This is a genomic window from Pseudomonas sp. F-14 TE3482, from assembly GCF_053629455.1.
Map to the genome: position 1 here is coordinate 5,635,714 of NZ_JBRJII010000001.1, position 57,671 is coordinate 5,693,384.

General features: G+C 59.9%; 42 protein-coding genes and 1 other RNA gene (2 of these 43 only partly in view). 25 read left to right on the forward strand and 18 right to left on the reverse strand.

Features of this window, described 5'->3' with window-relative positions; translation table 11 throughout:
- A protein-coding gene (gene ccoP / locus AB7M26_RS25450; RefSeq protein ID WP_123496458.1) for a cytochrome-c oxidase, cbb3-type subunit III crosses the window boundary here: on the forward strand, window positions 1-39 show its 3' end. 945 nt of this gene lie to the left of the window's left edge; the window shows 39 of its 984 coding nt (coding positions 946-984); its start codon lies beyond the left edge, outside the window; its stop codon occupies window positions 37-39.
- Between the two features lie 80 nt (window positions 40-119).
- Here the strand turns inward: ccoP and AB7M26_RS25455 are convergent, their stop codons facing one another.
- On the reverse strand, window positions 120-1,115 hold the full coding sequence (locus AB7M26_RS25455; protein WP_259698686.1) for a metallophosphoesterase family protein: 996 nt from the start codon (window positions 1,113-1,115) through the stop codon (window positions 120-122).
- An 803-nt stretch (window positions 1,116-1,918) separates the two neighbouring features.
- Between AB7M26_RS25455 and ccoG the strand changes: the two genes are divergently transcribed.
- The 8 genes from ccoG to AB7M26_RS25495 all read left to right on the forward strand — a co-directional run bounded on the left by ccoG (window position 1,919) and on the right by AB7M26_RS25495 (window position 10,470).
- Window positions 1,919-3,334, forward strand: a complete 1,416-nt coding sequence (gene ccoG / locus AB7M26_RS25460; RefSeq protein ID WP_123496454.1) for a cytochrome c oxidase accessory protein CcoG — start codon at window positions 1,919-1,921, stop codon at window positions 3,332-3,334.
- Window positions 3,335-3,345: 11 nt separating this feature from the next.
- Window positions 3,346-3,885 carry a FixH family protein gene (locus AB7M26_RS25465; RefSeq protein WP_123496667.1) on the forward strand — a complete coding sequence of 180 codons (540 nt, stop codon included), beginning with the start codon at window positions 3,346-3,348 and terminating at the stop codon, window positions 3,883-3,885.
- Window positions 3,886-4,049: 164 nt separating this feature from the next.
- Window positions 4,050-6,500, forward strand: a complete 2,451-nt coding sequence (locus AB7M26_RS25470; RefSeq protein WP_123496452.1) for a heavy metal translocating P-type ATPase — start codon at window positions 4,050-4,052, stop codon at window positions 6,498-6,500.
- A gap of 22 nt (window positions 6,501-6,522) precedes the next feature.
- Entirely contained in the window at window positions 6,523-6,741 is a 219-nt protein-coding gene (gene ccoS / locus AB7M26_RS25475; RefSeq protein WP_007905420.1) for a cbb3-type cytochrome oxidase assembly protein CcoS, read from the forward strand.
- Window positions 6,734-7,417 (forward strand): sulfite exporter TauE/SafE family protein, encoded by a 684-nt coding sequence (locus AB7M26_RS25480; RefSeq protein ID WP_007933361.1) that lies wholly within the window; start codon window positions 6,734-6,736, stop codon window positions 7,415-7,417. Before ccoS ends, AB7M26_RS25480 begins: the two co-directional genes overlap by 8 nt.
- Before the next feature lie 214 nt (window positions 7,418-7,631).
- On the forward strand, window positions 7,632-9,014 hold the full coding sequence (hemN, locus tag AB7M26_RS25485; protein ID WP_123496450.1) for an oxygen-independent coproporphyrinogen III oxidase: 1,383 nt from the start codon (window positions 7,632-7,634) through the stop codon (window positions 9,012-9,014).
- Between the two features lie 93 nt (window positions 9,015-9,107).
- A complete protein-coding gene (fnr, locus tag AB7M26_RS25490) occupies window positions 9,108-9,842 on the forward strand; it encodes a fumarate/nitrate reduction transcriptional regulator Fnr (protein WP_008075169.1) in 735 nt (244 codons plus the stop codon).
- Between the two features lie 79 nt (window positions 9,843-9,921).
- Window positions 9,922-10,470, forward strand: coding sequence for an adenine phosphoribosyltransferase (locus AB7M26_RS25495; RefSeq protein ID WP_063343032.1), 549 nt, complete (start codon window positions 9,922-9,924; stop codon window positions 10,468-10,470).
- Window positions 10,471-10,604: 134 nt separating this feature from the next.
- On the opposite strand, the gene AB7M26_RS25500 is transcribed toward AB7M26_RS25495, so the two are convergent.
- From AB7M26_RS25500 to AB7M26_RS25520, 5 genes are all read right to left on the reverse strand, one after another.
- Entirely contained in the window at window positions 10,605-11,753 is a 1,149-nt protein-coding gene (locus AB7M26_RS25500; RefSeq protein WP_123496448.1) for an acyl-CoA dehydrogenase family protein, read from the reverse strand.
- 190 nt (window positions 11,754-11,943) lie between these two features.
- Complete coding sequence (gene recR / locus AB7M26_RS25505; protein ID WP_123496446.1) at window positions 11,944-12,546, reverse strand: recombination mediator RecR; 603 nt, start codon at window positions 12,544-12,546, stop codon at window positions 11,944-11,946.
- A gap of 205 nt (window positions 12,547-12,751) precedes the next feature.
- Window positions 12,752-13,090, reverse strand: coding sequence for a YbaB/EbfC family nucleoid-associated protein (locus tag AB7M26_RS25510; protein WP_007905413.1), 339 nt, complete (start codon window positions 13,088-13,090; stop codon window positions 12,752-12,754).
- 67 nt (window positions 13,091-13,157) lie between these two features.
- Window positions 13,158-15,245, reverse strand: a complete 2,088-nt coding sequence (gene dnaX, locus AB7M26_RS25515; RefSeq protein ID WP_123496444.1) for a DNA polymerase III subunit gamma/tau — start codon at window positions 15,243-15,245, stop codon at window positions 13,158-13,160.
- Between the two features lie 98 nt (window positions 15,246-15,343).
- Window positions 15,344-17,089, reverse strand: a complete 1,746-nt coding sequence (locus AB7M26_RS25520) for a putative bifunctional diguanylate cyclase/phosphodiesterase (protein ID WP_123496442.1) — start codon at window positions 17,087-17,089, stop codon at window positions 15,344-15,346.
- 398 nt (window positions 17,090-17,487) lie between these two features.
- On the opposite strand from AB7M26_RS25520, the gene AB7M26_RS25525 reads away from it, so the two are divergent.
- A complete protein-coding gene (locus tag AB7M26_RS25525; protein WP_007905395.1) occupies window positions 17,488-17,814 on the forward strand; it encodes a helix-turn-helix domain-containing protein in 327 nt (108 codons plus the stop codon).
- Window positions 17,815-17,983: 169 nt separating this feature from the next.
- On the opposite strand, the gene ffs is transcribed toward AB7M26_RS25525, so the two are convergent.
- The 6 genes from ffs to AB7M26_RS25555 all read right to left on the reverse strand — a co-directional run bounded on the left by ffs (window position 17,984) and on the right by AB7M26_RS25555 (window position 27,429).
- Window positions 17,984-18,080, reverse strand: an RNA gene (gene ffs, locus AB7M26_RS25530) — signal recognition particle sRNA small type.
- 201 nt (window positions 18,081-18,281) lie between these two features.
- Window positions 18,282-19,445 (reverse strand): zinc-binding metallopeptidase family protein, encoded by a 1,164-nt coding sequence (locus AB7M26_RS25535; RefSeq protein WP_123496440.1) that lies wholly within the window; start codon window positions 19,443-19,445, stop codon window positions 18,282-18,284.
- 209 nt (window positions 19,446-19,654) lie between these two features.
- The gene (ligA, locus tag AB7M26_RS25540; protein ID WP_123496438.1) at window positions 19,655-22,012 is read right to left on the reverse strand and encodes an NAD-dependent DNA ligase LigA; all 2,358 of its coding nucleotides are present in this window, start codon (window positions 22,010-22,012) and stop codon (window positions 19,655-19,657) included.
- A gap of 156 nt (window positions 22,013-22,168) precedes the next feature.
- Window positions 22,169-23,020, reverse strand: coding sequence for a cell division protein ZipA (gene zipA, locus AB7M26_RS25545; protein WP_008067907.1), 852 nt, complete (start codon window positions 23,018-23,020; stop codon window positions 22,169-22,171).
- A gap of 258 nt (window positions 23,021-23,278) precedes the next feature.
- Window positions 23,279-26,767 carry a chromosome segregation protein SMC gene (smc, locus tag AB7M26_RS25550; RefSeq protein ID WP_123496436.1) on the reverse strand — a complete coding sequence of 1,163 codons (3,489 nt, stop codon included), beginning with the start codon at window positions 26,765-26,767 and terminating at the stop codon, window positions 23,279-23,281.
- A 2-nt stretch (window positions 26,768-26,769) separates the two neighbouring features.
- The gene (locus AB7M26_RS25555) at window positions 26,770-27,429 is read right to left on the reverse strand and encodes a GntR family transcriptional regulator (protein ID WP_123496434.1); all 660 of its coding nucleotides are present in this window, start codon (window positions 27,427-27,429) and stop codon (window positions 26,770-26,772) included.
- Window positions 27,430-27,695: 266 nt separating this feature from the next.
- Here AB7M26_RS25555 and xdhA point away from each other — a divergent pair, with 266 nt between their 5' ends.
- The 4 genes from xdhA (at window position 27,696) to guaD (ending at window position 33,852) form a co-directional block, all read left to right on the forward strand.
- Window positions 27,696-29,150 carry a xanthine dehydrogenase small subunit gene (gene xdhA / locus AB7M26_RS25560; protein WP_123496431.1) on the forward strand — a complete coding sequence of 485 codons (1,455 nt, stop codon included), beginning with the start codon at window positions 27,696-27,698 and terminating at the stop codon, window positions 29,148-29,150.
- Complete coding sequence (gene xdhB / locus AB7M26_RS25565) at window positions 29,143-31,542, forward strand: xanthine dehydrogenase molybdopterin binding subunit (RefSeq protein ID WP_123496429.1); 2,400 nt, start codon at window positions 29,143-29,145, stop codon at window positions 31,540-31,542. Before xdhA ends, xdhB begins: the two co-directional genes overlap by 8 nt.
- A 118-nt stretch (window positions 31,543-31,660) precedes the next feature.
- Window positions 31,661-32,506: a xanthine dehydrogenase accessory protein XdhC gene (gene xdhC / locus AB7M26_RS25570; protein ID WP_123496427.1), complete on the forward strand. Its 846-nt coding sequence runs from the start codon at window positions 31,661-31,663 to the stop codon at window positions 32,504-32,506.
- Window positions 32,507-32,547: 41 nt separating this feature from the next.
- A complete protein-coding gene (gene guaD, locus AB7M26_RS25575) occupies window positions 32,548-33,852 on the forward strand; it encodes a guanine deaminase (protein WP_123496425.1) in 1,305 nt (434 codons plus the stop codon).
- Between the two features lie 179 nt (window positions 33,853-34,031).
- On the opposite strand, the gene AB7M26_RS25580 is transcribed toward guaD, so the two are convergent.
- Window positions 34,032-34,796 carry a GntR family transcriptional regulator gene (locus AB7M26_RS25580; RefSeq protein WP_123496423.1) on the reverse strand — a complete coding sequence of 255 codons (765 nt, stop codon included), beginning with the start codon at window positions 34,794-34,796 and terminating at the stop codon, window positions 34,032-34,034.
- 358 nt (window positions 34,797-35,154) lie between these two features.
- Here AB7M26_RS25580 and AB7M26_RS25585 point away from each other — a divergent pair, with 358 nt between their 5' ends.
- On the forward strand, window positions 35,155-36,345 hold the full coding sequence (locus AB7M26_RS25585) for a benzoate/H(+) symporter BenE family transporter (RefSeq protein WP_008074079.1): 1,191 nt from the start codon (window positions 35,155-35,157) through the stop codon (window positions 36,343-36,345).
- 148 nt (window positions 36,346-36,493) lie between these two features.
- Here AB7M26_RS25585 and AB7M26_RS25590 read toward each other — a convergent pair whose 3' ends face one another.
- Complete coding sequence (locus tag AB7M26_RS25590) at window positions 36,494-36,838, reverse strand: YggL family protein (RefSeq protein ID WP_007896965.1); 345 nt, start codon at window positions 36,836-36,838, stop codon at window positions 36,494-36,496.
- 234 nt (window positions 36,839-37,072) lie between these two features.
- Here AB7M26_RS25590 and dacB point away from each other — a divergent pair, with 234 nt between their 5' ends.
- On the forward strand, window positions 37,073-38,533 hold the full coding sequence (gene dacB, locus AB7M26_RS25595; RefSeq protein WP_123496421.1) for a D-alanyl-D-alanine carboxypeptidase/D-alanyl-D-alanine endopeptidase: 1,461 nt from the start codon (window positions 37,073-37,075) through the stop codon (window positions 38,531-38,533).
- A gap of 137 nt (window positions 38,534-38,670) precedes the next feature.
- On the opposite strand, the gene AB7M26_RS25600 is transcribed toward dacB, so the two are convergent.
- Window positions 38,671-41,061: a sensor domain-containing diguanylate cyclase gene (locus AB7M26_RS25600; protein WP_123496419.1), complete on the reverse strand. Its 2,391-nt coding sequence runs from the start codon at window positions 41,059-41,061 to the stop codon at window positions 38,671-38,673.
- 142 nt (window positions 41,062-41,203) lie between these two features.
- A complete protein-coding gene (gene rlmKL, locus AB7M26_RS25605; protein ID WP_123720838.1) occupies window positions 41,204-43,474 on the reverse strand; it encodes a bifunctional 23S rRNA (guanine(2069)-N(7))-methyltransferase RlmK/23S rRNA (guanine(2445)-N(2))-methyltransferase RlmL in 2,271 nt (756 codons plus the stop codon).
- Between the two features lie 531 nt (window positions 43,475-44,005).
- Between rlmKL and rmf the strand changes: the two genes are divergently transcribed.
- The gene (gene rmf, locus AB7M26_RS25610) at window positions 44,006-44,221 is read left to right on the forward strand and encodes a ribosome modulation factor (protein ID WP_003223300.1); all 216 of its coding nucleotides are present in this window, start codon (window positions 44,006-44,008) and stop codon (window positions 44,219-44,221) included.
- 203 nt (window positions 44,222-44,424) lie between these two features.
- Here the strand turns inward: rmf and AB7M26_RS25615 are convergent, their stop codons facing one another.
- The gene (locus AB7M26_RS25615) at window positions 44,425-45,444 is read right to left on the reverse strand and encodes a quinone-dependent dihydroorotate dehydrogenase (protein ID WP_008074083.1); all 1,020 of its coding nucleotides are present in this window, start codon (window positions 45,442-45,444) and stop codon (window positions 44,425-44,427) included.
- A gap of 230 nt (window positions 45,445-45,674) precedes the next feature.
- Between AB7M26_RS25615 and AB7M26_RS25620 the strand changes: the two genes are divergently transcribed.
- From AB7M26_RS25620 to cobA, 8 genes are all read left to right on the forward strand, one after another.
- Entirely contained in the window at window positions 45,675-46,886 is a 1,212-nt protein-coding gene (locus AB7M26_RS25620; RefSeq protein WP_123496415.1) for a CmpA/NrtA family ABC transporter substrate-binding protein, read from the forward strand.
- A gap of 15 nt (window positions 46,887-46,901) precedes the next feature.
- On the forward strand, window positions 46,902-47,477 hold the full coding sequence (locus tag AB7M26_RS25625) for an ANTAR domain-containing response regulator (RefSeq protein WP_008006986.1): 576 nt from the start codon (window positions 46,902-46,904) through the stop codon (window positions 47,475-47,477).
- 338 nt (window positions 47,478-47,815) lie between these two features.
- Window positions 47,816-49,027: a nitrate/nitrite transporter gene (locus AB7M26_RS25630; RefSeq protein ID WP_123496413.1), complete on the forward strand. Its 1,212-nt coding sequence runs from the start codon at window positions 47,816-47,818 to the stop codon at window positions 49,025-49,027.
- A 7-nt stretch (window positions 49,028-49,034) separates the two neighbouring features.
- Window positions 49,035-50,705, forward strand: a complete 1,671-nt coding sequence (locus tag AB7M26_RS25635; RefSeq protein ID WP_123496411.1) for a bifunctional protein-serine/threonine kinase/phosphatase — start codon at window positions 49,035-49,037, stop codon at window positions 50,703-50,705.
- A 412-nt stretch (window positions 50,706-51,117) separates the two neighbouring features.
- The gene (gene nirB / locus AB7M26_RS25640) at window positions 51,118-53,571 is read left to right on the forward strand and encodes a nitrite reductase large subunit NirB (protein ID WP_123496409.1); all 2,454 of its coding nucleotides are present in this window, start codon (window positions 51,118-51,120) and stop codon (window positions 53,569-53,571) included.
- Window positions 53,568-53,885 carry a nitrite reductase small subunit NirD gene (gene nirD / locus AB7M26_RS25645; protein WP_007902067.1) on the forward strand — a complete coding sequence of 106 codons (318 nt, stop codon included), beginning with the start codon at window positions 53,568-53,570 and terminating at the stop codon, window positions 53,883-53,885. The genes nirB and nirD overlap by 4 nt, the downstream gene beginning before the upstream one ends.
- On the forward strand, window positions 53,885-56,602 hold the full coding sequence (locus AB7M26_RS25650; RefSeq protein ID WP_123496407.1) for a nitrate reductase: 2,718 nt from the start codon (window positions 53,885-53,887) through the stop codon (window positions 56,600-56,602). The genes nirD and AB7M26_RS25650 overlap by 1 nt, the downstream gene beginning before the upstream one ends.
- Window positions 56,603-56,612: 10 nt before the next feature.
- On the forward strand, window positions 56,613-57,380 hold the full coding sequence (gene cobA / locus AB7M26_RS25655; RefSeq protein WP_123496405.1) for a uroporphyrinogen-III C-methyltransferase: 768 nt from the start codon (window positions 56,613-56,615) through the stop codon (window positions 57,378-57,380).
- A 172-nt stretch (window positions 57,381-57,552) separates the two neighbouring features.
- Here cobA and AB7M26_RS25660 read toward each other — a convergent pair whose 3' ends face one another.
- A protein-coding gene (locus tag AB7M26_RS25660; protein WP_123496403.1) for an OmpA family protein crosses the window boundary here: on the reverse strand, window positions 57,553-57,671 show its end. 916 nt of this gene lie beyond the right edge of the window; only the last 119 of its 1,035 coding nucleotides appear in the window; the start codon falls outside the window, past its right edge — the gene reads right to left on this strand; the stop codon is at window positions 57,553-57,555.

The window sequence follows — 57,671 nt, forward strand, 5'->3', positions numbered from 1 at the left end:
TCTCACGGTGAGAAAGCGCCGGAAGCGGACGCCCAGTAAGGCAAACGCTTGATCGCAACAACAAACGGCCCCGCCCATGTGAACTGGCGGGGCCGTTTTCATTTCAGCCTCAAACCTGCTTACTTCAAGACAGGAATGACCCTCACAGTTTCACGGCTGGGCCAGTTACTGTTGTGTACTGCACTGATTTTCAGAGACTGTCGATCATCGGCAAAACTGGCAATAAGATAGGTTTGCTGGGAAGCAGAACCACTCATGAATACGGGCACTTCGCCAAACAGCTCCCATTTTCTGGAGTACATATGGATCCCTACGCCCTTGTGATCATGCCCGCCAAATACAGCGGTCACCTTGTAGTGGTTGATCATCTGTTTAAATCGGGAAATCTGCGCATCATTGCCAGCCCAGTCATAGACCTTGTGCATATTGAGAATAATGATTTTGCCCTGTGCTCTCGCGCTTTTCAGATCACGCTCAAGCCAGTCCAGCGCATCAGTAATTTCAAATGACGTTCGAGCCAACGGATTACCGGAAGTAAAATTAACTGTATAGGTCGGCTCATTATTCAATTGAACCAAATGCACATCACCAAAACCCTTTGAGTAGGCGAGACTGCCGTAATAAATTTTCCCAAGACCCGAACTTCTTGCCGCCAAGTCCATGGACACCCCATTCCCCCAATAGCGTGTCTTGAGGTCATTGACACTCCCGGCCGCACAATTATTCCAAAAACAATCATCTACGTTATTGGCATAATCATGGTTCCCCAAACCATAGTCATAGAGCCCCAGCAGTTTCTTCTCAAAAACCTCCCTCATGTACGAACGCTCGCCTCCATGACCAAACGCCGTGATATCTCCATTAATCATTACAGGTATACGGTGAGCGCCGCCATTAAGGCTTCTGAAGCTCGCGATATCGGAATATTGCAATTCGATCAATTCTCTTGACCGAGCTTCCTTGTTGGGATCCTGCTCACCCTTATCGGTAAGATCACTCCAGGGATATTGCGAGTCCGAGGCAAATATCATGTGTTGCGGTGCTTCTGCAAAAGCAATACTTGAGCCCCAGCAATTAACTAACACCAAGGCAAGGCATGCCAGCCACTTATTCATTGATAACTTCATTGAAATCCATTTCCATTGATATTGATTAGCCGCTCTTCGCAGCCATTACGTTGAAGCCGCAAAATACAATAAGCCCTGTTAACCCGCAAACAAATGAAACTTTCAAACCAATAAAATATATGTCTGACATTTCGTTAGTTAAGAATAAAATATATGAACGCACTCTAACGAGTGCCGAGCAAGCAGAAAAAAAACGCCCCCGCCAATGAGAATTGACGGGGGCCGTTTGCATTTCGACGCCTTCATAATTTGAGACGAATGCTCAATAGACTCGGATTTCAGCGCCCTGTAGCTTCCCTTTTCACCCTGACGAGCAACGTGAGGGCCACCGTTCAACAGACGCATTTCAAGGAAGAACCCTATGCGAGAGTCTGACTATGATTGTGTGCTATCCCACGAGGATTTCACTTACGTTATCAACGATGTTGAGGGCACGCCCTCAGACAACGAAAGCACAAAACCGGCCACCGAAGATGTCGGTAGAAAAAAAGACAGCGGGCTGGACAGCCTGGGAGACGGAAGGCTGCCTTGATGCCTTCTCAGAATAAATGAGCCGCTGCGCTCCAGGGAGCGGCTCACGAGAAGTGATTCATGGATCGTCTATAGTCAATTGATCTGGATCATGACTTGTTGCATCTGCTACACCATCCACGCCCTCCCCCCAACGCGACCAAAGGTCGCACCCTTGATCTAGAGCGACAGGCGTATCATTGCGCCACTGCAACACCTCTTTTTGACCGCGGTCGGCACGTACTGACCGAGGCATTTTTCCACTGCCGTGGGATGCAACGATGAGCAATCAGATTCCGGTACACGACGTCACTCCGCCTGCCAAGAACGCGAACAACAGCGTCGACCTCTACGCCTCTCGAGAAAAGATCTACACCCGCGCCTTCACCGGCCTGTTCCGCAATTTGCGGATGATCGGCGGGGCCGGGCTGTTTCTGCTGTATTTCGGCACGGTGTGGCTGAACTGGGGCGGTCATCAGGCCGTCTGGTGGAACCTGCCGGAGCGTAAATTCTTCATTTTTGGCGCGACCTTCTGGCCTCAGGATTTCATCCTGCTCTCGGGCATTCTGATCATCAGTGCCTTCGGCCTGTTTTTCATTACCGTGTATGCCGGTCGGGTCTGGTGTGGCTACACCTGCCCGCAAAGCGTCTGGACCTGGATCTTCATGTGGTGCGAAAAGGTCACCGAAGGCGACCGCAACCAGCGCATCAAGCTCGACAAGGCGCCGATGAGCGCCAACAAATTCCTGCGCAAGTTCAGCAAGCACACAATGTGGCTGCTGATCGGTTTCGTGACCGGCATGACCTTCGTCGGTTACTTCTCGCCGATTCGCGAACTGGTGATCGAGTTCTTCACCGGCCAGGCGGATGGCTGGTCGTATTTCTGGGTCGGCTTCTTCACCCTCGCCACTTACGGCAACGCCGGCTGGTTGCGCGAGCAGGTGTGCATCTACATGTGCCCGTATGCACGCTTCCAGAGCGTGATGTTCGACAAGGACACGTTGATCGTCTCCTACGACCCGCGTCGTGGCGAAAGCCGTGGCCCGCGCAAGAAAGGCATCGACTACAAGGCTCAGGGTCTTGGCGATTGCATCGACTGCACGATGTGCGTCCAGGTCTGCCCCACCGGTATCGACATTCGTGACGGCCTGCAAGTCGAATGCATCGGCTGCGCGGCGTGCATTGACGCCTGCGACAGCATCATGGACAAGATGGATTACCCGCGCGGCCTGATCAGCTACACCACCGAGCACAACCTGTCCGGGCAAAAAACCCATAAACTGCGCCCACGCCTGATCGGCTATGCCACGGTGCTGCTGGCGATGATCGCATTGCTGGTGACTGCATTTTTCATGCGCTCGCTGGTTGGCTTCGATGTCAGTAAAGACCGCGTGTTGTACCGCGAGAACGCCGAAGGCCGGATCGAAAACGTCTACAGCCTGAAGATCATGAACAAGGACCAGCACGACCATACCTATGTGCTCGAAGCTACCGGCCTGCCGGACCTCAAGCTGCAAGGCAAGCGTGAGATCAAAGTCGCCGCCGGGGAGATTTTCAGCCAGCCGGTGGAACTGTCCAGCGCACCGGAACAACTGCCGTCGAGCACCAACGAGGTGACATTCATCCTCAAGGATGCCGACGACGCCAACGTCCACGTTGAAGCCAAGAGCCGATTCATCGGCCCACAAACTCGTTGAGAGAAATGACCATGCCCGCTGCAACTGCCGCAAGTCCCTGGTACAAGCACCTTTGGCCGTGGATCATCATCGCCATCCTGGCTTGCTCGGTGACCTTGACCCTGTCGATGGTGACCATCGCGGTGAACAACCCGGACAACCTGGTCAACGACAACTATTACGAGGCTGGCAAGGGCATCAACCGTTCACTGGACCGTGAACTGCTGGCCCAGACCCTGCAACTGCGTGCCAGCGTGCATCTGGATGACGTGACCGGCGAAGTCGACCTGCGCCTGAGCGGCAACAGCCAGCCGAAAACCCTTGAACTGAACCTGATTTCACCCACTCAGCCGGAGAAGGATCGCAAGATCACCCTGGCCCGCAGTGAAACCGAACAGGGCCGCTACATCGGCCAGTTGAGCGACAAGATCGAAGGTCGTCGCTTCGTCGAACTGCTGGGCGTACAGGATGAGAAGATCTGGCGCATGTTCGAAGAAGAACAGGTCAGCCATGCCAAGGATCTGCTGCTGGGCGATGAGCCGCTGCAGGGCGCGGAAGACCTGAAAAAATAAGCACTTTCAAACGTGGCGAGGGAGCTTGCTCCCGCTGGGGCGCGAAGCGGCCCCAAAACCTGCAAACCGGTTCTTTCAGACATAGCGAGCTTTCAGTATTACGACTGCTTCGCAGCCGAACGGGAGCAAGCTCCCTCGCCACAATGGTTTTCATGGCAACAAACATGACCAATCCAACCCCCTGCTACCACTGCGCCCTGCCCGTCCCGGCCGGCAGCCGCTTCACCGCCGCCGTCCTCGGGGATACCCGCGAGTTCTGCTGCCCGGGTTGCCAGGCAGTGGCCGAGGCCATCGTGGCCGGTGGGCTGGAAAGCTATTACCAGCATCGCAGCGAAGCCTCGGCCAACCCCGAAGCCTTGCCGGTACAGTTGGTGGATGAGCTGGCGCTGTACGACCGCGCCGACGTGCAGCAACCCTTTGTCCGCCACGAAGGCGAACTCGCCGAAACCACCCTGTTGATGGAAGGCATCAGTTGCGCCGCCTGCGGCTGGTTGATCGAGAAACACCTGCGCGCCTTGCCGGCGGTGGCCGAAGCACGCTTGAACCTGTCCAACCACCGCCTGCATGTGCGCTGGGCCGATGCGCAATTGCCATTGAGTCAAGTGCTCAGTGAATTGCGCCATATCGGTTACGCCGCCCACCCTTATCAGGCCGACCGCGCCAGTGAACAACTGGCCAGCGAAAACCGTCTGGCGCTACGTCAACTCGGCGTTGCCGGACTGCTGTGGTTCCAGGCGATGATGGCAACCATGGCCACCTGGCCGGAATTCAACATTGACCTCAGCCCCGAGCTCCACACCATCCTGCGCTGGGTCGCGCTGTTTCTGACCACGCCGATCGTGTTCTACAGCTGCGCGCCGTTCTTCAAAGGGGCAATGCGCGACTTGCGCACCCGTCACCTGACCATGGACGTCTCGGTGTCGCTGGCGATTGGCAGTGCCTATATCGCCGGGATCTGGACCTCGATCACCGGGGTAGGCGAGCTGTATTTCGATGCAGTAGGGATGTTTGCGCTATTCCTGCTGGCCGGGCGTTATCTGGAACGTCGAGCCCGAGAACGCACCGCCGCCGCAACCGCACAGCTGGTCAATCTGCTGCCCGCCTCTTGCCTACGGTTGAGCGTCGATGGCCAGAGCGAACGGATTCTGCTCAGCGAATTGCGCGTAGGCGATCAGGTGCTGGTGCATCCCGGCTCGATCCTGCCGGCCGATGGCAAGATCCTCGACGGTCAATCGAGCATCGACGAATCCCTGCTGACCGGCGAATACCTGCCACAACCACGGACCCCGGGCGATGCTGTCACCGCCGGCACCTTGAACGTTGAAGGTGCGCTGACCGTGGAAGTCCTGGCGCTGGGACAGGACACGCGACTGTCGGCCATCGTCCGCCTGCTGGATCGCGCCCAGGCCGAAAAGCCACGACTGGCGGAAATAGCCGACCGCGCCGCGCAATGGTTTTTGCTGTTGTCGCTTATCGCGGTGGCTGCCATCGGCCTGCTGTGGTGGGAACTGGATTCTTCGCGGGCGTTCTGGATCGTCCTGGCGATGCTGGTTGCGACGTGCCCGTGCGCCTTGTCGCTGGCCACGCCAACCGCCCTCACCGCCGCCACCGGCACGCTGCACAAGCTCGGTCTGTTGTTGACGCGCGGCCATGTGCTGGAAGGCCTGAACCAGATCGACACGGTGATTTTCGACAAGACCGGCACCCTCACCGAAGGTCGCCTGGCCTTGCGTTCGATCCGGCCACTTGGAGCCTTGACCAGCGATCAATGCCTGAGTCTCGCCGCGGCCCTGGAAAACCGCTCCGAGCACCCGATTGCCCGGGCTTTTGGCCGCGCGCCGCTGGCCGCCGAAGAAGTTCACAGCACGCCGGGCCTGGGCCTTGAGGGGTTGGTCGGCGCACAACGCCTGCGCATTGGCCAACCGGGGTTTGTCTGCGAACTCAGCGGCGCTCAAACGCCTGTAATGCCCGATGAGCCTGGCCAATGGCTGTTGCTCGGCGACAGCCAGGGGCCGCTGGCCTGGTTCGTACTCGATGACCGTTTACGTGCCGACGCGCCTGCCCTGCTGGCGGACTGCAAGGCTCGTGGCTGGCGCACACTGCTGCTGTCCGGCGACAGCTCGCCGATGGTTGCCAGCGTCGCTGCCGAGTTGGGCATCGACGAGGCCCGAGGCGGTTTGCGTCCGGACGATAAATTGCAGGTGCTGCAACAACTGCACAAGGAAGGTCGCAAGGTGTTGATGCTCGGTGACGGGGTCAATGATGTGCCGGTGCTGGCCGCCGCCGACATCAGCGTGGCGATGGGTTCGGCCACCGATCTGGCGAAAACCAGTGCCGACGCGGTGCTGTTGTCGAACCGCCTCGACGCGCTGGTGCAAGCCTTCAGCCTGGCCCGCCGCACCCGTCGGGTCATCATCGAGAATTTGCTGTGGGCAGCGCTGTACAATGGCCTCATGTTGCCGTTCGCCGCCCTCGGCTGGATCACTCCGGTATGGGCAGCGGTTGGCATGTCGATCAGTTCGTTGACCGTGGTATTGAATGCCCTGCGCCTGACTCGCCTGCCGAGCGCGCCGGCTGCCGGCACCACGCCAGAAACCCGTCCGCTGCCGGCCTGAGCCGCGCGGGCATGGAGTCCAGATGCCAGCTCTCTACGTGATGATCCCGGCCGCGCTGCTGATCGTGGCCATCGCTATCTACATCTTCTTCTGGGCAGTCGACAGCGGTCAGTACGACGATCTCGACGGCCCGGCCCACAGCATCCTGTTCGACGATCAGGACCCGAACCACAAGGCAGCGGTCGACGAGGCCAGCGGCCATCCGGCCAAACCGGACGACAAGGCGCCGCCCCATGCTTGAGTTGGCGCCATTGTTGGTGTCTGCGCTGATCCTCGGCTTGCTCGGCGGCGGGCATTGCCTGGGCATGTGCGGCGGCTTGATGGGCGCGTTGACCTTGGCGATTCCCAAAGAACAACGCAGCCGGCGCTTTCGACTATTGCTGGCCTACAACCTGGGGCGCATTCTCAGCTACGCCGCGGCCGGCCTGCTGATCGGCCTGGCCGGTTGGGCCGTGGCCAATAGCCCGGCGGCGATGTTCATGCGCATTCTCGCCGGGCTGCTGCTGATCGCCATGGGCCTGTACCTGGCCGGCTGGTGGAGCGGCCTGACCCGTATCGAAAGCCTCGGTCGCGGCCTGTGGCGGCATATCCAGCCGGTGGCCAACACATTATTACCCGTGTCGAACCTGCCCCGCGCCCTGCTGCTGGGCGCGCTATGGGGCTGGCTGCCATGCGGGCTGGTTTACAGCACATTGCTGTGGTCGGCGAGCCAGGGCAATGCGCTGGACAGTGCATTGCTGATGCTGGCATTCGGGCTGGGTACCTGGCCGGTGCTGCTTGCCACAGGGCTTGCCGCCGAGCGCGTCACGGCGTTATTGCGCAAACGCAGCGTCCGCATGACCGGAGGCTTGCTGGTGATGGTGTTCGGTATCTGGACCTTGCCAGGGCCGCATCAGCATTGGCTGATGGGGCATTAGATCGGCAGTGGCCCCATCGCGGGCAAGCCCGCTCCCACAGGATTTAAGGATTACCCAATTCGGTGATCCAAACACAACCCTGTGGGAGCGGGCTTGCCCGCGATGAGGCCCGCACCTGCAACACAAATCCCGACCCTTGATGCAAATCAAGATGCCTTTGCGCACTTCTCCCTAGACTCGCCGACATTGCCAGCCTATCCGGGGGAATGCCCGCATGCTCGACGCCATTCGTTGGGACACAGATCTGATCCGCCGTTACGACCTGGCGGGACCGCGCTATACCTCGTACCCGACCGCCGTGCAATTCGACAGCCAGGTCGGCACCTTCGACCTGTTTCATGCCCTTCGCGACAGCCGTAAAGCCCTGCGGCCGCTATCGCTGTATGTGCACGTGCCGTTCTGCGCGAATATTTGCTACTACTGCGCCTGCAACAAAGTCATCACCAAGGACCGTGGCCGCGCCCTGCCCTATTTGCAGCGCCTGGAACAGGAAATCCAGCTGATTGCCTGCCACCTCGACCCGACGCAAAAAGTCGAGCAACTGCATTTCGGCGGCGGCACACCGACCTTTCTCAGCCACGACGAACTGCGCCAGTTGATGGCTCAGCTGCGCAAGCATTTCAATCTGCTGGACGACGATTCCGGCGACTATGGCATCGAAATCGACCCTCGCGAGGCTGATTGGTCGACCATGGGCCTGCTCCGGGAACTGGGTTTCAACCGGGTCAGCATTGGCGTTCAAGACCTCGATCCGGCGGTACAACGGGCGGTCAATCGGCTGCAAAGCCTGGAAGAAACCCGTGCGGTGATCGACGCGGCCCGGACCCTGCAATTTCGCTCGATCAACATCGATCTGATCTACGGCTTGCCCAAGCAGACGCCCGAGAACTTCGCCCGTACCGTCGACGAAGTCATCAGCCTGCAACCGGACCGGCTCTCGGTGTTCAACTACGCCCATCTGCCGGAACGCTTCATGCCGCAACGGCGGATCAGTGGCAACGATCTACCGGCACCGGCACAGAAGCTGGAAATGCTCCAGCGCACCATCGAACAACTGACGGCTGCCGGTTACCGCTACATCGGCATGGACCATTTCGCCCTGCCTGACGATGACTTGGCGATTGCTCAGGAAGAATCGACGCTGCAACGTAACTTCCAAGGCTACACCACGCATGGTCATTGCGATTTGATCGGCCTGGGGGTATCGGCAATCAGCCAGATCGGCGATTTGTACTGCCAGAACAGCAGCGACCTGAACCAGTACCAGAACGCATTGGCGTCCGCTCAACTGGCCACCAGCCGTGGCCTGATATGCACCGCTGACGATCGCTTGCGCAGAGCCGTGATTCAGCAGTTGATTTGCCATTTCAGCCTGGAATTCCTGGAAATCGAGCGCGTCTTCAATATCGATTTTCGTGGTTATTTCGCCGAGCTTTGGCCACAGCTATTGGATATGGCCGAAGATGGGCTGATCGAGTTGGACAACGAGCGGATCACCGTACAGCCCGCAGGCCGGCTGCTGGTGCGTTCGGTGTGCATGGTTTTCGATGCGTATCTGGAACACACCAATCGTCAACGCTTTTCACGAGTGATCTAAGGCCTTGCGGTTAAATTGTCGCAGGCTGGCCCGAATGTCCTCCCGTGAGTTACCCTTACGGCTTATGTGTGTTTTCCCACAAGGATTAAAGAAATGTCCGAGCCAGTAAAGCTGCGCGCTCATAGCCAGGCCCATTGCAAGGATTGCAGCCTGGCACCTCTCTGCCTGCCACTTTCTTTGAATCTGGAAGACATGGATGCGCTGGACGAAATCGTCAAACGAGGTCGCCCGCTGAAAAAAGGCGAATTCCTGTTTCGTCAGGGCGACACGTTCGATTCCGTTTATGCAGTACGCTCCGGCGCCCTCAAGACCTTCAGCCTGAGCGATGGCGGCGAAGAACAGCTCACTGGCTTCCATTTGCCGAGTGAACTGGTCGGCCTGTCGGGCATGGACACTGAAAAGCACCCTGTCTCGGCGCAAGCACTGGAAACCACTTCGGTGTGCGAAATCCCTTTCGAACGCCTCGATGAACTGGCTCTGCAACTGCCGCAACTGCGCCGTCAGTTGATGCGGGTGATGAGCCGCGAGATTCGTGATGATCAGCAAATGATGTTGCTGCTGTCGAAGAAAACTGCCGACGAGCGCATCGCCACGTTCCTGGTCAACCTGTCGGCCCGTTTCCGCGCTCGGGGCTTCTCGGCCAACCAGTTCCGGTTGAGCATGTCGCGCAACGAAATCGGCAATTACCTGGGCCTGGCGGTGGAAACCGTGTCGCGGGTGTTCACCCGTTTCCAGCAAAACGAACTGATCGCCGCCGAAGGCAAGGAAATCCACATCCTCGACCCGATCCAGCTCTGCGCCCTGGCCGGCGGCTCGCTCGACGGCTGATCCTGGCAATGGCGGCTGAGCGAAACGGTTCAGCCGCCGTTATACTGCGACGTTTGCAGCCTGCCAGGACACTTCGACGATGGTCTTCGACTCCTTCGACATCAAATCCCTGATCCGTCCCGTGATCGACTTTCCCAAGCCGGGCGTGATCTTTCGCGACATCACTCCGTTGTTCCAGTCACCCACGGCCCTGCGCCTGGTGATGGACAGCTTCGCCCATCGTTACGTCGAAGCCGACTTCACCCACATCGGCGCCATGGATGCCCGTGGCTTCCTGATCGGTTCAATCCTGGCCTATCAGTTGAACAAACCGCTGGTGCTATTCCGCAAGCAGGGCAAACTGCCGGCCGACGTGTTGGCCGAGGGTTATCAGACCGAGTACGGCGAAGCCTTTCTCGAAGTCCACGCCGACAGCCTGTGCGAGGGTGACTCGGTAGTGATGTTCGATGACCTGATCGCCACCGGCGGCACGCTGATCGCGGCGGCGAACCTGATTCGGCGCATGGGCGCGCGGGTGCATGAAGCGGCGGCGATCATTGACTTGCCGGAACTGGGTGGTTCGCAGCGGCTGGAAGATATGGGGATCCCGACGTTTTGCCTGACGCAGTTTGCCCTTACCGATAAATAAGCAGCGTCTGTACTGACGCCATCGCGGGCAAGCCCGCTCCCACAGGGATTGTCGTTAAATACAAATCTTGTATACGACAAAAATCACTGTGGGAGCGGGCTTGCCCGCGAAAACGTCAGCCGCTACACCGCAGATTAGAGCCCCATCTGCTTACTGATGATCTCATTCATCACTTCCCGCGTTCCCCCACCAATCGACAGAATCCGGTTATCCCGGTACAGCCGTTCCACCAGGCTCTCGCGCATATAACCCAGGCCGCCGAGGATCTGCACGGCGTCGTTGGTAATGCGATCAGCCGTGTCGGTAGCAAAATTCTTGGCCATGGAAATCTCCTTGATCACACTCTGCCCAGTGGCCATTTTCGCTGCCTGGCGGTAGGTGAATTCCCGTGACACCTCCAGCGCCGTGGCCATCTCCGCGAGCCGGTGCTTGAGCACCTGGAACTTGCCGATGGGTTTGCCGAAGGCTTCACGCTGACGAGCCCATTTCAGGCTCTCCTCCAGCGCCAACTGCGCGGTCATGTTGGCCATCAGTGCCAGGGCCAGACGCTCACTCTGGAAGTTGCCCATGATGCAGGCGAAACCCATGTTCTCGGCACCAATCAGATGACCCGCCGGCACCCGGCAATCATCGAAAAACAGTTCGGCGGTGTCTGACGCCCACCAGCCCATTTTCTTCAACTGACGACCGACGGTGAAACCGGGTGTGCCCTTCTCGATCAGCAGCAAACTGATGCCGCCAAAACCCGGCTCGCCAGTGCGCACCGCGACGGTGTAGAAATCCGCGCGAACACCGCTGGTAATGAAGGTTTTGCTGCCGCTGACCCGGTAAAAGTCGCCGTCTCGCACGGCGCGGGTTTGCAGGTTGGCGACGTCGGAGCCGCCGCTGGGCTCGGTGACAGCCAGGGCGCTGATCTTCTCGCCCGCCAGCACCTGAGGCACAACGCGATCGCGGACTTCGGGCCTGGCCCACTTGAGGATCGGCGGCAGACCAATGTCCAGCGAGCCCAGCCCCGCGACCAGACCACCGGAACCACAGCGCATCAGCTCTTCACTGGCAGCGATCTTGGCAAACAGGTCCCCTTCATGGCTACCGCCCAAGGCTTCGGGATAACCAATACCCAGAATCCCCGCCGCGCCGGCCTTCAGGTAGAGTTCACGAGGGAAGCTTTCGGCTTCTTCCCACTGGTCGATGTCCGGAAGAATCTCACGTTCGACGAAACGTCTGACGCTGTCGCGGACCAATTGGTGGCTGGGATCGAAGTATTCCTGAAAGGCAGGCATCGGCGAGCTCCACTGAAGGTTCAGCGAAGTTAACCGAGCGCTTGCTTGGTTTTCAAGGGGGCTGTGTGAATCAAGGAAACCGAGGCGAGCCATTCGCGAGCAAGCCCGCTCCCACAGGGGATTTGCGGCGTACACAAATCAAATGTGGGGAGCGGGCTTGCTCGCGAAGACGTCGGTCCAGACAGCACCGTTACAGCGAGATCGGCTTACGCCCGGCAAACGAATGCGCCAATGTCCCGCCATCCACCAATTCCAGCTCACCGCCCAACGGCACGCCATGGGCGATGCGCGAGGCGATCAGGCCTTTGTTGCTCAGCAACTGGGCGATGTAATGTGCCGTGGCCTCGCCTTCCACCGTCGGGTTGGTGGCGAGGATGACTTCGGCAAACGTGCCCGCTTCTTCGATCCGCGCCATCAATTGTGGAATGCCGATGGCGTCCGGCCCCAGCCCGTCGAGTGGCGACAGGTGACCCTTGAGTACGAAGTAGCGACCGCGGAAACCGGTCTGCTCCACCGCATAAACGTCCATCGGACCTTCCACCACACACAGCAAAGTGTCGTCGCGGCGTGGATCGGCGCATTGCGGGCACAGATCGTCTTCGGTCAGCGTGCGGCACAAGCGGCAGTGGCCCACTCCTTCCATGGCCTGGCTCAGCGCCTGGGCCAGTCGCAAACCGCCGCTGCGATCACGCTCAAGCAGTTGCAACGCCATGCGCTGGGCAGTTTTCTGACCCACACCCGGCAAAATTCGCAGGGCATCGATCAGTTGGCGAATCAAAGGGCTGAAGCTCATGGAGAAAAGTCCGACATAACAACGAGACGCGGTTTATACCCGCGCCTCTGTTTAGCGTCAAATAACAGCGTCAATTACTCAGTCCACGCAACCCGCACCACCCGTTTACCCTCGCCATAGGGATCAACAAAAAACCAGCCAAAACAAAAATGCCAGGCGCGATGCCTGGCATTTTTTTGTAACCCATCCGACGCGCGCTGGCGAATCAGAATGGCAGTTTCATACCCGGTGGCAATTGCATGCCAGCGGTCACGCCGGACATTTTGTCCTGGCTGTTGGCTTCGATCTTGCGCACCGCGTCGTTGACCGCTGCGGCGAATACCGCTTCCAGCATTTCCTTGTCGTCTTCGCTCAGGCCTTCGACCAGGCTTGGGTCGATGGTTACGCGCTTGACGTCGTGACGACCGGTCATCACCACGGTGACCATGTCGCCGCCGGCTTTACCGGTGACTTCGGCGTTGGCCAGCTCTTCCTGCATCTTGGCCATTTTTTCCTGCATCTGCTGCGCCTGCTTCATCAGGCCGGCCATGCCACCTTTCATCATGGGAATCACCTCAAAAGTACTTGGATAAAAACAGCGCCCGGCGAATGTGGCCAAGCGCCTTCAGTTATTAGCCCTGACTGACCAGGGCCTCGACAGGTTCAATAGTATCGTGACGGACCACCGCCTCGAACTGCTGCATCATTTGCTGGATGAACGGATCGCCGTGGATCGATTCCTCGGCCTCACGCTGACGATTGGCACGACGCCGGGACGAGGCCTGAGCCGGGGTTTCCTGCTCGGGCTTGATCAGCTCCATGTTCAGGGTCAGCGTGCGCCCGTGAAACTGGTTCAATGCATCGTTGAGGCGACGTTGTTGTGTCGCGTTGAACAAGGCGCTGTGGGCCGGGTCCAGGTGCAACAACCAATGGTCGCCATCGACGGCGATCAGCGTGCAGTTGGCGGCGATGCTGGCGGTCATGCCGGATACCGGCAGTTTCGGGAATATCTCCAGCCATTGCAGGGCAAGGCCGGTGGCCGGCATCGCGGCCGGTTCTGGCTCGGGTTCCGGCGCAGGTTCCGCGGCGTGCTCACTGGCCAGTTCATCGAGATAGCTATAGGCCGAGTCCATGTCCGGCTCAATGTAGTCCTCGTCCAGCGGCGGCTCGTCGTCCTGATCCAGGCCTGGCGTGGCGGCATCGACTTCAGCCACGGACGGTTCCGGGATCGGCGCAGCGGCCCATTCCGGCGCATCCGGCACCACACTGTCCGGCGTCGGCATAGGCATCGGTGGCAATTCGGGTTGTTCGCCAGCCGTTTCCAGCACCGGCTCGATGGCAGGCTGCTGGACAACTTCGGGCTCTACCGGGTCGTTCCACGGCAGATCGACGACCTCTTCGACCGCTACGGGTTCGACAACAGGCTCAGGCTCGGGCGCGATCACTGGCTCGACCGGCTCAGGCGCAGCTACCGGGACAGGGGCTGGTGCAACCACAGGCGCAACCGGAAGCGGTGTAACGGCCGTAGAGACTACCGGCGCAACAACCGGCGCGGCAGCCACTGAGTTTGCGGAATCAACTGTGGCCTGGCTGATCCCCACTGGCTTTAGCGGTTGCCTCGGCGCGTCCGCGGTATCTGCCGGCCGGAACGCGAGCATTCGCAGCAGGACCATTTCGAAGCCACCGCGCGGGTCCGGCGCCAGCGGCAAATCCCGCCGACCGATCAGGCCCATCTGGTAATAGAACTGCACGTCTTCAGCCGGCAATGCCTGGGCCAAAGCCAATACGCGATCACGGTCGCCATGGCCGTTGTCGACGCCTTCAGGCAGGGCCTGGGCGATGGCGACACGGTGCAGCACATTGAGAGTTTCCGAGAGCACGCCGTTCCAGTCAGGGCCTTGTTCGGCCAGATGACGCACGGCTTCGAGCAACGCCTTGGCGTCGCCTTCGATCAGCGCATGCAAAACGTCGTAGACCTGGCCGTGATCGAGCGTACCGAGCATGGCCCGCACGTCGGCGGCCATGACCTTGCCTTCACCGAAAGCGATGGCCTGATCGGTCAGGCTCATGGCGTCGCGCATCGAACCGTCGGCGGCGCGGCCGAGCAGCCACAGCGCATCGTCTTCGAACGGCACGTTCTCGACGCTCAGCACGTGGGTCAAATGCTCGACCACCCGCTCCGGGGTCATGTTCTTCAGGGAGAACTGCAGGCACCGAGAAAGAATCGTTGCAGGAAGTTTCTGCGGATCGGTGGTGGCCAGGATGAACTTGACGTAGGGCGGCGGCTCTTCAAGGGTTTTCAACAGCGCATTGAAGGAATGGCTGGAGAGCATGTGCACTTCGTCGATCAGGTAAACCTTGAAGCGCCCGCGGCTCGGCGCGTACTGCACGTTGTCGAGCAGCTCGCGGGTGTCTTCGACCTTGGTCCGGCTCGCGGCGTCGATCTCGATCAGGTCGACGAAGCGGCCTTCATCGATTTCGCGGCACACCGAGCACTCGCCGCAGGGGGTCGAAGTGATACCTGTTTCACAGTTCAGGCATTTGGCGATGATCCGCGCGATGGTGGTCTTGCCGACCCCGCGGGTACCGGTAAACAGGTACGCGTGGTGCAGCCGCTGGCTGTCCAAGGCATTGATCAGAGCCTTGAGCACATGGGTCTGGCCGACCATTTCGCCGAACGAGCGCGGACGCCATTTACGTGCAAGAACCTGATAACTCATCGAAAACCGTCGCAACGAAGGAACAGAAGCGGCTAATGCTAGCGGAGCAAGGCCAAAATTGCATCCGGTGCGCTCGTCTATTCTGGCTAAGCTGCACTTTAAGGGGCTTTTATTGGCTCAGGTTTGAGCCGTAGCGGAGCGTTTAAGGCTGTCTGGCCGAGCGCCTGCCATTGCGACGGGGCGACAAACCTCGCCACCCAGTCCGGCACCTCACCGGGCGGCATGGGGCGCGCGATGAAATAGCCTTGAGCGACTTCGCACCCCAGCCGCAACAGCAATTCACCGTGCTCAACGCTTTCCAGCCCCTCGGCAATCACCTGCCGGCCGAACGCCCGGGCCAAGCCAATCACTGCTGTGGTCAGGGCCAGGTCGTCACGGTCATTCAGAATGTCGCGCACGAACGACTTATCAATCTTGATGGTTTGGGTGCGTAAACGCTTGAGGTAACTCAAGGACGAGTAACCCGTACCGAAATCTCCCAGGGAAAACTGCACCCCCAACGCCTGACAGGCCTGCAAACAGGCACTGACATGCTGGATATTCTCGATCGCCACCGACTCGACGATTTCCAGATCGAGCATCTGCGGGGCGACCTGGGCATGTCGAGCGAGTACCTGCCTGAGTCGCTCGACGAAATCGGCGCGCTGAAAATGTCGCGCCGCGATATTGATACTGACCGGCCAGCCCTGCCCCGCTTGCTGCCAACGGTGCAATTGCGACAGAACCTGATCCATCACCCATTCACCGATATCGATGATCAGGTCGGTGTCCTCCACCAGCGGCAAAAATTCCCGAGGTGGCACCATGCCGTTTTGCGGATGTTCCCAACGCAACAACGCCTCGAACCCGACGACCACGCCACGGCGCATGTTCACCTTGGGCTGGAAATGCAGGCGTAACTCACCGGCGGCCAGCGCCTGACGCACCCGCTCTACGGTCTGGTGAGTGACCTTGACCTCCTGATCCCGCGAGACATCGAATAGATGAAAGCGGTTTCGCCCGCGCTGCTTGGCCACGTACATCGCCTGATCAGCGTGGCGTAGCAGGGTTTCGGCATCTTCGTTGTCATGGGGAAACAGGGTGACGCCGATACTGGCAAACACATTGATGTCCTTGCCGTGCAGTGTGTAAGGCGCAGAAATCGCCCCCAACACGCGATTCAGCGCCGCACGCAACTCCTGCAGATCACGCACATAACGCAACACCAGCACGAATTCGTCACCGGCCAGTCGCGCCACGACGTCTTCGCCGCGCACAATGTCACGTAAACGCTTGGCCACTTCCACCAGCAACATATCGCCACTGGCGTGACCGTAACCGTCGTTGACCGCCTTGAACCCATCGAGGTCAAGCATGCACACCGCCAACGGAATGTTTTCATGCCGGGAGAATTCCAGCGCCTGATCGAGCAAATCCGACAGGAATGCGCGGTTGGGCAGCCCGGTCAGCACGTCATGGCCGACCCGCCATTGCAGGGATTGCAGCAGTTGGCGTTTTTCGCTGATGTCGAAACGAATCGACAAGTATCGGTGAACGCGCCCGGTGGCGTCATCGAACACCGGCACCATGGTGCTGTCGACCCAATACAGGCTGCCATCCTTGGCGCGATTACAGATCTCGCCCTTCCAGATATTGCCCAAGGCGATGGTGCGCCACATGGCGGCGAAGAAATCGGCGGAATGCAGGCCGGAGTTCAGCAGGCGATGGTTTTGCCCCAGCAGTTCTTCACGGCTGTAGCCGGACACGGCGCAGAACTGATCGTTGACATAGGTAATCCGGCCGTTCAGATCGGTCTCGGAAAAAATGGCGGCTGCATCCACGGCCCTGCGGTATTTCTCATCCATGAGTCAGGCTCACTGTCGCTAGCGGTGGTACCGCTCGACCAGCGCAGGATGCCCGGAAGAGATGTTTTGAGACGTACGGCGCAGAGACACGTTATTACTCCATGAACAGCATTTGATGGCCCCCGGACCGCCGAAGATCCAGGGCATAGTAGCAACACCGACTCTGGTAATATTTCGCGAGGCTTCAGACCGTCAGCGGCCTTTGTGCATACCCGGCAGGGAACGCAATGCTGGCTTTTTCATATCGCCTAAACTTCAGAAAGCAGATCACCCCAAAACTCTTCGAAGCGGCGATTCTACGAAATGCATCACATTTTGCAAAGCAAGGTGATGGATCATGCAGTTGCCTAATGCAAAAATCTATCGTTAAGTTCTTGATTCTAAATGGGAATTGAGCGATGCAAATTTCAAGTTTGGGTCCGGCCATCCGACGCTACCGTAAGGTCGCAGGGCTTACTCAGGCTGAACTCGGCGAAAAAACCGGTTTTGACCCCAAAACCATCAGTCGCTTCGAAACAGGCACCTATACCCCCAGCGTGGAAGCATTGTTTTTGCTTGCCGACGTGCTGGGCGTGAAGCTGAAAGCCTTTTTCGCAGATCTGGAAGACGAAGATGAACAGCGGGCGTACCTGTTCAGCGTCATACACAAAGCCACCCCGAAGGATCTGGGAAAGCTGATCGCAGCGGTTGACCAGGCCTTGTCCAAGCCTAGTGCCAGTAAATGAAAAAAGGAGGCCGATCTGTCGAATGCGACAGATCGGCCTCCTTTTTTGTATCCCACGCTTTAATTCGGAAACGACGAAACACCGCCCTGGATGAGCTCCATGGCGGGGGAAAAACAGTATTTTTAGATAGAAAGCACGAAAGAGGGTTCGTGCTGCGTTATGGAGGCAACCCCACCAGCCACACCCCGGCACACAATGTTCCCGCTGTGGCTGCTTCCTTCCGGATCTGACCAGGTTCACGGGTAATCGTTGCGGGGGGACCGATGGGGTCACCATAACGACGCTCACCTGACGGCGAGCCGCGCCATTGTACCTATCTGAGACGAAGTTACAACCGTTCGCGGAGATTAAAAAATATGAGCCGCGTCAAGGACATGCGCTGGCCTTTAAAGATCGCAGCCTGCGGCAGCTCCTACATGGATCGGCGTACACCTGTAGGAGTTGCCGCAGGCTGCGATCTTTTGATCCTATTGCGCCAACACCTCATCCGCCCTGCCGCCCTCTTGCTGGATCACCAGATGAATGAAGTGCAGCTTGGCAATCACCGCCGGCGGCAGGACGAACGGGTAAAAATCCGGCTGGCCCATGCTGCGCGACAATTCGTTGAGCATGCCGGCCAGTTCGATCCACGCATTGACGAACGACAGGAACGCCGGGCCGCCAGGGTGTTGCGGGTCGAATAGCGTACTGGGCGGAAACGGCTGGTAATCGAAATCCATTTCCTGCGCACTCATGCCAAACCCCAGGGCAGTGTCCACTGCATCCATCATGTGCAGGTAGTGAGCCCAGGTTTCCGCCCAGTCTTCCCAGGGGTGCATGGTGGCGTAGGCGCTGACGTAATATTGCTGCCAGTCAAGCGGCGTGCCTTGCTGATAATGCCGCTCAAGGGCCTCGGCGTAGCTTGCTCGTTCGTCGCCGAACAGACCGCGAAACGGTTCCAGCCAATGACTGTTAGCGACCAGGTGATCCCAGTAGTAATGCCCTACCTCGTGACGAAAGTGACCGAGCAGCGTGCGATAAGGTTCGTGCATCTGCACGCGGACCTGCTCGCGATGGGCATCGTCGGCTTCCTTGATATCGAGGGTGATCAGACCGTTGGCATGCCCGGTGGTCGGCGGTTTGCCTTCGAGGTCGATACCGATGAAATCGAAGGCCAGACCGGTTTCTTCCTCCACGGTTTTCGGAATGACTGACAAGCCCAGGCTGATCAGCTGCGCCACCAGACGACGCTTGGCGATTTCCACTTTGCGCCAGCGCTCGTGATTCTCGGGGATCGACAGGTCGGGGATGGTGCGATTCAGGCTACAGGCAATGCACAAGGCATCGTGATCGTTGGCCGGCAGCAGCCAGTTGCATGCGGCTGGAGAATCGAGATTGGCGCAGCGACGGAACACACCCGCATCGGGATCGGCGTCGAGCAACCAGGTATCCGCTTGCGGGCCGGGCTGCAACGACGACAAGCGACTCTGCTGCGGCTGATAGCCCAGCGCTGCCGAACAGGCCAGGCACTGACTGTTGCGAAAGAACAGCGACTGCCCACAGCGGCAATGCCAGACCTTGCTGTTGCGCGAACGCTCGCCCATGAAGGGTGCGGCGATGCGTGAACTGAGCTGTTCGAAGAAGCGGTACATGGCGATCTCTCCCTTGGGGCCTGCCAAGACTAGATCATTCCTCCAACATGATCGTTCCACGTACTTTGTGGCGAGGGGGCTTGCCCCCGTTCGGCGGCGAAGCCGTCGCAAAACCTGCTTGCACGGTATGCCTGACAGATCGCGGTTGCTTGTTTTAGGGCCGCTACGCAGCCCAACGGGGGCAAGCCCCCTCGCCACAGGTCCTGCACTTAGATCGAGATGTTGTATTCCTTCAGACGCGCCACAAACGCCTCTTCATCCAGCACCTTCAACCCCAGCTCATTGGCCTTGGCCAACTTCGAGCCCGCGCCCGGACCGGCGACCACGCAATGGGTCTTGGCCGACACGGAACCGGCCACCTTGGCACCGAGGCTTTCAAGTTTGTCCTTGGCGACATCGCGACTCATCAGCTCCAGCGAGCCGGTCAGCACCCAGGTCTGCCCGGCCAGCGGCAACCCTTCGACGACTTTTTTCTCGCTCTGCCAATGCATGCCAAAATCGCGCAACTGCTTTTCGGCCGCTTCAGCGAGTTGGCGATGTTGTGCCGCCGCAAAGAACTCGCGAACCGAAGTAGCCTGTTTTTCCGGCAGTGCCTGACGCATGTCCAGCCAATCAGCACTCATCACCGCTTCGAGCGAGCCGAACTTGTCCGCAAGCTTCTGCGCCCCGCCCGGCCCGACCGACGGAATGTGCAATTTATCGAGGAAGCCACCCAGCGTGGTACTGGCGGAAAACTCAGCACCCAGCTCGCCCTGATCCTGAATCTGCAGGCCGTGCTTGAGCAGATCCGCGATCACCTGCCGGTTGTGCGCATCTTCAAAGAAACTGTGAATCTCGTGAGCCACTTCCAGCCCGACATCCGGCAGGTACGTGAGCACCTGCGGCAACGCCTGCTGAACACGCTCCAGCGAGCCGAGAGAACGCGCGAGGACCTTGGCCGTCTCTTCGCCGACATCGGGAATACCCAAGGCGTAGATGAACCGCGCCAGACTCGGCTGCTTGCTGTCTTCGATGGCGCCGAGCAGGTTCTTGCTCGACAGTTCGGCAAAGCCTTCCAGGTCGACGATCTGCTCGAACGTCAGGGCGTAGAGGTCAGCCGGCGAACTCACCAGGCCTTCGTCCACCAGTTGCTCGACGCTCTTCTCGCCCAGCCCTTCGATGTCCATGGCGCGGCGCGAGACAAAGTGAATGATCGCTTGCTTGAGCTGTGCACCGCAGGCCAGACGCCCGACGCAGCGATACACCGCGCCTTCGCTGATGGTCTCGCGCCCCTTGCTGCGCTTGACCAGTTGCGTGCGCTCGACATGGGAACCGCAGACCGGGCATTGCTCGGGAATCTGCACCGGCCGGGCATTCTCCGGACGGCGCTCGGTGACCACTTGCACCACTTGCGGGATCACGTCACCGGCGCGGCGGATGATCACCGTGTCACCGATCATCAGGCCCAGTCGCGCCACTTCATCCATGTTGTGCAAGGTCGCGTTGGCCACGGTGACACCCGCGACCCTGACCGGTTTCAAGCGTGCCACCGGCGTCACGGCACCGGTGCGACCGACCTGGAATTCCACGTCGAGCAGTTCGGTGAGTTCTTCCATCGCCGGAAATTTGTGGGCAATCGCCCAACGCGGTTCGCGAGCGCGGAAACCCAGTTCACGCTGGGACGCAACGCTGTTGACCTTGAACACCACGCCGTCGATTTCATACGGGAGCGCATTGCGACGCTCACCGATGTCGCGGTAGTAATCCAGGCATTCTTCGATGCCATGCGCCAGTTTCAACTCATGACTGATCGGCAGCCCCCAGGCTTTGAGTTGCTGCAGATTGCCAATGTGCGTGTCGGCAATATCCGCCGAAATCTGGCCAATGCCGTAGCAGCAGAATTCCAGCGGGCGATTGGCGGTGATCTTCGAATCCAGCTGCCGCAAGCTGCCCGCCGCCGCATTACGCGGGTTGGCGAAGGTCTTGCCGCCGACTTCCAGTTGCGTGGCGTTAAGCCGCTCGAAACCGGCCTTGGACATGAACACTTCACCCCGCACTTCCAGGGTCGCCGGCCAACCGGTGCCATGCAGCTTGAGCGGAATATTGCGCACGGTGCGCACGTTGACGCTGATGTCTTCGCCGGTGGTGCCATCGCCGCGAGTGGCGCCGCGCACCAGCACACCGTCCTGATACAGCAGACTGACCGCCAGGCCATCGAGCTTGGGTTCGCAGCTGTACTCCACCGCTGCACCAGCGCCGAACAAGTCGCCGACTGGTAGATCCAGCCCTTCCGTCACCCGGCGATCGAATTCGCGCATGTCGGTTTCTTCGAAGGCGTTACCCAGGCTGAGCATGGGCACTTCGTGACGCACCTGAGTGAACGCCGACAGCGCCGCGCTGCCGACACGCTGAGTCGGCGAGTCGCTGGTGATCAATTCGGGATGGGCCGCTTCGAGGGCCTTGAGCTCGTGGAACAAGCGATCGTATTCGGCATCCGGAATGCTGGGTTCATCCAGCACGTGATAACGATAGTTGTGCTGATCGAGCTCGGCGCGCAGCTCTAGAATGCGGTTTTTGGCGGCGGTCATGGGTGTTCTCTCATAAAGCAAAAGAGCAGCCGAGGCTGCTCTATCTCATTTCTTCAAGATCAAGAGATCGCAGCCTCGTTTCACTCGACAGCTCCTACAGAAAATCGCGAACCCTGTAGGAGCTGTCGAGTGAAACGAGGCTGCGATCTTTTGACTTTAACGCTTCTGGGTCAAAGCGCGACGCTCGAACTCAACGATGCGCTGACGGTAGTGCTCAATCGTTTGGGCTGTCAGCACGCTGCGCTGGTCGTCTTTCAGTTCGCCGTTCAGCTCCTGGGACAGTTTGCGAGCCGCAGCCACCATCACGTCGAAGGCTTGCTTGGGATGACGCGGGCCTGGCAGACCGAGGAAGAAGCTCACCGCCGGGGTGCTGAAATGATCGATATCATCCAGATCGAAGACACCCGGCTTGACCGCGTTGGCCATGGAGAACAGGACTTCGCCGTTACCGGCCATGCTTTCATGACGGTGGAAAATGTCCATCTCGCCGAAACGCAGACCGCTTTCCAGAATGTTCTGCAGCAGTGCCGGGCCCTTGAAGCCAGCCGGGTCGCGGCAGATCACGCTGATCACCAGCACTTCTTCGGCTTGCGGCTGATCTTTCTCGGCCGAGCTGGCAGGCTTGGTGTCATCCGGGAAATCGTCGTCACGGCTGTTGAAGCTCGGGCCGCCGTCCAGATCCAGATTGAGATTCAAGTCGCCTTGCGACGGCTCGCCATGGCCACGCTTGCCGCGCTTGGAACCCGACTCGCGAGGTTCACGGGCAGGCATGCTCACCGACGGCAGATCATGCTCGTCCAGTTGCGGTTCTTTATGGGTATCCAGCACGCGGGGCGGGCCCAACAGCTCGGCGCTGGTGTCCTCATCCGGCAAATTGGACAAACTTCGGTCAAGACGGAATTTCAGTTTTCCCTTGCCGCCGCGCATGCGACGCCAGCCATCGAAAAGAATACCGGCAATGACAATAATGCCGATGACGATCAGCCACTCGCGCAGACCGATTTCCATGTAATCCCGTGCCTCTATAAAAAATGCTGAAAAATAAGGGGTTTACATTGTGTAAACCGCTTTAAAACGTGGCGCCAACTCTATGTTCTGACAGGCGTTTTGCCCACGTATACGAAAAATTGACATTAAACTAGCACGACCAAAGGCAACTTTACACCGTCTCTCACAGTGGCTTGCGCGAATTATGTCGATTGGCCAGCAAGTCAAGGCAGGTAAAAAGCCCTACAGCTCAAAAATACTTGCCCTACACGCAATGACTCAGGCGTCCACCATGGCCATCGCCTCCTCCACATCCACTGCCACCAGACGCGAGCAACCGGGCTCGTGCATCGTCACCCCCATTAATTGATCGGCCATTTCCATAGCGATCTTGTTGTGGGTGATGTAGATGAACTGCACCGTCTGCGACATTTCTTTGACCAGCCGTGCGTAGCGTCCAACGTTAGCGTCATCCAATGGCGCGTCAACCTCATCGAGCATGCAGAACGGCGCCGGATTCAACTTGAAGATGGCAAAAACCAGGGCCAATGCGGTCAGGGCTTTTTCGCCACCGGAGAGCAAATGGATGGTGCTGTTCTTCTTTCCTGGCGGCTGCGCCATGATCGTTACCCCTGTATCGAGTAGATCTTCGCCCGTCAGTTCCAAATACGCGCGCCCTCCACCGAAAACTTTTGGGAAAAGGGCCTGTAAACCGCCATTGATCTGATCAAAGGTATCTTTGAAGCGGTTTCGGGTTTCCTTGTCGATCTTGCGAATGACGTTCTCGAGCGTGTCCAGCGCTTCCACCAGATCGTCGTTCTGAGCATCCAGATAACGTTTACGCTCGGATTGTTGCTGGTACTCGTCGATGGCTGCGAGGTTGATCGCCCCGAGGCGCTGAATTCGAGCGGCGATGCGCTCGAGTTCTTCTTCGGCGTCTTTCTCGTTGGCCCCGGCCAGCAGCGTGGCGAGCACGCCGTTGAGGTCGTAGCCGTCTTCGAGCAATTGATCCTGCAACGTCTTGCGTCGCACCGTCAGCGCTTGCCATTCCATGCGCTGCTGCTCGAGCTGGCTGCGAATCAACTGCGATTGCTGCTCGGCCTGAGTGCGGCGCTTCTCGGCATCGCGCAGTTCGCGGTCGGCATCCTCCATGGCCATTTGCGCGGTCTTGAGTTCTTCGTCAACCGTCATGCGCTTGTCGAGCAGCTCTTCGAGTTTCAGCCGCAGCTCTTCCAGCGGCGCCTCGCCCTCTTCCAGGTTGAGGCTCAACTGTTCGCGCTTCTCGGTCAGGCGCTCGGACTGCATTTCCAGCCGTTCAAGGGCCTGGCGAGTGGAGTCGTGTTGCGCCTTCAGCGAACCGAGGCGCACCGCCAATTGATGCGCATGATCCTTGTGCTGTCGGGCTTCTTGACGCACCCGGTCGAGGCGTTCGCGCAGGCTGTCGCGCTGAGCCAACAGCAATTCACGCTGCTCGGTGTCCAGCGCCATGCTATCGAGAGCCTCCTGCAATTGCAGGCGCGCTTCGCCGATGTTTTCGTGCTCCAGGGCGCGCTGTTCACTCAACTCGGTGAGTTCTTCATCGAGACGGGTACGGCGCAACGTCAACTGCTCGACCTTGGCTTTGCCGGCGGACAGCTGGGCTTTCAATTCGCCTTGCTGACGGGCTTCGTCTTGCAGCAAACGGCGCAAATGTTCGCGGCCGTTTTCCTGCTGACGCTGTTGCGCCCTGAGATTCTGAAGTTGGGTTTCCAGGGTTTCGACCGTCGCTTCGCGCTCTTCGCGTTCAAGGCCCAAGCGCTGGATTTCCTGGCCTCGGGCGAGTACGCCGCTTTCCGCTTCGCTGGCCCGGCGCACACGTAAAAAGTGTCGGCCGACCCAGTAACCGTCGCGGCTGATCAGGCTTTGCCCGGCCGCCAATTGCCCGCGCAAGGCCAAGGCTTGCTCAAGGCTGTCGACCGGTTTGACCTGTCCCAGCCATGGCGACAAATCAATCTGCGCCTCGACCTTGTCGAGCAAACTGCCGGGCACTCGCACGCCATCGGCAGCCGGGCTGAGCAGGCGCAAATCGCCTTGGGCAAACCCGGCCAGATCGAAATCACCGAAGTCATCCACCAGCACCGCTTGCAGGTCGGCGCCGAGCACGGTTTCTACCGCCAGTTCCCAACCGGCCTCGACCTTCAGACCTTCGGCCAGACGCGGACGATCCGCCAGATGCTGTTCGCGCAGCCATTCGGCAGTGCCGGTGCCGGGATCGAGCGCGGCTTGCTGCAAGGCTTCCAGCGACGCCAATCGCCCGTTGAGCCGCTGCAAATCACCTTGGGCTTGCTGCTGCGCCGAAAGCGCTTGCTGCAACTCCTGACGCAGTTGCTCAAGGCGTTCGACCTGAGCTTCTTCGCTGGCCTGCAAGTCTTCGAGCGTGGCCTCAGACGCAGCCAGCTGCTCGCTGAGTTCCATGATCGCCGCGTCTTCCGGGTCCGCCGATAGCAACGCACGCTCTTCACCAAGACGCTTCTGACGATCGGCCAAACGCTCCATGCTGGTTTCCAGCTGCTGGATCCGCGACTGCTGAACTTCAGCCTGACGGCGTGGTTCGGCGGCGGTGAGGTTGAACGTGTCCCACTGCTCCTGCCAACCGTGCATGGTGGTTTCGGACTCTTCCAATGCCGCAGCAGCTTCTTCGGCGGCGGCGCTGGTGACTTCCTGTTCCGGCGTGAGCATGTCCAGCTCTTCGCCCAAGGTCAGCAGCAAGGTGCGGTCGTGGCCCAGGTGAGATTCGGTTTCCAGCCGCGCACGCTCGGCTTCTTTCAGGTCGTCCTGTAGCTGACGCAAACGTTGCTGACCGTGCTGAATACTCTGCTCGACCCGGGCGATGTCGCCGCCGACCGAATAGAAACGCCCCTGCACCAGATTGAAGCGTTCGGACAGATCGTGATGACCGTCGCGCAGGCGTTCGATGGCCGCGTCGGCATTGCGCTGCTCAGCCACCAGGGCTTCAAAGGTGACTTCCTGGGTGCCGATGATCGACTCGCGCTGGCCGACCTGCTCGTTCAACGCCTGCCAGCGCAGGGCCGATAGCTGGGCCTTGAGCTGGCGCTCTTCGCCTTTGTATTCCTGATACTTCTTGGCGGCCTCGGCCTGGCGGTGCAAGCGTTCAAGCTGACGCTCGAGCTCTTCGCGCAGGTCGGTCAGGCGGGCAAGGTTTTCGTGGGTGCGGCGGATACGGTTTTCAGTCTCGCGCCGACGTTCCTTGTACTTGGAAATACCAGCGGCTTCTTCGATGAAATTGCGCAGGTCTTCGGGCTTGGACTCGATCAGCTTGGAGATCATGCCCTGTTCGATGATCGAATAACTGCGCGGGCCCAGACCGGTGCCGAGGAAGATATCGGTGATATCGCGGCGGCGGCATTTGGTGCCGTTGAGGTAGTAAGTGGTCTGGCTGTCGCGGGTCACTTTGCGGCGAATGGAAATTTCCGCATAGGCCGCCCATTCGCCGAGCAGCGTGCCGTCGGAGTTATCGAATACCAGCTCAATGCTCGCCTGACTCACCGGTTTACGGCTGGTCGAGCCGTTGAAGATGACGTCGGTCATCGACTCGCCGCGCAAGTTCTTGGCCGAGCTCTCGCCCATCACCCAACGCACGGCGTCGATGATGTTCGACTTGCCGCAACCATTGGGGCCGACCACCGCCGCCATGTTACTGGGGAAGTTTACCGTGGTCGGGTCGACGAAGGATTTGAACCCCGCCAGTTTGATGCATTTGAGCCGCACGCTTAAGCGACCGTCAGGGCAGAGACCACCAGATCGCAACTGCGCTGGGCATACGCCGTCAGCACCACGCGGATCTGAGGAAAGTCACGAGCCAGCACGGCAGCGAGCAAGCGTTCGAACAGCTCGAGGAACTCGCTCATCGAGGCCTTGCGCTGATCCAGCGCGAGGAAATACGCGCGGCTCATGGCCGGTTGCAGGTTTTCGACGGTTTCCTGCAAGTACGGGTTGTTGGCGAACGGGTACGCGGCGCGCATCACACTGAAGCTGTCGTCGACGAACGTGCGGATGTCCTGGCGTTCGTAGCTGGCGGTCAGGCGCTGCTGGATCTCCATGAACGGCGCCATGTCGGCCTGGACTTGCCAGCCGCTGGCCACGGCGTTGCCGAGCAGAATGTACAACTCGCTCATCAGCGTACACAGGCTCTGCACCTTGTGCGCCGTCAGTTCGGTCACGTGGGCGCCACGTCGCGGCAAAATCGCGATCAAGTGGCGGCGCTCAAGGATCAGCAAGGCTTCACGGACTGAACCGCGGCTGACATTGAGCGCCAGCGTGACCTTCTGTTCCTGGATGCGCTCCCCCGGCTTCATTTCGCCGCGAATGATACGTTCGGCGAGGTGGTGAGCGATTTGCTCGGCGAGGCTGTCCGGCGCCTTGAACGTCATGGTTGTCCTTCAAACTCTTCGATCTGCACAAGCGGCGCAGTGTAGCGCAATTGATGGGTCATGGCGGAGTGCCCACCCAGCGGTTTTTGGCACGATTCAAGCAAACAGCAAGCTATCCCGTGAGGGTCAATAATGAAGGAACGAGTCGTTGATCGACAAAATGCCATTTCCTGACCTTTAAGTCAGAAAATCATTGACCGAAAAGTCAGACCTGATAAATTCGGCTCATGTCGGTTAACAACAATAATGAGTTTGCGAGGCCTTCCGTGATCCAGTTTTTACTAAACCAGGAACTCCGTAGCGAGCACGCCCTGGACCCGAACCTGACCGTGCTCAATTACCTGCGCGAACATGTGGGCAAACCCGGCACCAAAGAAGGCTGCGCCAGCGGTGACTGTGGCGCCTGCACCGTGGTGGTCGGCGAGTTGCAGACGGACGACGATGGCCGCGAACATATTCGCTATCGCAGCCTCAATTCGTGCCTGACGTTCGTCTCCTCCTTGCACGGCAAGCAACTGATCAGCGTCGAAGACCTCAAGCACCAGGGCGAGCTGCACAGCGTGCAAAAGGCCATGGTCGAGTGCCACGGTTCGCAATGCGGTTTCTGCACGCCGGGCTTCGTGATGTCGCTGTTCGCGCTGCAAAAGAACAGCGACGCACCCGATTCTCATAAAGCCCACGAAGCCCTGGCCGGCAACCTCTGCCGCTGCACCGGTTATCGGCCGATCCTGGCCGCTGCCGAGCAATCTTGCTGCGGCAAACAACCCGACCAATTCGATGCTCGCGAAGCGGAAACTATCGCTCGCCTGAAAGCCATCGCCCCCACCGATATCGGCGAACTCAATAGTGGCGACAAGCGCTGCCTGGTGCCGCTGACCCTGGCCGATCTGGCCGACCTCTATGACGCTTATCCACAAGCTCGCTTGCTGGCCGGTGGGACGGATCTGGCGCTGGAAGTCACCCAGTTTCACCGCACTTTGCCGGTGATGATCTACGTCGGCAACGTCGCTGAAATGAAACGCATCGAACGCTTCGACGATCGCCTGGAAATCGGCGCCGCCACCGCCCTCTCCGACTGCTACGACGCCTTGAAGGCCGAGTACCCGGACTTCGGCGAATTGCTGCAACGTTTCGCTTCCTTGCAAATCCGCAACCAGGGCACCCTCGGCGGCAACATCGGCAACGCCTCGCCAATCGGTGACTCACCACCGCTGCTGATTGCCCTCGGCGCGCAGATCGTCCTGTGCAAGGGCGAAACTCGCCGCACCATGGCCCTGGAAGATTACTTCATCGATTACCGGGTGACCGCGCGCCAGGAAAGCGAGTTCATCGAAAAGATCATCGTGCCGCGGGCCAGCGTTGAACAACTGTTCCGCGCCTACAAGGTTTCCAAGCGTCTGGACGATGACATTTCCGCCGTTTGTGCCGCGTTCAACCTGCGCATCGACACTGGCGTGATCGCCGACGCCCGCGTTGCTTTCGGCGGCATGGCGGCCATTCCAAAACGCGCCAAGCACTGCGAAGCCGTTCTGCTCGGCGCGCCGTTCAACAACGCCACCCTCGAACGCGCCTGCGCTGCATTGGCCGAAGACTTCACGCCACTCTCGGACTTCCGCGCCAGCAAGGAATATCGCCTGCTCAGTGCGCAAAACCTGCTGCGTAAATACTTCATCGAACTGCAAACACCGCACATCGAGACTCGGGTGACCGCTTATGTCTAATCATCACGCTGTAGAGAAGACCCAAGCCGAACTGGCTGAACTGTTCGCCAAGGACCTGACCACCGGTGTCGGCCGCAGCGTCAAGCACGACAGCGCCGACAAGCACGTGTCCGGTGAAGCGCAGTACATCGACGATCGGCTGGAATTCCCCAATCAGCTGCACGTTTACGCACGGCTGTCGGACCGCGCCCACGCGAAAATCATCAGCATCGACACCAAGCCCTGCTACGCCTTCGAAGGCGTGCGCATCGCCATCACCCACGAAGATGTGCCGGGCCTGAAAGACATCGGCCCACTGTTGCCGGGTGATCCGTTGCTGGCCATTGATGACGTGCAATTCGTCGGTCAACCGGTACTGGCCGTTGCGGCGAAAGACCTGGAAACCGCACGCAAAGCAGCGATGGCCGCGATCATCGAATACGAAGATCTGGAACCGGTTCTGGACGTGGTCGAAGCCCTGCGCAAACGCCATTTCGTGCTCGACAGCCACACCCATCAGCGTGGCGATTCGGCCACTGCGCTTTCTACTGCCGAACATCGCATCCAGGGCACGCTGCACATCGGCGGCCAGGAACACTTTTATCTGGAAACCCAGATCTCTTCGGTGATGCCGACTGAAGACGGCGGCATGATCGTTTACTGCTCGACCCAGAACCCCACTGAAGTGCAGAAACTGGTGGCGGAAGTGCTGGACGTGTCGATGAACAAAATCGTCGTCGACATGCGCCGCATGGGTGGTGGTTTCGGCGGCAAGGAAACTCAAGCGGCAAGCCCGGCGTGCCTGTGCGCGGTGATCGCGCACCTGACCGGCCAGCCGACCAAGATGCGCCTGCCGCGTGTTGAAGACATGTTGATGACCGGCAAGCGTCACCCGTTCTACGTCGAGTACGACGTGGGCTTTGACAGCACCGGTCGCTTGCATGGCATTGCGCTGGAACTGGCCGGCAACTGCGGTTGCTCACCGGATTTGTCGGCATCGATTGTCGACCGCGCGATGTTCCATGCCGACAACTCTTACTACCTGGGCGATGCGACCATCAACGGTCACCGCTGCAAAACCAACACTGCGTCGAACACCGCTTACCGTGGTTTCGGCGGCCCGCAAGGCATGGTCGCGATCGAAGAAGTGATGGACGCGATTGCCCGCCATCTGGGCCTCGATCCGCTGGCCGTGCGCAAGGCCAACTACTATGGCAAGACCGAGCGCAACGTCACCCATTACTACCAGACCGTCGAGCACAACATGCTCGAGGAAATGACCGCCGAACTGGAAGAAAGCAGCCAGTACGCCGAGCGTCGCGAAGCGATCCATCGCTACAACGCCAACAGCCCGATCCTGAAAAAAGGCCTGGCGCTGACCCCGGTGAAATTCGGTATTTCCTTCACCGCCAGCTTCCTCAACCAGGCCGGTGCGCTGATCCACATCTACACCGACGGCAGCATCCACCTGAACCACGGCGGCACCGAAATGGGCCAGGGTCTGAACACCAAGGTTGCGCAAGTCGTGGCTGAAGTGTTCCAGGTGGAAATGGACCGCGTACAGATCACCGCGACCAACACCGACAAGGTCCCGAACACCTCGCCAACCGCTGCTTCGAGCGGCGCCGACCTCAATGGTAAAGCGGCGCAAAACGCGGCTGAGATCATCAAGAAACGCCTGGTGGAATTCGCAGCGCGGCAATACAAGGTCAGCGAAGAAGACGTGGAATTCCACAACGGTCACGTGCGGGTTCGCGATCACATCCTGACGTTTGAAGCGCTGATCCAGCAGGCCTATTTCGCCCAGGTTTCACTGTCGAGCACCGGCTTCTACAAGACCCCGAAAATCTACTACGACCGCAGTCAGGCACGGGGGCGGCCGTTCTACTACTACGCCTTCGGTGCAGCCTGCGCCGAGGTGATCGTCGACACCCTGACCGGCGAATACAAGATGCTGCGCACCGACATTCTTCACGACGTCGGCGACTCGCTGAACCCGGCGATCGACATCGGTCAGGTCGAGGGTGGTTTCATCCAGGGCATGGGTTGGCTGACCATGGAAGAACTGGTGTGGAACAACAAAGGCAAACTGATGACCAACGGCCCGGCCAGCTACAAGATCCCGGCGGTGGCAGACATGCCGCTGGACCTGCGGGTGAAGCTGGTGGAAAACCGCAAGAACCCGGAAGACACGGTGTTCCATTCCAAGGCCGTGGGTGAGCCGCCGTTCATGCTCGGCATCGCCGCGTGGTGCGCGATCAAGGACGCCGTGGCCAGTTTGGGTGACTACCAGCATCAACCGAAAATCGACGCACCGGCGACGCCGGAGCGGGTGTTGTGGGGGTGCGAGCAGATGCGCCAGTTGAAGGTTGCGAAGGCTGTCGAGGCTGAAACCGAGTTGGCTTCGCTGTAAAACCGCGTCGCGGCCATCGCAGGCAAGCCAGCTCCCACAGGTACGATGCAATCCTTGTGGGAGCGTGGCTTGCCCGCGATGAGGCCCGAACAGACAACAATGTTGTAGGGGTGAAAACATGTACAACTGGATCGACGCCCTCGCCGACCTGCAAACCCGGGGCGAACCCTGTGTGTTGGTGACCATCATCGAAGAGCTCGGCTCGACGCCGCGTAATGCCGGCTCGAAGATGGTCATCAGCGCCACGCAAGCCTTCGACACCATCGGTGGTGGGCATCTGGAATACAAGGCCATGCAGATCGGCCGCGAGATGCTTGCCAGCGGCAAGCAGGACACCCACCTTGAGCGCTTCAGCCTCGGCGCCAGCCTGGGCCAGTGCTGCGGCGGCGTGACGGTGTTGCTGTTCGAACCGATGGGCCAGGTCCAGGCGCAGATCGCCGTATTCGGCGCCGGCCACGTCGGCCGGGCGCTGGTGCCGCTGCTCGCCAGCCTGCCCTGCCGGGTGCGCTGGATCGACTCGCGGGAAGCTGAATTCCCCGAACAGATCCCCCATGGCGTGCGCAAAATCGTCACCGAAGAACCGCTGGATGAAGTCGATGACTTGCCCGCCGGCAGCTACTGCATCGTCATGACCCACAATCACCAGCTCGACCTTGAACTCACCGCCGCAATCCTCAAGCGCAACGACTTCGCCTACTTCGGCCTGATCGGTTCGAAGACCAAACGGGTGAAGTTCGAACACCGCCTGCGTGACCGCGGTTTCGACAGCGCCGTGCTGCAACGCATGCGCTGCCCGATGGGCATCGGCGAAGTCAAAGGCAAGTTGCCTGTGGAAATCGCCATCTCCATCGCCGGCGAAATCATCGCCACCTATAACGCGAATTTCGGCCAGCACACCGCCAGCGCCGGATCATCGATCGCCAAACTGCTGCCTGCTTCACGCCGCAGCCAAGCTTCGAACTGAATGCTTCGAACTGAACAGCTTCGAACTAATTGAGAACGCTCATGCCCCAGACTCGCAAAGCCTACCGCGCCGCCCTCCTGCACAGCATCGCCGATCCCGCCGAGGTGGGTATCGAAGCTTCGTACGAGTATTTCGAAGACGGCCTGCTGGTAGTCGATAACGGCCAGATCAGCGCCATCGGCCACGCCAGCGAATTGCTGCCGACCCTGCCCGCCGATATCCAGATCACGCATTATCAGGACGCGCTGATCACCCCGGGTTTCATCGACACCCACATTCACTTGCCGCAAACCGGCATGGTCGGCGCCTACGGCGAACAACTACTGGACTGGCTGAACACCTACACCTTCCCCTGTGAAAGCCAGTTCGCCGACAAGAACCATGCGGACGAAGTCGCGGACATTTTCATCAAGGAACTGCTGCGCAACGGTACCACCACGGCGCTGGTGTTCGGCAGCGTGCATCCGCAATCGGTGAACTCGTTCTTCGAGGCTGCCGAACAGTTGGACCTGCGGATGATCGCCGGCAAGGTGATGATGGATCGCAACGCGCCGGACTACCTGACCGACACCGCCGAATCGAGCTACGTCGAAAGCAAGGCACTGATCGAGCGCTGGCACGGCAAGGGTCGCTTGCACTACGCGGTCACTCCACGTTTTGCACCGACCAGCACCCCGGAACAACTGACCCTCGCCGGCCAGTTGCTCAGCGAATATCCGGATCTGTACATGCAGACCCACATCAGCGAAAACCTCAAGGAAGTCGAGTGGGTCAAGGCGCTGTTCCCGGAGCGCAAGGGCTACCTGGACGTCTACGATCACTACCAATTGCTCGGTGAGCGCTCGGTGTTTGCTCACGGCGTGCACCTGTGCGACGACGAGTGCGCGCGGCTGGCGCAAACCGGCTCGGCGATCGCCTTCTGCCCGACCTCGAACTTCTTCCTCGGCAGCGGTCTGTTCAACCTGCCTATGGCCGAGAAGCACAAACTCAATGTCGGCCTCGGTACCGACGTCGGTGGCGGCACCAGTTTCTCGCTGCTGCAAACCCTGAACGAAGCCTACAAAGTCATGCAACTGCAAGGCGCGCGGCTGAGCCCGTTCAAGTCGCTGTACCTGGCCACCCTCGGCGGCGCCCGCGCGCTACGTCTGGAAGACAAGATCGGTACCTTGCAACCGGGTACCGATGCGGACTTCCTGGTGCTGGACTACAACGCCACGCCACTGCTCAGCTATCGCCTGAAACAGGCCAATAACATTGCCGAGACGTTGTTTGTATTGATGACGCTGGGGGATGACCGGACTGTTCTGCAGACGTATGCGGCGGGGAATCTGGTGCATCAGCGCTAGTTTTCTCCAAGCATAAAAAATCCCCCGTAGCCGTACAGCCCGGGGGATTTTTATTGCCTGTCAGATCGCTATCGCGGGCAAGCCCGCTCCCACAGGGTTCTAAGGTGGGGTGAAATCCTTGTGAACACTCCAGATCACTGTGGAAGGGCTTGCCCGCGATGGGCGCAACGCTGTCTGACTTAAAGCTTGGCTGTTGAACGCCCAGGCTTCCTGGTCTGCAACAAATGCGAAAACACCGCATGCAAATCATCCGACGCGCTTTCTTCGTCGAGGTTGAGTTTGCTGTCGATGTGGTCCATGTGATGCATCATCAAATCCACCGCCAGCGTCGCGTCCCGCGCTTCGATCGCGTCGATCAACTGAGTGTGTTCATCGTAGGAACAGTGAGAACGGTTGCCGCTCTCGTACTGGGCGATGATCAACGAAGTCTGCGACACCAGGCTGCGCTGGAAGCTGATCAGCGGGGCATTTTTCGCCGCTTCGGCCAGTTTCAAATGGAACTCGCCGGACAGACGGATACCGGCACCACGATCGCCACGGGAAAAACTGTCGCGCTCGTCGTTGACCATCTGCCGCAATTCGAGAAGTTGCTCGGCGGTGGCGTGCTGAACCGCCAACTCAGTGATCGCCCGCTCCACCAGACGCCGCGCCAGAAACACCTGACGGGCCTCTTCGACACTCGGGCTGGCGACGACAGCACCGCGATTCGGTCGCAGCAACACCACGCCTTCATGGGCCAGGCGCGACAGCGCGCGGCGAATGATGGTGCGGCTGACCCCGAAAATTTCCCCCAGCGCTTCTTCGCTCAACTTGGTGCCGGGCGCCAGACGCTGTTCGAGGATGGCCTCGAAGATATGCGCGTAGACCATATCGTCCTGGGTACCGCTGCGGCCGGCTTTGCCTGCTCGCGGTTGTTTCTTGAGGGGTTGCAACTGTTCGTTCATGGGCACTCGAGTCGGGAGAACTGCGGCGAATTGACCGTGACTGTAATACGGCACAGTGGGTCGCTGGCAAGTATCGCGTAAAAAACACCGCGATTGTACACAATGGAAGGTGGCAACACGACTGTACGGCTGTTTGTCGCCCTCGCTGTATCGCAACGACCGGTTACTTTTCAGTTTAGGCTTGAACGCAGAATCCGCTGCTCAACGCGATGCCCTGTAGGAGCGAGGCTTGCCCGCGAAGGCGCCGTGTCATTGCGCATTGATGTCGACTGACACTACGCCTTCGCGGGCAAGCCTCGCTCCTACAGGGTTCAGGGTTGATTCGGATATTTTCGTACGCACAAGGAACACCGCTGTCATGACCGACGCCACGCACACGCAGCTTCGCCCTCTGACTGACACATCACCCTCGGCCATCGTCGCCGGGTTCATTGCCATGATGACCGGCTACACCAGCTCACTGGTGCTGATGTTCCAGGCCGGGCAAGCAGCGGGCCTGACCAGCGGGCAGATTTCGTCGTGGATCTGGGCGATCTCTATCGGCATGGCGGTGTGCTCGATCGGCTTGTCCTTGCGCTACCGCACCCCGATCACCATCGCCTGGTCGACCCCCGGCGCGGCGTTGCTGATCACCAGCCTTGGCGGTGTCAGCTACGGCGAGGCCATTGGCGCCTATATCACTTGCGCGGTGCTGGTGACCCTCTGCGGCCTGACCGGCAGTTTCGAACGGCTGGTGAAAAAGATACCGGCCTCATTGGCGGCGGCGTTGCTGGCGGGGATTCTATTCAAGATCGGCAGCGAGATTTTCGTCGCCGCCCAGCACCGCACTGCGCTGGTCCTGGGAATGTTCTTCACCTATCTGGTGGTTAAGCGCCTCTCGCCGCGCTACGCCGTGCTCGCCGCGCTGTTGATCGGCACTGTGCTGTCAGGATTTATGGGGTTGCTGGATTTCAGTGGCTTCCATCTGGAAGTCGCGACACCGGTCTGGACTACACCGCATTTCTCCCTGGCCGCGACCATCAGCATTGGCATTCCCCTGTTCGTGGTGGCGATGACCTCGCAGAACATGCCGGGTATCGCCGTATTGCGCGCCGATGGCTACAACGTGCCGGCCTCACCGCTGATCACCACCACCGGCATTGCCTCGTTGCTGTTGGCGCCCTTCGGCTCCCATGGGATCAACCTGGCCGCCATCAGCGCGGCAATCTGCACCGGGCCGCATGCCCATGAAGATCGCAACAAACGCTACACGGCCGCCGTCTGGTGCGGGATTTTCTACGGAATTGCCGGGGTGTTCGGCGCGACGCTGGCGGCGTTGTTTGCCGCACTGCCTAAAGAATTGGTGCTGTCGATTGCCGCGCTGGCGCTGTTCGGCTCGATCATCAATGGGTTGAGCATTGCCATGGCGCAAGTGCAGGAACGGGAAGCAGCGCTGATTACCTTTATGGTCACGGCATCGGGGTTAACGCTGTTTTCCATCGGTTCGGCGTTTTGGGGGATTGTGGCGGGGGTGTTGACGTTGGTTATCTTGAATTGGCGTGGAGCCTGAAAGATCGCAGCCTCGTTTCACTCGACAGCTCCTACACAGCACCTACCATCGCATGCGTTGCCCTGTAGGAGCTGTCGAGTGAAACGAGGCTGTGATCTCTTGATCTTCAAAAAAAACGGCGACCCTTGGGTCGCCGTTTTTTAGAACATCAAGCTACCGGATTGATCGGCTTTTCCGGGTACCAGACGTCGATCAGCGGGCTGACGGTTGCTTCGGTCAATTCGCTGCGGCCTTTGAGCCAGGCTTCAACAGCGGCACGCTGCTCTTCGGAGACCGAGCCACGCTTTTGCAGGCAAACCAGACCGAAGTCGTCGCCGCCAACATAGCCCAGACCGTTGGCTTCCATGGCTTCTTTCAGGAACGCGTCGAGGAAAGCATCAATGGCTTCATCAGCCAAATCTTCTTTGAAATCCAGGTTCAGTTCGAAACCCAGCTCTTGAAATTCATCGACGCACAGTTTTTTGCGCAGACGCTGGGAACGGTTAGTCGCCATTGGAACAATCCTCATAAGTATTAACGGGCCGCACTTTAGCAGTTTAAGGCGCCGATTGCCCGTCCCAGAATGCCGCTACACCTACCGCCGGTAAAAAAATAGCCGATTAGACGACCGGGGTACGGCACAAGCTGTTGCACCTTGGGGCATAATGCCGACACTTTCATGACCGCTGAGGGAATTTATCTCCATGCCCTCGTCTTTTTTCCCCTCGGCTGTAGGGTTTTATTTCAAATGAGCAAATCTTTGCGTCCATTGCTGCTGGCCAGCCTTCTTCTGCCCCTGGCCCTCCCCGTTTCCGCCGCCTCGATCAACACCGCCCTGTCGCCCAACGTCGAAAAGGCTCTCAAGGCCAGCAAACTGCAAGACAGTGCCCTGTCGCTGGTAATGATCCCGCTCAACGGCCCGGGCACCGCAACCATTCATAACGCTGATGTTTCGGTTAACCCGGCCTCGACCATGAAGCTGGTGACCACGTACGCCGCGCTGGAAATGCTCGGCCCGAACCACCAGTGGAAAACCGAGTTCTACACCGACGGCACCCTCAGCGGCGGCATCCTCAACGGCAACCTCTACCTCAAGGGTGGCGGCGATCCGAAGCTCAACATGGAAAAACTCTGGCTGCTGATGCGCGATTTGCGCGCCAACGGCGTGACCCAGGTCACCGGCGACCTGGTGCTGGACCGCGGCTTCTTCGTGCAACCACAACTGCCTGAATTCAACGACGACGGCAACGACGAGAACAAACCGTTCCTGGTCAAACCCGACGCGCTGCTGGTCAACCTCAAGGCCCTGCGCTTCGTGGCCCGCAACGACTCGGGCAAGGTCCTGGTGTCGGTCGAGCCACCGATTGCCAGCATCCGCATCGACAATCAGGTCAAGGCGCTCAACTCCAAGCAATGCACCGGTGGCGTGCGTTACAACCCGGTGGCCCAGGCTGATGGCAGCGTCACCGTGACCGTTGGCGGCCAGTTGGGCGAAGGCTGCAGCTCCCAGACCTACCTGTCGCTGCTTGATCACGCGACCTACACCGCTGGCGCTGTGCGGGCGATCTGGAAGGAACTGGGCGGCAGCATCCAGGGCCAGGATCGTCTGGCACCGACGCCGAGCAACGCCAAGGTGCTGGCCCGGGCCTACTCGCCAGACCTGGCGGAAATCATTCGCGACATCAACAAATACAGTAACAACACCATGGCTCAGCAGTTGTTCCTGAGCCTGGGCCAGAAGTTCCGCACGGATGCCGACGGTGACGATGCCAAGGCAGCCCAGCGCGTGGTGCGTCAGTGGCTGGCGAGAAAAGGCATCACTGCGCCGCACCTGGTGATGGAGAACGGCTCCGGCCTGTCCCGCGCCGAGCGCGTGAGTGCCCGTGAAATGGCCGCGATGCTGCAAGCCGCCTGGCGCAGCCCGTATTCCGCCGAGTTCATCAGCTCGATGCCCATTGCCGGCACCGACGGCACCATGCGCAAACGCCTGAAGACCACCGCGATGCGCGGTGAAGCCCACGTCAAGACCGGCACCCTGAACACCGTGCGCGCCATCTCCGGCTACAGCCGCGACATCAATGGCAATACCTGGGCGGTCGTGGCGATCCTCAACGACAAGGCACCATTTGGCGCCTCCTCGGTGTTGGATCAGGTGCTGCTGGACCTGTATCGCCAGCCGAAACTGCCGGAAACGGCTTCGGTGTTGTAACCCGATCGTCCAGACACTGGAGATCAAAAAATGTGGGAGCGGGCTTGCTCGCAAATGCGGTGTGTCATTCAGCATTAATGTCGACTGATACACCGCATTCGCGAGCAAGCCCGCTCCCACAGGGTCCGCATGCTGTCCTAGCTCATCTGCCCCTCAACCCGATCCCTTCCCGCCTGCTTCGCCGCATATACCCCTGAGTCCGCCCGCAACAGCAGCGAATCCGCGCCCTCTCCGGCCCGCCAACTGGCAATCCCGAAACTCGCGGTGACGATACCGACCTCGTCAATCGGCGCATTGCGCAACCCTTGCCACAACTCCACGGCCAGCACGTGGGCCTGTTCGCCGTTGATATCCGGACAGAGCACCATGAACTCTTCGCCGCCCAGGCGACAAAACACGTCTGTGCACCGCAGGCGACCGCCAATGCGCTCGCACACGGCCTGCAATACCCGATCACCCACGGCATGACCGTGCTGATCATTGATGCGCTTGAAGTGATCGATGTCGAGCATGATCACTGACAACTCGCCACCGCCGCGCTCGACCCGCGCCATTTCGGTGGTCAGGCGCTCCTGGAAGTAGCGACGGTTATGGATCCCGGTCAGGGAGTCGGTCACTGACAGTGCGCGCAACTCCTCCTCCACGCGCTTGAGGTCGGAAATGTCCGAGATGAAACCATGCCATAGCACACCGCCACCGGGCAGTTCTTCAGGAGTCGCTTCACCGCGGACCCAGCGCAGACCACGCTGGGGCAATTGCACGCGGTACTCTTCACGCCAAGGGCTGAGGGTGTCAGCCGAGGCCAGGATTGAAGCGCGGACCCGACGCGCGTCCTGAGGATGAATCCGCGCGAACACCGCTTCGGCGTTGAGCAACAGCACGTCCGGCTCGAGTTCGTAGATATCGCGCATACCGTCGCTGGCGTAGATCACGCTGAAGCGCCCATCGAATTCCATCTTGAACTGGTAGATCCCGCCGGGCACATGGGCGCTGAGTTTCTTCAACAACAGGTCACGTGCCGCCAGGGCTTCGTGGACGCGCTTGCGCTCGGTGATGTCGATACAAATCGCCAGGTGCCCGACCCACAAGCCTTGCTCGTCGAGTACCGGGGTCGCCAGCATGTTCACCGTCAAGTGACTGCCGTCGTGGCGCACCAGCGTCCACTCACGGGCTTCGTGACCGCCCTCTTCCCCGCCTTCGACCAGCATCGCCTGACACGTCGGGATGGGCTTGCCATAGCGCGCGCTCAACTCGGCCGAGCGCGCTTCGAGTTCCCGGGGCAGATGCAGGCTTTCCAGGGTCATGTGGCCTATGACCTGCGCACTGCAATAGCCGAGCATTTGCTCTGCACCGGCGTTGAAGGTGCTAATCACCCCGCGCAAGTCGGTGGCGATGATCGCCACCTGAGTCGCGGCATCCAGCACACCGCGCAACTGGCCATGGGTGCCGCGCAACTCTTGCTCACGATCGTGAAGTTCCTGGGTCCGCTGCTCCACCATTTTCAACGCTCGCTGGCGCTGGCTGACCAACACATAGAGAAACACACTGAGCAGCAGGCTGAGCAAACCGCCGAGTACCACCAGGCTGGCCACCGAGGAATGGTTGGCTTTCAGGAACGCGGCGCTGGGACGCATGTCCACTTGATAGTCATGGTCGGCCAGACGTAGCAAACGTGTGGAGGACAAGTCACTGGCCCCCGCCGTGTTGGTCGACTCATACAACACTTCATGCTGATCATCGGTGGACAAGTCGAGGATACGCACCGAGAGAGAGTCATGATTCTCTTCCGGCAGCCCGTCCGCCAACAACTGACGCATGCTGATCACCGCCATGACATAACCGGCGGGCGCAGCATTGGGGAGGTTCTGATGGATGACCGGAGCCACTAGCAACACGCCCCGCGAATAGGCGGGCTCGATGCCTACCAGATGCAACGGTTGCGACACGGCCATACGGCCATTGCGATCGGCGCGTTCCAGGGTCGAACGGCGCAGGGGCTGGGCCAGCAAGTCGTAACCCAGCGGCGTAGGCAGTCGGCTCTGGGTTTGGGTGTAGAGCACCGGTACATACTCGTCCCGCTCTACGGCAGGTTGCAACTGGCCGTCGGCGGCAAGTTCGCGAAAGGTGAAGCCGCTCAAGCCTTCTTCTCGCACCTCGCGTTCAAGCAGAGGACGTTCGGCGCGGGAAACCCGGGGGGCCCAGGAGTAAGCCTGGGTGCGACGCAAAAGAGGTTTGGCGTAACCGTCGAATTCCTCGCGGGACACCGATTCGGAATTGACGAAGAACCGACGCAGGCCGTCAAGGCGCTGCTCCTGATCTTCGAAACGTTCTTCGATACGGCTGTAACGTTCACTGGCGAGCAGCTGGAAACGTTGCCGCAATTGCTGATGAAACTGATTGAACGTCGCCCAGGCCAGCAATCCCGTGAGAACCCCGCCGACAAGCAATGCCAACAGTGCGACCAGCCAGGCCGAAACATCTTCGCGGATAAAACCCAGGATCTTGGGGCGCACGGCGTGCAGCGACATAGATACAACTCAAAACGCCAGGTGCCGGAAAAGCCCATTGGCCATGCGTTGAGTTATAGCTATTAGCCACTAATTTGACCAGCACTGAAAGAACCCAAGAGCCTTTAAAAATCAAGGCTCTGGATCCAATCAGGCTCAAGTGTCAGCGAGCAGTGATCTTCCACGCACGGTGGATCTTGCCATTACGGGCGAAATCCGGATCGATGGTCTGGGCGGTGATTTCTTCAACGGCATAACGCTCGGTGAGGTTTTCCTCGAGCTGGAACTTGCGGAAGTTGTTGGAGAAGTACAACACCCCGCCCGGCGCCAGACGTGCCATCGCCAAGTCGATCAACTGCACCTGATCACGCTGCACGTCGAAGATCCCTTCCATGCGCTTGGAGTTGGAGAAGGTCGGCGGGTCGATGAAGATCAGGTCGTACTCGTCACGGCAGGCATCGAGCCAGGCCATCACATCGCCCTGTTCCAGACGGTTCTTGTCGGAAAAACCGTTCAGCGACAGGTTGCGACGCGCCCAATCCAGATAGGTTTTCGACAGGTCGACGCTGGTGGTGCTGCGCGCACCGCCCTTGGCTGCATGAACGCTGGCGGTCGCGGTGTAGCAATACAGGTTGAGGAAGCGCTTGCCGGCCGCCTCTTTCTGGATTCGCATGCGCATCGGCCGGTGGTCGAGGAACAGCCCGGTGTCGAGGTAGTCGGTGAGGTTCACCAGCAGCTTCACGCCGCCTTCGTTGACCTCATTGAACTTGCCCTGTGCGCTCTGGCGTTCGTACTGCTTGGTGCCGCTCTGACGCTCGCGACGTTTGACCACCACGCGGTTCTTGTCGATGTTCAGCGCCTGCGGGATCGCCGCCAGGGCATCGAACATCCGTGCCGAGGCTTTTTCCGGATCGATGGATTTCGGTGCAGCGTATTCCTGAACGTGGACCCAGTCGTGATACAGGTCGATGGCCATGGAATATTCCGGCATGTCGGCATCGTAGACGCGGTAGCAGTCGATACCTTCACGCTTGACCCACTTACCGAGGGCCTTGAGGTTTTTTTGCAGACGGTTGGCAAACATTTGCCCGCCTTCGCTCAAGCGCGGTTGCTCGATCACCACCGGGGCCGGCTTGATCGGGTTGCCGTTCTTGTTGTACTTCTCGTACTTGCCCGGCGCTTCGATGTTCGATGGAGCGTCGGATTCGGCCTGTTCGCGCTCGATCTGGCGCTGTTCCGGAGTGCGACGCTCGCCAGTGACGAACTGGTCCGGCGTGACCTTGATCAGCAGCAATTTGCACGGCAGGGCGCCGTTCCAGAACGAATACTGTTTGTGGCTGCGGATGCCCATGCGCTTGCCCAGGTCCGGGGCGCCGGTGAACACCGCCGCTTCCCAGTTCAAGCAGGCCTGACGCAGACGTTCGCCGAGGTTCTGGTAGAGGTAGAGCAGGCTCGCCTCATCGCCCAGACGCTCGCCGTACGGAGGGTTGCAGATCACCAGGCCTTTCTGGTTCTGGTCCGGGCGCGGCTCGAACGTCGCGACTTCGCCCTGGTAGATTTTGATCCACTCACTCAGGCCGGCACGTTCGACGTTATTGCGGCCCGGTTGAATCAGGCGTGGGTCAGCTTCGTAACCGCGAATCCACAGCGGTGGCTTGGCCAGACCGGCTGCGGCGCGTTCGGTGGCTTCTTCGTGGAGCTTTTTCCACAGCGCCGGCACGTGACCGAGCCAGGCGGTGAAACCCCACTGCTCACGACGCAGGTTCGGCGCCATGTCGGCGGCGATCATCGCGGCTTCGACCAGGAACGTACCGACACCGCACATCGGGTCAGCCAGTGCGCCACCATCGGCGGCAATCCGTGGCCAGCCGGAACGGATCAGAATCGCCGCCGCGAGGTTTTCCTTCAGCGGCGCAGCGCCCTGCTGCAAGCGGTAACCACGCTGGTGCAAGCTATGGCCGGAAAGGTCGAGAGACAAAATCGCTTCGCCACGGTCCAGGCGCAAGTGAATGCGCAGGTCCGGGTTGAGCTTGTCGATGGACGGACGATCGCCTTGGGGAGTGCGCAGTTTATCGACGATCGCATCCTTGACCTTCAAAGCGCCGAAGTGCGTGTTATCGATGCCCGAACCGTGACCGCTGAATTCGACGGCCAGGGTGCCATCGTTGAGCATGTGGTCTTGCCACTCGATATCCAGCACACCGTGGTAGAGGTCTTCGGCGTCCTTCATTGGGAAGCGCTTGAGCACCAGCAGCACACGGTTCGCCAGACGCGACCACAGGCACAGGCGATAGGCGGTTTCCATGGTGGCCATGCCGCGCACAGCCGAGGTGTGCTCACGTGCTTCCTCAAGGCCAAGCCCGACGGCTTCCTCGATGAGCAGGCCTTCAAGGCCTTTGGGGCAAGTGAGGAAGAGTTCGAAACGATCGGACATGGTAATTCCAGAGCCTTTAGCTAAGTGAACCGGCAACGCATTGCCGATCCGGTTTTCAATCAGGCGCTTTTCTAACAGAGCGCCCGCGTGGCACGAAGGTGTGCCGTCCCCACCCTGACTGCTCGGGTTAAAAGAGCTTAGATGCCAGGGCAGATAAAAAAGTTGATGCAACAAAATGTCATAAGTCGACCCTTCGTCGAATAGTCCCCAAGTGAACGGGTGTCATTCTCGTTAAAGGCCTCAACCCTCTCATCCCGCGCAGGGCCGATCATACCGGGGTTTGGCCAATAAACACGGGACAAATATCGTGTTACTTATGGCCATAGCATCTTTATGGTTACGTTCTTATGACAAAACGATCATTCCCTCGATGTGACGCATTGGTTAGAACTCAACTCAGGTTGACGTCGCAACGGCGTCAACACCTTGGCTCGCGACGCCGGCAGCGAGCCGCCAACGGCAGGAATTTTCTGCCTGACCTCGATTGAGGTCGACGCGATAAATACAGTCAACAAGTGAGGGAAACACCCTATGAGAAGACTTAAGCGTGATCCGTTGGAAAGAGCATTTTTGCGCGGATATCAATATGGCGTTGGTGGTAAATCCCGTGAGCTTTGCCCTTTTACTCTACCGTCGGTACGCCAAGCCTGGATCAATGGCTGGCGAGAAGGACGCGGCGACAACTGGGACGGTATGACCGGCACTGCGGGAATCCACAGACTCAACGAACTTCACGCCGTCGGCTAATACAGGGCACACACTCCGACACGACAATCTGATTACGTAATGACTTAACCACGCACGTCCCATCCGGACGGCGGGCTTCGGCCCAGGGGCTCCTTCGAGGAGCCCTTTTTTATGCCTGTAAATATTGCGTTGGTGATGTCGCTTTTGTGGCGAGGGAGCTTGCTCCCTCGCCACAGTTAATCCTCATCGCCGCATATGAATCTTCAGCGCAGCGCAGCGATGGCATCCACCGATTCACGAATCAGCGCCGGGCCTTTATAGATAAAGCCAGAGTAAATCTGCACCAAACTCGCACCCGCGGCAATTTTCTCAGCCGCGTGCTTGCCTTCAGTGATGCCGCCCACGGCAATGATCGGCAAACGACCGGCCAGTTCCGCCGCCAGCACCTTCACCGTGTGAGTGCTCTTGTCGCGAACCGGTGCGCCGGATAACCCGCCCGCCTCGTCACCATGTTCCATACCTTCGACACCGACGCGGCTCAGGGTGGTGTTGGTGGCAATCACCGCGTCCATCCCGGTTTCGATCAACGCTTGAGCGACTTGAACGGTTTCTTCATCAGTCATGTCCGGCGCGATCTTGATCGCCAACGGAACATGCTTGCCGTGACGCAGGGCCAGTTCCGCCCGGCGGGTAGCCAGGTCGGCGAGCAATTGCTTGAGCGAATCACCGAATTGCAGGCTGCGCAGGCCCGGGGTGTTCGGTGAACTGACGTTGACTGTCACGTAGCTGGCGTGGGCATAAACCTTGTCCAGGCAGATCAGGTAGTCATCGACCGCACGTTCAACCGGCGTATCGAAATTTTTGCCGATGTTGATGCCCAGCACGCCCTTGTACTTGGCCGCCGCCACACGAGCGAGCAAGTGATCGACGCCGAGGTTGTTGAAGCCCATGCGGTTGATGATCGCCTCGGCGTCCGGCAAGCGGAAAATCCGTGGTTTCGGGTTACCCGGTTGCGGTCGCGGAGTGATGGTACCGATTTCAACGAAACCGAAACCCAATTGGGCAAAACCATCGATCGCCGCGCCGTTCTTGTCCAGACCGGCCGCCAAACCCACCGGGTTCGGGAACTCCAGGCCCATGACCGTCACCGGCAGTTTCGCCGGTGCCTTGCACAGCAAGCCGTTAAGGCCCAAACGCCCGCCCGCGCCGATCAGGTCCAGGGACAGATCGTGGGAGGTTTCCGGGGAAAGTTTGAACAGCAGCTGACGGGCCAGGGTGTACATGGGCAGGCTTGACTCGGTTGGCGATGAGAGGCGGCGATTATAGCCGCGCATCGGGTCCACAGGCGAGGCGCGCAACAAAATCAGCCAGCGATGGCATATGCCTTGCACCAATCACAGGCATCAGCACTCATGCCAACGGCGGGATGGGTGGAAGGACAATGGCGTCGTCACCCGGCTTTGCCCACGCAAAGGCCTTGGGACGACGCTTTTTTTTGGAAGGTGCGAAATCGATGAACGAACCATCAGCCGGCCCACTGGCCTGGGTCAACGGCAGCGATGCCCCGGAAAAGACTGAAATAAACCTCGGCTTCATGGCCCTGAGCGACTGCGCCTCAGTGGTGGTCGCCGCCACTCAGGGCTTCGCCCAACCCTACGGTCTGACCCTGAACCTCAAGCGCCAGTCGTCCTGGGCCAACCTGCGGGACAAACTGGTCAGCGGCGAACTCGACGCCGCCCACAGCCTCTACGGCCTGATTTACGCCGTGCACCTGGGCATCGGCGGCGTAGCCTCCACCGACATGGCCGTGCTCATGGGCCTGAACCAGAACGGTCAGAGCATCAACCTCTCCCACGGCTTGCAGGCCCTGGATGTGACCAGTCCTGAAGCACTGGACCGGCACGTGCACCAAAGTCGCCCAAAACTGACCTTCGCCCAGACATTTCCTACGGGCACCCATGCCATGTGGCTGTATTACTGGCTCGCGAGTCAGGGCATTCATCCGTTGCAGGATGTCGACAGCGTGGTGGTGCCGCCGCCGCAAATGGTCGCGCACCTACAAGCCGGGCGCATCGACGGTTTCTGCGTCGGCGAGCCGTGGGCGGCCAGTGCGGTGCAGCAGAATCTCGGGTTTACCATGGCCACCACCCAGACAATCTGGCCCGATCACCCGGAAAAAGTCCTCGGCTGCACCCGCACCTTTGTCGAGCAATACCCCAACACCGCACGGGCATTGGTGATGGCGATCCTCGAAGCCAGCCGATTCATCGAAGCCAGCCACGAAAATCGCCGCAGCACCGCGCAACTGTTGAGTGCGCCTGAGTATCTGGATGCACCGCTCGACTGCATCGAACCACGGTTGCTCGGTGACTACGCCGACGGCCTGGGTAATCGCTGGCAAGACCCGCACGCCATGCGTTTTCACGGTGGTGGCGAGGTCAATTTTCCGTATTTGTCCGACGGTATGTGGTTCATGACCCAGTTCCGTCGCTGGGGCTTGTTGCGTGACGACCCGGATTACCTCGGCGTGGCCCGTCAGGTCCAGCAACTAGACTTATACCGTGAGGCCGCCACCGCTGTCGGTGTGTCCGCCCGGAGCCAGGAAATGCGCAACAGTCAATTGATCGACGGCAAAATCTGGGACGGCTCAGACCCGGCCGGCTATGCCCGCAGCTTCACGCTGCACGCCATGAGCGACAGCGCTCCCCTTCTCGCCAGCCGCTGACAGGAGCCTACGAATATGTTGCGTATCCTGCTGATCAATGACACTGCGAAAAAAGTCGGGCGCCTGAAGGCGGCTCTGACCGAAGCCGGGTTCGAGGTCATCGACGAGTCCGGCCTGACCATTGACCTGCCCGCGCGCGTCGAAACGGTGCGTCCGGACGTGATTTTGATCGATACCGAGTCACCAAGCCGCGATGTGATGGAGCAAGTGGTGCTGGTGACCCGTGACCAACCACGGCCGATTGTGATGTTCACCGACGAGCACGACCCCGACGTGATGCGCCGGGCGATCAAGTCCGGCGTCAGTGCCTACATCGTCGAAGGCATTCACGCACAACGCTTGCAGCCGATTCTCGACGTGGCCATGGCGCGCTTTGAAAGCGACCAGGCCCTGCGGGCGCAACTGCACGCCCGCGACCAGCAACTGGCCGAGCGCAAGCGCATCGAGCTGGCCAAGGGGCTGCTGATGAAGATGAAGGACTGCAACGAAGAAGAGGCCTACACCCTGATGCGCCGCCAGGCCATGAGCCGCCAGCAGAAGCTGATACAGGTGGCGGAGCAGATCATTGCCATGAGTGAACTGCTTGGCTGAAGCCTTGTGGTGCATTGGAGGACGCCATCGCGGGCAAGCCCGCTCCCACATGGATCTTCGGTGTCCACAAAACCTGTGGGAGCGGGCTTGCCCGCGATGGCCATAACGCGATCTCACGTGTTGGCACAGATCTCGCTAGGTAATCCCTGCAAGGTAACCAACGGCGGTTGCCCCACCTACGACGAAGACGTCGCTCACCTCATTCGCCCCCTGGCGGATCGGGTAGCGGCGTTTTTCCGTTTTGGCCCCAGAGACCGGGGCTGGTGGTGCGGCCGTTGCGGCGCCCCACCTGCAAGCTCATGACTCCTTCTTGATACGCCTGACAGCTGAGGTGCGCGATGAATTCAAGCTTCTGGAAATCCGGCCATACCCCGACACTGTTCGCAGCCTTCCTCTATTTCGATCTGAGCTTCATGGTCTGGTACCTGCTCGGCCCTTTGGCGGTGCAGATCGCCGCTGATCTGCACCTGACCACCCAACAACGCGGGCTGGTGGTGGCCACGCCGATTCTGGCCGGGGCCATATTGCGCTTTGTGATGGGCCTGCTGGCTGATCGTCTGTCGCCAAAAATCGCCGGGATGATCGGCCAGGTGATCGTCATCTGCGCCCTGTTCGTCGCCTGGAAAGTCGGCATCCACAGTTACGAACAAGCGTTGTTGCTAGGCCTGTTCCTTGGCGTGGCAGGTGCGTCATTCGCCGTCGCCCTGCCATTGGCCTCGCAATGGTATCCGCCCCAGCACCAAGGCAAAGCCATGGGCATCGCCGGTGCCGGCAACTCGGGCACTGTACTCGCAGCCTTGATCGCCCCGGTGCTGGCCGCCGCATTTGGCTGGAGCAACGTGTTCGGCTTCGCCCTGATCCCGCTGGTCCTGACCCTGATCGTCTTCGCCTGGCTGGCCAAGAATGCTCCCGAGCGGCCGAAAGCCAAATCGATGGCCGACTACTTCAAGGCCCTGGGTGACCGCGACAGTTGGTGGTTCATGTTTTTCTACAGCGTGACCTTCGGCGGTTTCATCGGCCTGGCCAGCGCCCTGCCTGGCTACTTCAACGACCAATACGGCCTGAGCCCGGTGACTGCCGGCTACTACACTGCTGCTTGTGTGTTCGGTGGCAGCCTGATGCGTCCGTTGGGCGGCGCGCTGGCGGATCGCTTCGGCGGGATTCGCACCTTGCTTGCGATGTACACCGTGGCAGCGATCTGCATTGCGACCGTGGGTTTCAATCTGCCGAATTCCTACGCCGCGCTGGCGCTTTTCGTGTGCACTATGCTCGGTTTGGGTGCAGGCAACGGTGCCGTATTCCAGTTGGTCCCGCAGCGTTTTCGTCGGGAGATCGGTGTGATGACCGGGCTGATCGGCATGGCCGGCGGCATCGGTGGCTTCGCACTGGCCGCCGGCATGGGCGCGATCAAGCAAAGCACCGGCAGCTATCAACTGGCCTTGTGGTTGTTCGCCAGCCTTGGCGTGCTTGCCTGGTTCGGTCTGCACGGTGTGAAACGTCGCTGGAGAACCACCTGGGGTTCGGCAGCCGTCACCGCAGCACGGGTGTGAGGACTGAATGAGCCTGCAACTGAGTTTTGCCGAACACAGCGCCATCGGCCCCCGCGAGGAGAACCAGGACGCTGTGCGCCTGGTCACTCCGGCCCCGGCGCTGGCGGCAAGCAAGGGTTACCTGTTCGCCATCGCCGACGGCGTCAGCCAATGTGCCGATGGCGGGCTCGCGGCCCGTTCGACCTTGCAGGCCTTGGCGCTGGACTACTACGCCACCCCGGAAACCTGGGGCGTCGCCCAGGCACTGGACCGTCTGCTACTGGCGCAAAACCGCTGGTTGCAGGCGAACGGCGGCGGGCAACCGCTGCTGACTACTGTCAGTGCCTTGGTAATGCGCGGCAGGCGTTTCACTCTGGCTCATGTGGGTGATTGCCGGGTTTATCGCTGGCACGCCGACACACTGCAACGGGTGAGTGAGGATCACGTCTGGGACCAGCCGGGCATGCAGCATGTGCTCAAACGAGCCCTTGGGCTGGATCAACACCTGGTGCTGGACTTTCTCGATGGTGAACTGCGCCTGAACGAGAGTTTCGTGCTGCTCAGCGACGGCATCTGGGCCGTGCTGGGCGACACGGCCATTGCGGCGATTCTGCGCGATCAACCCGACCTGAACAGTGCCGCGCAGACCCTGGTCAACGCTGCACATCTGGCCGGCAGTCAGGACAACGCCAGCGCCCTGTTGGTGCGGGTCGATGCCCTCGGTGAAACCAGCATTGGCGACGCGCTGATTCATCTGCAGCAATGGCCACTCCCGCCTGCGCTGAAACCGGGCCAGACTTTCGAAGGCTGGCAGGTCGAGGGGATCCTCGGCCAGAGCCAGCAATCGCTGCTCTACCGGGTGCGCGACGCACAACAACAGCCCTGGCTGCTGAAAACCTTGCCCAGCGCGCTCCGTGACGATCACCAGGCCGGGCAGGCGTTGTTGTCAGAGGAATGGTTTCTCAAGCGTGTGGCCGGGCGGCATTTTCCTGAAGTCCATGCCGCCAGTCAGCGTCAGCATTTGTATTACGTGATGCGTGAATATTCCGGGTCTACCTTGGCAGAGCTGCATGAGCGTGTCGCAACGCTGCCATTGGCTCAATGGCTGGACTTGGCCGAACGCCTGCTGCGGGCTATCGGCATATTGCATCGACGGCAAATTCTGCATCGCGATATCAAACCGGAGAACCTGCTGCTAGGAGACGACGGTGAGCTGCGCCTACTGGATTTCGGCCTCGCCTACTGCCCCGGGCTGTCCGAAGATCAAGCCTGCGCCCTGCCCGGAACGCCCAGCTATATCGCGCCGGAAGCCTTTCGAGGTGATCCTCCTACACCACAACAGGATTTGTATGCGGTGGGCGTGACCTTGTATTACCTGCTGACCGGGCATTATCCCTACGGTGAAATCGAAGCATTCCAGCGCCCACGGTTTGGTGTGCCTGTCAGCGCCAGCCGCTACCGGCCCGACCTGCCGGAATGGATCGCGCAAAGTCTGGAGCGCGCGGTGGCGGCAGCTCCGGATCAGCGCTTTGAAACGGCGGAAGAATGGTTGTTGCTACTGGAACAGGGAGAACGTCGCAGTTTGAGCGTGCGCCCCAGACCGTTGCTGGAGCGCGAACCGCTGAAAGTCTGGCGGACGTTGGCGCTGGTGTCGTTGCTGGTGAATCTGGTGCTGCTGTTTTTGCTGTTTCATGGTTGAGTTTTTCATTTCACCCAAAAGATCAAAAGATCAAAAGATCGCAGCCTGCGCCAGCGCCTACCGGTGCCCACGATCTCCTGTAGGAGCTGGCGAAGCCTGCGATCTTTTGATCTTTTCTGCTTCAAAACCGGGCATGGCGCATTGAACCGGTGCACACAAACACCCTCCTCCCGTGCTGAGAGCCCATAAATTCCGCATTTGTGGGACTTGGCACAACCACTGCATTACCTTCCCCAACATACATAAAGCCCAACCTTCAACGTAGAAGGCTGCGCTGCCCGAGAGAACGGGACAAGGACAAAGGCGTCCTCGCTAGTTAACTAGCGGGACGCCTTTTTTTGTTTGCGCAAAATTTTGTCGAGCAAGGCCTGAATGCCCTGATGAGGCAGGCCCGAGCTCCCCGGAGAACCTGATGAAAAAACTAAAATTAGTGATGATCGGCAACGGCATGGCCGGGGTACGTACCCTGGAAGAACTGCTAAAGCTGAGTAATGAGCTGTACGACATCACGGTCTTCGGCGCCGAACCCCATACCAACTACAACCGCATCCTGTTGTCGCCCGTACTGGCCGGCGAACAGACGTTCGAAGAGATCGTGCTCAACGACCTGGACTGGTACCTGGAAAACAACATCAAGCTGCTGCTCAACCGTAAAGTGGTGGAGATCGACCGGGTCAAACGGCGGGTCATCGCCGAAGACGGCACCGAGGCTGAATACGACCGCCTGCTGATTGCCACCGGTTCGACCCCGTTCATCCTGCCGATCCCCGGAAACACCTTGCAGGGCGTGATCGGCTACCGCGACATTGCCGACACCCAGGCGATGATCGACACCGCCAAGACCCACAAGCACGCCGTGGTCATCGGCGGCGGTCTGCTGGGCCTTGAAGCCGCCAACGGCCTGATGCTGCGCGGCATGCACGTCACCGTGGTGCACATCGGCGAATGGCTGCTGGAGCGGCAACTGGACAAAACCAGCGGCCAACTCCTGCAAACCGCCCTGGAAGCCCGTGGCCTGCATTTCCGCCTGTGCGAACAGACCCAGGCCCTGCACGATGCCGGCAATGGCCGGGTCGGCTCGGTTGAGTTCAAGAACGGCGACATCATCCCTGCCGACCTGGTGGTGATGGCCGCTGGTATTCGTCCCAACACCGAACTCGCGGAAAAGTCCGGCATCCCGTGCAATCGCGGGATTCTGGTCAACGACACGATGCAAACCTACGACCCTCGGGTCTACGCCATCGGCGAATGCGCCAGCCACCGTGGCATCGCCTACGGTCTGGTCGCGCCGCTGTTCGAACAGGCCAAGGTCTGCGCCAACCACCTCGCCCAACTGGGTTTCGCCACCTACAAGGGCTCGGTGACGTCGACCAAATTGAAAGTCACCGGCATCGACCTGTTTTCCGCCGGCGACTTCATGGGCGGCGAAGGCACCGAGACCATCACCCTCTCCGATCCGATCGGCGGGGTTTACAAAAAACTGGTGATCAAGGATGACGTGCTGGTCGGCGCCTGTCTGTACGGCGATACGGCAGATGGCGGTTGGTATTTCCGGCAGATCCGTGAGAACCATGCCATCGGCGAGATCCGCGATCACTTGATGTTCGGCGAAAACGCTCTTGGTGATGTAGGACACCAGGGCCAGGACAAGGCCATGAGCATGGCCGACACCGCCGAAGTCTGCGGCTGCAATGGCGTGTGCAAAGGCACCATCGTCAAGGCCATCCAGGAACATGGCCTGTTCAGCGTTGATGATGTGAAAAAACACACCAAGGCCGCCAGTTCCTGCGGTTCCTGCGCCGGCCTCGTCGAGCAGATCCTGATCAATACCGTGGGCGGTGCGGCGGACGTCAAACCGAAAAGCGAAAAAGCCATCTGCGGTTGCAGCGACCTCAACCATGGGCAAATCCGCCAGGCCATCCGCGACCAGCACCTGCTGACCATCGCCGGCACCATGAGCTATCTGAACTGGCGCACCCCGAACGGTTGCGCCACGTGCCGTCCGGCGCTCAACTACTACCTGATTTCCACCTGGCCGGGCGAAGCCAAGGACGACCCGCAATCGCGCCTGATCAACGAACGCGCCCACGCCAACATTCAGAAAGACGGCACTTACTCTGTAGTCCCTCGGATGTGGGGCGGTGTGACCAATCCTTCAGAGCTGCGGCGCATTGCCGACGTGGCCGACAAGTACAACGTGCCGATGGTCAAGGTCACCGGCGGCCAGCGCATCGACTTGCTGGGGATCAAGAAGCAGGATCTGCCAGGCGTCTGGAAAGACCTGGACATGCCGTCCGGCCACGCCTACGGCAAATCCATCCGCACGGTAAAAACCTGTGTCGGCAGCGAGTTCTGCCGCTTCGGCACCCAGAACTCCACGCAACTGGGCATCGAGCTTGAGCACGACCTGTTCAACATGTGGTCGCCGCACAAAGTGAAACTGGCCGTCTCCGGTTGCCCACGCAACTGCTCGGAAGCGGGGATCAAGGACGTCGGAATTATCGGCGTGGACTCCGGCTGGGAGATGTACATCGGCGGCAACGGCGGGATCAAAACCGAAGTCGCGGAGTTCTTCGTCAAACTGAAAACCGCCGAAGAAGTGCGCGAATACAACGGCGCTTTCCTGCAGCTGTATCGCGAAGAAGCCTTCTACCTCGAGCGCACCGTGCACTACCTGCAACGGGTCGGCATGGAACACATCAAGAAAGCCGTGCTGGAAGACCCAGAACGGCGCAAGGCATTGAACGATCGCCTGCAATTTTCCCTGTCGTTCGAGCAGGACCCCTGGAAGGAACGCCTCGAACAGCCGCTGCTGAAAAAAGAATTCGAGGTCATTCCCGTGAAGAACCTGGAGGTGCAGGCATGAACTGGCTGGATATCTGCGCACTGGAAGAGATCAACACCCTTGGCTCGCGGATCATCGCGGGCCCGAAAGGCGACATCGCGATTTTTCGTACGAGCGACGATGAGGTTTTCGCCCTCGACGACCGCTGCCCGCACAAGGGTGGGCCACTGTCCCAGGGTTTGATCTACGGCAAACGGGTGGCCTGCCCGCTGCACAACTGGCAGATCGACCTGGAAACCGGCGAGGCCCAGGCCCCGGATATCGGCTGCGCCCACCATCACTCGGCACGGGTCGAGAACGGCCGGGTGCTGCTGGCGCTACGGGAAGCAAGCTGATGGACCGTCAAATCACTGCCTCCACCTGCTGCTACTGCGGGGTCGGCTGCGGCGTGCTGATCGAACACGATGGCGAGCGCATCCTCGGCGTCAGCGGCGATCCGGCGCACCCGGCCAACTTCGGCAAATTGTGCAGTAAAGGTTCGACCCTGCACCTGACCGGCGACTTGGCGGCACGGGCGTTGTACCCGGAACTGCGCCTGGGCAAAGGCCTGGCCCGCAGCCGCACCGACTGGGACACAGCGCTCGATCACGCCGCCAGCGTCTTCGCCGAAACCATCGCCGAGCATGGCCCGGACAGCGTTGCGTTCTATATCTCCGGGCAGTTGCTGACCGAGGATTACTACGCCTTCAACAAACTGGCGCGAGCGCTGGTGGGCACCAACAACATCGACAGTAATTCACGGCTGTGCATGTCTTCAGCGGTGGTCGGCTACAAGCGCAGCCTCGGTGCCGATGCTCCGCCTTGCAGCTACGAAGACCTGGAACTGAGCGACTGCGTGATGATCGTCGGCAGCAACATGGCCTACGCCCATCCGGTACTGTTTCGTCGCCTGGAAGAAGCCAAATCCCGCCGCCCACAGATGAAGGTCATCGTCATCGACCCACGGCGCACCGACACCTGCGATTTGGCTGACATGCATTTGGCGATTCTGCCCGGCACCGATGTCGCCCTGTTCCATGGGATTCTGCACCTGTTGCTGTGGGAAGACTGGGTCGACCGCGACTTCATCAAGGCCCACACCGAAGGCCTGGCCGAGCTGAAAAATCTGGTACGCGATTACACCCCGACAATGGTTTCGCAACTCTGTGGCATCAGCGTCGAGCAATTGCAGCAATGCGCGCAATGGATCGGCACTTCACCGAGCTTTCTGTCGCTGTGGTGCATGGGGCTGAATCAGTCCACCGCCGGCAGCGCGAAGAACAGCGCGCTGATCAACCTGCACCTGGCCACCGGGCAAATTGGCCGGCCTGGTGCAGGACCTTTCTCGCTGACTGGTCAGCCAAATGCCATGGGCGGCCGGGAAACCGGCAGTTTGTCGAACCTGCTGCCAGGCCATCGCGAAGCCGCCAATGCCGACCACCGCGCACAAGTAGCCGACTACTGGGGCGTTGATCAACTGCCCGCGAACACCGGCCTGACGGCCATCGAGCTGTTCGAGCAGATGCGCAGCGGCAAGATCAAAGCCCTGTGGATCGCCTGCACTAACCCTGCACAGTCGCTGCCGGACCAGACCGCTGTGCGCGAGGCACTGCAAGCCTGTCCGTTCGTGGTGTTGCAGGAAGCCTTTCGCACCACCGAAACCGCCGCGTTCGCCGACCTGCTGTTGCCCGCCGCCAGTTGGGGTGAAAAGGACGGCACGGTCACCAACTCCGAACGGCGCATTTCCCACGTCCGCCGGGCCATCGGCGCACCCGGTGAAGCACGGCCCGACTGGGCGATCACCGTGGATTTCGCACAGCGCCTGGAAAAAATTCTGCGCCCTGGAGCCACCAGCCTGTTTGCCTTTGAAACCCCGGCGCAGGTCTTCGACGAATACAAACACCTGACTCACGGCCGCGACCTCGACCTCTCCGGAATCAGCCATGCGCTGATCGATCAGCTCGGTCCGCAGCAATGGCCCTTCCCCGCCGGGGCCCGCGAAGGCACGGCGCGGCTGTATCTCGACGGAGTTTTCCCGACCGCCAGCGGGCGTGCACAGTTCATCACCGACCCGTATCGCGCCGCCAAGGAACAACGCGATGCGCGCTTCCCCCTGACCCTGATCACCGGCCGCCTGCGCGATCAATGGCACGGTATGAGCCGCACCGGCACCGCCGCGCAGTTGTTTGGCCATGTCAGCGAAGCCGTGTTGAGCCTGCACCCGGATGAACTGCGTCGGCATCGCCTGCAACCTGGCGACCTGATTAATCTGAAAAGTCGCCGGGGCTCGGTGATCGTGCCAGTCAGCAGCGATGACAGCGTACGTCCGGGCCAGGCATTTCTGCCGATGCACTGGGGCGACCGCTTTCTCAAGGGCGGCGTGAATACCCTCACCCTTCCCGCCTTCGACCCATTGTCGAAACAACCGGAACTCAAACACAGCGGTGTGCGACTCGAGCCTGTGCAATTGCCCTGGCAGCTTTTCGCTCTGATAGAGGGTGATGTTCAACAGCATTTGGAGACGCTACGACCGCTCTGCGAGGCGTTTTCCTACGCAAGCCTCAGCCTGACCGGCCGTGAGCGTCCTGCATTGCTAATACGCGCTGCCAGCGCCACCGCGCCAGACCCGCAGTTGTTGCGTGATATCGATCAGTGCCTGGGGCTCAACGACGGCCCGGTATTGGCCTACGACGATCCTCGGCGCTCGATCGGCAAGCGGGTACGGATCGAGGACGGTCGGATCACCGCGATTCGCCTGGCCGGTGAAACGTTGGCCCAACACTGGCTGCAAAGTCTGTGGCTCGAAGGTCGCGCCGACGAACAGCTACGCCGTTGGCTGCTGGCGCCCTTGAGTGCGCCACCGGGCAGCGCTGGCGGACCGGCATCCGGCACCAAAACCCTGTGCAACTGCATGAACGTCAGCCAGAACGCGGTGTGTGCCGGCATTGGCCGTGGCCTGGATTTGCAGGGTTTGAAACAAGAACTGGGTTGTGGCACGCAATGCGGCTCCTGCGTCCCGGAAATCAAGCGTTTACTGGCCGCCACCGCGCAGCCAGTCGCCGTCATCTCGTGAGGAAAACACTATGAGCGCAAAAGTCTGGCTGGTGGGTGCGGGTCCTGGCGACCCTGAATTGCTGACCCTCAAGGCGGTTCGAGCGTTGCGCGAAGCGGACGTGGTGCTGATCGACGATCTGGTCAATGAGGCGGTGCTGGAGCATTGCCCGAACGCGCGAATCATTCCTGTGGGTAAGCGCGGTGGCTGTCGCTCCACGCCTCAAGCCTTCATTCATCGCCTGATGTTGCGTTATACCCGCCACGGCAAATGCGTGGTGCGGCTCAAGGGCGGTGATCCGTGCATCTTCGGGCGCGGCGGTGAAGAAGCGCAGTGGCTGCGTGAGCGTGGCGTAGAGGTTGAACTGGTCAATGGCATCACCGCTGGCCTTGCCGGCGCGACCCAATGCGATATTCCGCTGACGCTGCGGGGCGTCGCACGTGGCGTGACACTGGTCACCGCGCACACTCAGGATGACAGCAGCCTGAACTGGCAGGCCCTGGCTCAAGGGGGCACCACGCTGGTGATCTACATGGGCGTGGCGAAACTCAGTGAAATTCGTGAGCAACTGCTGGCCGGCGGAATGGCTGCCGATACGCCTGTGGCGATGATCGAAAATGCTTCCCTGCCGCACCAACGGGAATGTCGGAGCGACTTGGCAGCCATGGAAAACGATGCCTGTGACTTCCAGCTCAAAAGCCCGGCGATTCTGGTGATCGGCGCGGTGGCGGCCTGTGATGAGATCAAAAGATTGCAGCCTGCGGCAGCTCCTGCATTGGCTCGGTGTTTATCCTTGTAGGGATCAAAAGATCGCAGCCTGCGGCAGCTCCTACATGGATTTGGCACTTATCCCTGTAGGAGCTGCCGCAGGCTGCGATCTTTTCGGAACACCGCCAAAACCTCGCTGAAACCCAAATCGCAGACAAAGAAAAGCCCGGCCTAAGCCGGGCTTTTCCAGAGCTGCGAGCTAATTACTTAGCGCTAGCTTCAACCTGCGCTTCTACGCGACGGTTTACAGCGCGACCAGCGTCAGTTTTGTTGTCAGCAACTGGGCGGGATTCGCCGTAGCCAACAGACTGAACGCGGGACG

Excerpts from the sequence above, each read along its gene's own strand:
- AB7M26_RS25620 (WP_123496415.1), top strand. The coding sequence starts at position 45,675 with ATGAACGAACCATCAGCCGGCCCACTGGCCTGGGTCAACGGCAGCGAT.
- nirB (WP_123496409.1), top strand. The coding sequence starts at position 51,118 with ATGAAAAAACTAAAATTAGTGATGATCGGCAACGGCATGGCCGGGGTA.
- AB7M26_RS25600 (WP_123496419.1), bottom strand. The coding sequence starts at position 41,061 with ATGTCGCTGCACGCCGTGCGCCCCAAGATCCTGGGTTTTATCCGCGAA.
- zipA (WP_008067907.1), bottom strand. The coding sequence starts at position 23,020 with ATGGAAATCGGTCTGCGCGAGTGGCTGATCGTCATCGGCATTATTGTC.
- AB7M26_RS25455 (WP_259698686.1), bottom strand. The coding sequence starts at position 1,115 with ATGAATAAGTGGCTGGCATGCCTTGCCTTGGTGTTAGTTAATTGCTGG.
- AB7M26_RS25555 (WP_123496434.1), bottom strand. The coding sequence starts at position 27,429 with ATGACGTTCAAGGCGCCGGACAGCCTCGCCGAGCAAATCGCTCACCAC.
- ccoS (WP_007905420.1), top strand. The coding sequence starts at position 6,523 with ATGCCAGCTCTCTACGTGATGATCCCGGCCGCGCTGCTGATCGTGGCC.
- fnr (WP_008075169.1), top strand. The coding sequence starts at position 9,108 with ATGTCCGAGCCAGTAAAGCTGCGCGCTCATAGCCAGGCCCATTGCAAG.
- AB7M26_RS25580 (WP_123496423.1), bottom strand. The coding sequence starts at position 34,796 with ATGAACGAACAGTTGCAACCCCTCAAGAAACAACCGCGAGCAGGCAAA.
- AB7M26_RS25480 (WP_007933361.1), top strand. The coding sequence starts at position 6,734 with ATGCTTGAGTTGGCGCCATTGTTGGTGTCTGCGCTGATCCTCGGCTTG.
- AB7M26_RS25615 (WP_008074083.1), bottom strand. The coding sequence starts at position 45,444 with ATGTACACCCTGGCCCGTCAGCTGCTGTTCAAACTTTCCCCGGAAACC.
- ligA (WP_123496438.1), bottom strand. The coding sequence starts at position 22,012 with ATGACCGCCGCCAAAAACCGCATTCTAGAGCTGCGCGCCGAGCTCGAT.
- xdhC (WP_123496427.1), top strand. The coding sequence starts at position 31,661 with ATGTACAACTGGATCGACGCCCTCGCCGACCTGCAAACCCGGGGCGAA.
- AB7M26_RS25520 (WP_123496442.1), bottom strand. The coding sequence starts at position 17,089 with ATGGATGAGAAATACCGCAGGGCCGTGGATGCAGCCGCCATTTTTTCC.
- guaD (WP_123496425.1), top strand. The coding sequence starts at position 32,548 with ATGCCCCAGACTCGCAAAGCCTACCGCGCCGCCCTCCTGCACAGCATC.
- AB7M26_RS25525 (WP_007905395.1), top strand. The coding sequence starts at position 17,488 with ATGCAAATTTCAAGTTTGGGTCCGGCCATCCGACGCTACCGTAAGGTC.
- nirD (WP_007902067.1), top strand. The coding sequence starts at position 53,568 with ATGAACTGGCTGGATATCTGCGCACTGGAAGAGATCAACACCCTTGGC.
- ccoG (WP_123496454.1), top strand. The coding sequence starts at position 1,919 with ATGAGCAATCAGATTCCGGTACACGACGTCACTCCGCCTGCCAAGAAC.
- rmf (WP_003223300.1), top strand. The coding sequence starts at position 44,006 with ATGAGAAGACTTAAGCGTGATCCGTTGGAAAGAGCATTTTTGCGCGGA.
- dacB (WP_123496421.1), top strand. The coding sequence starts at position 37,073 with ATGAGCAAATCTTTGCGTCCATTGCTGCTGGCCAGCCTTCTTCTGCCC.
- AB7M26_RS25500 (WP_123496448.1), bottom strand. The coding sequence starts at position 11,753 with ATGCCTGCCTTTCAGGAATACTTCGATCCCAGCCACCAATTGGTCCGC.
- AB7M26_RS25535 (WP_123496440.1), bottom strand. The coding sequence starts at position 19,445 with ATGTACCGCTTCTTCGAACAGCTCAGTTCACGCATCGCCGCACCCTTC.
- dnaX (WP_123496444.1), bottom strand. The coding sequence starts at position 15,245 with ATGAGTTATCAGGTTCTTGCACGTAAATGGCGTCCGCGCTCGTTCGGC.
- AB7M26_RS25585 (WP_008074079.1), top strand. The coding sequence starts at position 35,155 with ATGACCGACGCCACGCACACGCAGCTTCGCCCTCTGACTGACACATCA.
- AB7M26_RS25495 (WP_063343032.1), top strand. The coding sequence starts at position 9,922 with ATGGTCTTCGACTCCTTCGACATCAAATCCCTGATCCGTCCCGTGATC.
- AB7M26_RS25470 (WP_123496452.1), top strand. The coding sequence starts at position 4,050 with ATGACCAATCCAACCCCCTGCTACCACTGCGCCCTGCCCGTCCCGGCC.
- AB7M26_RS25510 (WP_007905413.1), bottom strand. The coding sequence starts at position 13,090 with ATGATGAAAGGTGGCATGGCCGGCCTGATGAAGCAGGCGCAGCAGATG.
- AB7M26_RS25635 (WP_123496411.1), top strand. The coding sequence starts at position 49,035 with ATGAGCCTGCAACTGAGTTTTGCCGAACACAGCGCCATCGGCCCCCGC.
- cobA (WP_123496405.1), top strand. The coding sequence starts at position 56,613 with ATGAGCGCAAAAGTCTGGCTGGTGGGTGCGGGTCCTGGCGACCCTGAA.
- xdhB (WP_123496429.1), top strand. The coding sequence starts at position 29,143 with ATGTCTAATCATCACGCTGTAGAGAAGACCCAAGCCGAACTGGCTGAA.
- AB7M26_RS25625 (WP_008006986.1), top strand. The coding sequence starts at position 46,902 with ATGTTGCGTATCCTGCTGATCAATGACACTGCGAAAAAAGTCGGGCGC.
- AB7M26_RS25630 (WP_123496413.1), top strand. The coding sequence starts at position 47,816 with ATGAATTCAAGCTTCTGGAAATCCGGCCATACCCCGACACTGTTCGCA.
- AB7M26_RS25590 (WP_007896965.1), bottom strand. The coding sequence starts at position 36,838 with ATGGCGACTAACCGTTCCCAGCGTCTGCGCAAAAAACTGTGCGTCGAT.
- recR (WP_123496446.1), bottom strand. The coding sequence starts at position 12,546 with ATGAGCTTCAGCCCTTTGATTCGCCAACTGATCGATGCCCTGCGAATT.
- AB7M26_RS25650 (WP_123496407.1), top strand. The coding sequence starts at position 53,885 with ATGGACCGTCAAATCACTGCCTCCACCTGCTGCTACTGCGGGGTCGGC.
- rlmKL (WP_123720838.1), bottom strand. The coding sequence starts at position 43,474 with ATGTCCGATCGTTTCGAACTCTTCCTCACTTGCCCCAAAGGCCTTGAA.
- hemN (WP_123496450.1), top strand. The coding sequence starts at position 7,632 with ATGCTCGACGCCATTCGTTGGGACACAGATCTGATCCGCCGTTACGAC.
- AB7M26_RS25465 (WP_123496667.1), top strand. The coding sequence starts at position 3,346 with ATGCCCGCTGCAACTGCCGCAAGTCCCTGGTACAAGCACCTTTGGCCG.